Source organism: Candidatus Glomeribacter gigasporarum BEG34 (assembly GCF_000227585.1).
Lineage (GTDB): Bacteria > Pseudomonadota > Gammaproteobacteria > Burkholderiales > Burkholderiaceae > Glomeribacter > Glomeribacter gigasporarum_B.
Window position 1 is genome coordinate 1 of record NZ_CAFB01000037.1, and the last position, 55,979, is coordinate 55,979.

Annotated in this window: 57 protein-coding genes, 1 tRNA gene and 1 pseudogene (1 of these 59 running past the window's edge); 33 read left to right on the forward strand and 26 right to left on the reverse strand. The window is 56.8% G+C overall.

Features of this window, described 5'->3' with window-relative positions; genetic code table 11:
• Positions 1–52: 52 nt before the first annotated feature.
• From trbG to CAGGBEG34_RS02215, 8 genes are all read right to left on the reverse strand, one after another.
• Positions 53–964 carry a P-type conjugative transfer protein TrbG gene (trbG, locus tag CAGGBEG34_RS02180; RefSeq protein WP_050009289.1) on the reverse strand — a complete coding sequence of 304 codons (912 nt, stop codon included), beginning with the start codon at positions 962–964 and terminating at the stop codon, positions 53–55.
• Between the two features lie 3 nt (positions 965–967).
• Positions 968–1,717, reverse strand: coding sequence for a VirB8 family type IV secretion system protein (locus CAGGBEG34_RS02185; RefSeq protein ID WP_006682247.1), 750 nt, complete (start codon positions 1,715–1,717; stop codon positions 968–970).
• A complete protein-coding gene (gene trbL, locus CAGGBEG34_RS02190) occupies positions 1,718–2,887 on the reverse strand; it encodes a P-type conjugative transfer protein TrbL (RefSeq protein WP_006682248.1) in 1,170 nt (389 codons plus the stop codon).
• Between the two features lie 4 nt (positions 2,888–2,891).
• Positions 2,892–3,755 (reverse strand): TrbJ/VirB5 family protein, encoded by an 864-nt coding sequence (locus tag CAGGBEG34_RS10955; protein ID WP_042687744.1) that lies wholly within the window; start codon positions 3,753–3,755, stop codon positions 2,892–2,894.
• Between the two features lie 70 nt (positions 3,756–3,825).
• Positions 3,826–6,405, reverse strand: coding sequence for a VirB4 family type IV secretion/conjugal transfer ATPase (locus tag CAGGBEG34_RS02200; protein ID WP_006682250.1), 2,580 nt, complete (start codon positions 6,403–6,405; stop codon positions 3,826–3,828).
• Positions 6,406–6,407: 2 nt separating this feature from the next.
• Positions 6,408–6,746, reverse strand: coding sequence for a conjugal transfer protein TrbD (gene trbD / locus CAGGBEG34_RS02205; RefSeq protein ID WP_006682251.1), 339 nt, complete (start codon positions 6,744–6,746; stop codon positions 6,408–6,410).
• A 49-nt stretch (positions 6,747–6,795) separates the two neighbouring features.
• The gene (locus tag CAGGBEG34_RS02210; RefSeq protein WP_081463718.1) at positions 6,796–7,179 is read right to left on the reverse strand and encodes a TrbC/VirB2 family type IV secretion system protein; all 384 of its coding nucleotides are present in this window, start codon (positions 7,177–7,179) and stop codon (positions 6,796–6,798) included.
• 116 nt (positions 7,180–7,295) lie between these two features.
• Entirely contained in the window at positions 7,296–8,384 is a 1,089-nt protein-coding gene (locus tag CAGGBEG34_RS02215) for an ATPase, T2SS/T4P/T4SS family (RefSeq protein WP_006682253.1), read from the reverse strand.
• A 145-nt stretch (positions 8,385–8,529) separates the two neighbouring features.
• On the opposite strand from CAGGBEG34_RS02215, the gene CAGGBEG34_RS02220 reads away from it, so the two are divergent.
• Together CAGGBEG34_RS02220 and pilM are read left to right on the forward strand one after the other, a co-directional pair.
• On the forward strand, positions 8,530–8,976 hold the full coding sequence (locus tag CAGGBEG34_RS02220; RefSeq protein WP_006682254.1) for a TcpQ domain-containing protein: 447 nt from the start codon (positions 8,530–8,532) through the stop codon (positions 8,974–8,976).
• Positions 8,977–9,002: 26 nt separating this feature from the next.
• Positions 9,003–9,440 carry a type IV pilus biogenesis protein PilM gene (pilM, locus tag CAGGBEG34_RS02225; RefSeq protein WP_203224824.1) on the forward strand — a complete coding sequence of 146 codons (438 nt, stop codon included), beginning with the start codon at positions 9,003–9,005 and terminating at the stop codon, positions 9,438–9,440.
• Here the strand turns inward: pilM and CAGGBEG34_RS02230 are convergent.
• Positions 9,435–11,801, reverse strand: a complete 2,367-nt coding sequence (locus CAGGBEG34_RS02230; RefSeq protein WP_006682256.1) for a penicillin-binding protein 1A — start codon at positions 11,799–11,801, stop codon at positions 9,435–9,437. The two genes, pilM and CAGGBEG34_RS02230, sit on opposite strands and share 6 nt — an antisense overlap.
• Before the next feature lie 15 nt (positions 11,802–11,816).
• On the reverse strand, positions 11,817–13,583 hold the full coding sequence (locus tag CAGGBEG34_RS02235) for an ABC transporter ATP-binding protein (RefSeq protein ID WP_006682257.1): 1,767 nt from the start codon (positions 13,581–13,583) through the stop codon (positions 11,817–11,819).
• A gap of 172 nt (positions 13,584–13,755) precedes the next feature.
• Between CAGGBEG34_RS02235 and CAGGBEG34_RS02240 the strand changes: the two genes are divergently transcribed.
• The 3 genes from CAGGBEG34_RS02240 to CAGGBEG34_RS02250 are packed head-to-tail and all read left to right on the forward strand — an operon-like array spanning position 13,756 to position 14,859.
• Positions 13,756–14,055 carry an ElaB/YgaM/YqjD family protein gene (locus CAGGBEG34_RS02240; protein ID WP_006682258.1) on the forward strand — a complete coding sequence of 100 codons (300 nt, stop codon included), beginning with the start codon at positions 13,756–13,758 and terminating at the stop codon, positions 14,053–14,055.
• The gene (locus CAGGBEG34_RS02245; protein WP_042687752.1) at positions 14,052–14,420 is read left to right on the forward strand and encodes a phage holin family protein; all 369 of its coding nucleotides are present in this window, start codon (positions 14,052–14,054) and stop codon (positions 14,418–14,420) included. The genes CAGGBEG34_RS02240 and CAGGBEG34_RS02245 overlap by 4 nt, the downstream gene beginning before the upstream one ends.
• A gap of 49 nt (positions 14,421–14,469) precedes the next feature.
• Entirely contained in the window at positions 14,470–14,859 is a 390-nt protein-coding gene (locus CAGGBEG34_RS02250) for a hypothetical protein (RefSeq protein WP_042687755.1), read from the forward strand.
• 11 nt (positions 14,860–14,870) lie between these two features.
• Here CAGGBEG34_RS02250 and CAGGBEG34_RS02255 read toward each other — a convergent pair whose 3' ends face one another.
• Genes CAGGBEG34_RS02255 through CAGGBEG34_RS02275 form a run of 5 tightly spaced genes read right to left on the reverse strand, consistent with a single transcriptional unit; the run spans position 14,871 to position 17,798 of the window.
• Complete coding sequence (locus CAGGBEG34_RS02255; RefSeq protein ID WP_006682260.1) at positions 14,871–15,320, reverse strand: type IV pilin protein; 450 nt, start codon at positions 15,318–15,320, stop codon at positions 14,871–14,873.
• 14 nt (positions 15,321–15,334) lie between these two features.
• Positions 15,335–15,844 carry a pilus assembly PilX family protein gene (locus tag CAGGBEG34_RS02260; protein ID WP_006682261.1) on the reverse strand — a complete coding sequence of 170 codons (510 nt, stop codon included), beginning with the start codon at positions 15,842–15,844 and terminating at the stop codon, positions 15,335–15,337.
• Between the two features lie 38 nt (positions 15,845–15,882).
• A complete protein-coding gene (locus CAGGBEG34_RS02265; protein ID WP_042687827.1) occupies positions 15,883–16,680 on the reverse strand; it encodes a PilW family protein in 798 nt (265 codons plus the stop codon).
• A 35-nt stretch (positions 16,681–16,715) separates the two neighbouring features.
• On the reverse strand, positions 16,716–17,147 hold the full coding sequence (locus tag CAGGBEG34_RS09570) for a PilV family protein (RefSeq protein ID WP_006682263.1): 432 nt from the start codon (positions 17,145–17,147) through the stop codon (positions 16,716–16,718).
• 9 nt (positions 17,148–17,156) lie between these two features.
• A complete protein-coding gene (locus CAGGBEG34_RS02275; protein WP_050009290.1) occupies positions 17,157–17,798 on the reverse strand; it encodes a GspH/FimT family pseudopilin in 642 nt (213 codons plus the stop codon).
• A 277-nt stretch (positions 17,799–18,075) separates the two neighbouring features.
• On the opposite strand from CAGGBEG34_RS02275, the gene CAGGBEG34_RS02280 reads away from it, so the two are divergent.
• The 10 genes from CAGGBEG34_RS02280 (at position 18,076) to mnmE (ending at position 27,294) form a co-directional block, all read left to right on the forward strand.
• Positions 18,076–18,152 (forward strand) — tRNA-Val (locus tag CAGGBEG34_RS02280).
• 61 nt (positions 18,153–18,213) lie between these two features.
• Positions 18,214–20,127 (forward strand): threonine--tRNA ligase, encoded by a 1,914-nt coding sequence (gene thrS / locus CAGGBEG34_RS02285; RefSeq protein WP_006682265.1) that lies wholly within the window; start codon positions 18,214–18,216, stop codon positions 20,125–20,127.
• A gap of 28 nt (positions 20,128–20,155) precedes the next feature.
• Complete coding sequence (infC, locus tag CAGGBEG34_RS02290) at positions 20,156–20,689, forward strand: translation initiation factor IF-3 (RefSeq protein WP_238984941.1); 534 nt, start codon at positions 20,156–20,158, stop codon at positions 20,687–20,689.
• A gap of 74 nt (positions 20,690–20,763) precedes the next feature.
• Entirely contained in the window at positions 20,764–20,961 is a 198-nt protein-coding gene (rpmI, locus tag CAGGBEG34_RS02295; protein ID WP_006682267.1) for a 50S ribosomal protein L35, read from the forward strand.
• 24 nt (positions 20,962–20,985) lie between these two features.
• On the forward strand, positions 20,986–21,339 hold the full coding sequence (gene rplT / locus CAGGBEG34_RS02300; RefSeq protein WP_006682268.1) for a 50S ribosomal protein L20: 354 nt from the start codon (positions 20,986–20,988) through the stop codon (positions 21,337–21,339).
• A 15-nt stretch (positions 21,340–21,354) separates the two neighbouring features.
• Entirely contained in the window at positions 21,355–22,368 is a 1,014-nt protein-coding gene (gene pheS / locus CAGGBEG34_RS02305; RefSeq protein WP_006682269.1) for a phenylalanine--tRNA ligase subunit alpha, read from the forward strand.
• Between the two features lie 123 nt (positions 22,369–22,491).
• On the forward strand, positions 22,492–24,936 hold the full coding sequence (gene pheT / locus CAGGBEG34_RS02310; protein ID WP_006682270.1) for a phenylalanine--tRNA ligase subunit beta: 2,445 nt from the start codon (positions 22,492–22,494) through the stop codon (positions 24,934–24,936).
• A 184-nt stretch (positions 24,937–25,120) separates the two neighbouring features.
• Positions 25,121–25,468: an integration host factor subunit alpha gene (locus tag CAGGBEG34_RS02315; protein ID WP_238984942.1), complete on the forward strand. Its 348-nt coding sequence runs from the start codon at positions 25,121–25,123 to the stop codon at positions 25,466–25,468.
• Complete coding sequence (locus CAGGBEG34_RS02320) at positions 25,465–25,881, forward strand: MerR family transcriptional regulator (protein WP_006682272.1); 417 nt, start codon at positions 25,465–25,467, stop codon at positions 25,879–25,881. Before CAGGBEG34_RS02315 ends, CAGGBEG34_RS02320 begins: the two co-directional genes overlap by 4 nt.
• A 27-nt stretch (positions 25,882–25,908) precedes the next feature.
• Complete coding sequence (mnmE, locus tag CAGGBEG34_RS02325) at positions 25,909–27,294, forward strand: tRNA uridine-5-carboxymethylaminomethyl(34) synthesis GTPase MnmE (RefSeq protein ID WP_006682273.1); 1,386 nt, start codon at positions 25,909–25,911, stop codon at positions 27,292–27,294.
• Between the two features lie 13 nt (positions 27,295–27,307).
• Here mnmE and CAGGBEG34_RS02330 read toward each other — a convergent pair whose 3' ends face one another.
• Complete coding sequence (locus CAGGBEG34_RS02330; protein ID WP_006682274.1) at positions 27,308–27,949, reverse strand: VTT domain-containing protein; 642 nt, start codon at positions 27,947–27,949, stop codon at positions 27,308–27,310.
• 57 nt (positions 27,950–28,006) lie between these two features.
• Here CAGGBEG34_RS02330 and mutL point away from each other — a divergent pair, with 57 nt between their 5' ends.
• Positions 28,007–29,938, forward strand: coding sequence for a DNA mismatch repair endonuclease MutL (gene mutL / locus CAGGBEG34_RS02335; protein ID WP_006682275.1), 1,932 nt, complete (start codon positions 28,007–28,009; stop codon positions 29,936–29,938).
• Positions 29,939–30,174: 236 nt separating this feature from the next.
• Positions 30,175–30,396, forward strand: coding sequence for a YajG family lipoprotein (locus CAGGBEG34_RS10960; protein WP_006682276.1), 222 nt, complete (start codon positions 30,175–30,177; stop codon positions 30,394–30,396).
• Positions 30,397–30,571: 175 nt separating this feature from the next.
• Here the strand turns inward: CAGGBEG34_RS10960 and CAGGBEG34_RS02345 are convergent, their stop codons facing one another.
• The 5 genes from CAGGBEG34_RS02345 to CAGGBEG34_RS02365 form a co-directional block, all read right to left on the reverse strand.
• Entirely contained in the window at positions 30,572–31,873 is a 1,302-nt protein-coding gene (locus CAGGBEG34_RS02345; RefSeq protein ID WP_006682277.1) for an NAD(P)/FAD-dependent oxidoreductase, read from the reverse strand.
• A 112-nt stretch (positions 31,874–31,985) separates the two neighbouring features.
• Positions 31,986–34,100 carry a polyribonucleotide nucleotidyltransferase gene (pnp, locus tag CAGGBEG34_RS02350; RefSeq protein ID WP_006682278.1) on the reverse strand — a complete coding sequence of 705 codons (2,115 nt, stop codon included), beginning with the start codon at positions 34,098–34,100 and terminating at the stop codon, positions 31,986–31,988.
• A gap of 222 nt (positions 34,101–34,322) precedes the next feature.
• Positions 34,323–34,718, reverse strand: a complete 396-nt coding sequence (locus CAGGBEG34_RS02355; protein WP_006682279.1) for a hypothetical protein — start codon at positions 34,716–34,718, stop codon at positions 34,323–34,325.
• A 203-nt stretch (positions 34,719–34,921) separates the two neighbouring features.
• Positions 34,922–35,224 (reverse strand): 30S ribosomal protein S15, encoded by a 303-nt coding sequence (rpsO, locus tag CAGGBEG34_RS02360; RefSeq protein ID WP_006682280.1) that lies wholly within the window; start codon positions 35,222–35,224, stop codon positions 34,922–34,924.
• Between the two features lie 74 nt (positions 35,225–35,298).
• A complete protein-coding gene (locus tag CAGGBEG34_RS02365) occupies positions 35,299–35,742 on the reverse strand; it encodes a type II toxin-antitoxin system RatA family toxin (protein WP_006682281.1) in 444 nt (147 codons plus the stop codon).
• A gap of 250 nt (positions 35,743–35,992) precedes the next feature.
• Here CAGGBEG34_RS02365 and atpB point away from each other — a divergent pair, with 250 nt between their 5' ends.
• Entirely contained in the window at positions 35,993–36,838 is an 846-nt protein-coding gene (gene atpB, locus CAGGBEG34_RS02370; protein WP_006682282.1) for a F0F1 ATP synthase subunit A, read from the forward strand.
• Here the strand turns inward: atpB and CAGGBEG34_RS10005 are convergent.
• Positions 36,812–36,979, reverse strand: a complete 168-nt coding sequence (locus tag CAGGBEG34_RS10005; protein ID WP_238984936.1) for a hypothetical protein — start codon at positions 36,977–36,979, stop codon at positions 36,812–36,814. The genes atpB and CAGGBEG34_RS10005 overlap by 27 nt on opposite strands.
• Positions 36,980–37,039: 60 nt before the next feature.
• Between CAGGBEG34_RS10005 and atpE the strand changes: the two genes are divergently transcribed.
• The 14 genes from atpE to iscX all read left to right on the forward strand — a co-directional run bounded on the left by atpE (position 37,040) and on the right by iscX (position 48,717).
• Positions 37,040–37,309 (forward strand): F0F1 ATP synthase subunit C, encoded by a 270-nt coding sequence (gene atpE / locus CAGGBEG34_RS02375; protein WP_006682283.1) that lies wholly within the window; start codon positions 37,040–37,042, stop codon positions 37,307–37,309.
• Between the two features lie 46 nt (positions 37,310–37,355).
• Complete coding sequence (locus CAGGBEG34_RS02380) at positions 37,356–37,826, forward strand: F0F1 ATP synthase subunit B (RefSeq protein WP_006682284.1); 471 nt, start codon at positions 37,356–37,358, stop codon at positions 37,824–37,826.
• Between the two features lie 2 nt (positions 37,827–37,828).
• Entirely contained in the window at positions 37,829–38,377 is a 549-nt protein-coding gene (locus CAGGBEG34_RS02385) for a F0F1 ATP synthase subunit delta (protein WP_006682285.1), read from the forward strand.
• 31 nt (positions 38,378–38,408) lie between these two features.
• On the forward strand, positions 38,409–39,944 hold the full coding sequence (atpA, locus tag CAGGBEG34_RS02390; RefSeq protein WP_006682286.1) for a F0F1 ATP synthase subunit alpha: 1,536 nt from the start codon (positions 38,409–38,411) through the stop codon (positions 39,942–39,944).
• A gap of 9 nt (positions 39,945–39,953) precedes the next feature.
• Complete coding sequence (locus tag CAGGBEG34_RS02395) at positions 39,954–40,193, forward strand: hypothetical protein (RefSeq protein WP_006682287.1); 240 nt, start codon at positions 39,954–39,956, stop codon at positions 40,191–40,193.
• Positions 40,194–40,199: 6 nt separating this feature from the next.
• The gene (gene atpG, locus CAGGBEG34_RS02400; RefSeq protein WP_006682288.1) at positions 40,200–41,099 is read left to right on the forward strand and encodes a F0F1 ATP synthase subunit gamma; all 900 of its coding nucleotides are present in this window, start codon (positions 40,200–40,202) and stop codon (positions 41,097–41,099) included.
• A 14-nt stretch (positions 41,100–41,113) separates the two neighbouring features.
• On the forward strand, positions 41,114–42,517 hold the full coding sequence (atpD, locus tag CAGGBEG34_RS02405) for a F0F1 ATP synthase subunit beta (RefSeq protein WP_006682289.1): 1,404 nt from the start codon (positions 41,114–41,116) through the stop codon (positions 42,515–42,517).
• 2 nt (positions 42,518–42,519) lie between these two features.
• A complete protein-coding gene (locus tag CAGGBEG34_RS02410) occupies positions 42,520–42,954 on the forward strand; it encodes a F0F1 ATP synthase subunit epsilon (RefSeq protein WP_006682290.1) in 435 nt (144 codons plus the stop codon).
• A 12-nt stretch (positions 42,955–42,966) separates the two neighbouring features.
• Entirely contained in the window at positions 42,967–44,304 is a 1,338-nt protein-coding gene (locus tag CAGGBEG34_RS02415; RefSeq protein WP_006682291.1) for an amino acid permease, read from the forward strand.
• Positions 44,304–45,533 (forward strand): arginine deiminase, encoded by a 1,230-nt coding sequence (locus tag CAGGBEG34_RS02420; protein ID WP_006682292.1) that lies wholly within the window; start codon positions 44,304–44,306, stop codon positions 45,531–45,533. Before CAGGBEG34_RS02415 ends, CAGGBEG34_RS02420 begins: the two co-directional genes overlap by 1 nt.
• A gap of 14 nt (positions 45,534–45,547) precedes the next feature.
• Positions 45,548–46,657, forward strand: coding sequence for a carbamate kinase (locus CAGGBEG34_RS02425; protein WP_006682293.1), 1,110 nt, complete (start codon positions 45,548–45,550; stop codon positions 46,655–46,657).
• Positions 46,650–47,582, forward strand: coding sequence for an ornithine carbamoyltransferase (argF, locus tag CAGGBEG34_RS02430; RefSeq protein WP_006682294.1), 933 nt, complete (start codon positions 46,650–46,652; stop codon positions 47,580–47,582). The genes CAGGBEG34_RS02425 and argF overlap by 8 nt, the downstream gene beginning before the upstream one ends.
• Before the next feature lie 310 nt (positions 47,583–47,892).
• Complete coding sequence (locus tag CAGGBEG34_RS02440; RefSeq protein WP_042687776.1) at positions 47,893–48,492, forward strand: c-type cytochrome; 600 nt, start codon at positions 47,893–47,895, stop codon at positions 48,490–48,492.
• Between the two features lie 18 nt (positions 48,493–48,510).
• Entirely contained in the window at positions 48,511–48,717 is a 207-nt protein-coding gene (gene iscX, locus CAGGBEG34_RS02445) for a Fe-S cluster assembly protein IscX (RefSeq protein WP_006682295.1), read from the forward strand.
• Here iscX and CAGGBEG34_RS02450 read toward each other — a convergent pair.
• The 3 genes from CAGGBEG34_RS02450 to CAGGBEG34_RS02460 are packed head-to-tail and all read right to left on the reverse strand — an operon-like array spanning position 48,675 to position 54,212.
• Positions 48,675–50,771, reverse strand: coding sequence for a M3 family metallopeptidase (locus CAGGBEG34_RS02450; protein WP_006682296.1), 2,097 nt, complete (start codon positions 50,769–50,771; stop codon positions 48,675–48,677). The genes iscX and CAGGBEG34_RS02450 overlap by 43 nt on opposite strands.
• Positions 50,772–50,786: 15 nt before the next feature.
• Positions 50,787–51,647, reverse strand: coding sequence for a bifunctional methylenetetrahydrofolate dehydrogenase/methenyltetrahydrofolate cyclohydrolase FolD (folD, locus tag CAGGBEG34_RS02455; RefSeq protein WP_006682297.1), 861 nt, complete (start codon positions 51,645–51,647; stop codon positions 50,787–50,789).
• 45 nt (positions 51,648–51,692) lie between these two features.
• Positions 51,693–54,212 (reverse strand): DNA internalization-related competence protein ComEC/Rec2, encoded by a 2,520-nt coding sequence (locus CAGGBEG34_RS02460; RefSeq protein WP_006682298.1) that lies wholly within the window; start codon positions 54,210–54,212, stop codon positions 51,693–51,695.
• A 263-nt stretch (positions 54,213–54,475) separates the two neighbouring features.
• Here CAGGBEG34_RS02460 and CAGGBEG34_RS11575 point away from each other — a divergent pair.
• Positions 54,476–54,595 (forward strand): annotated as a pseudogene (locus tag CAGGBEG34_RS11575) (transposase); the annotation flags it as partial.
• A gap of 273 nt (positions 54,596–54,868) precedes the next feature.
• Here CAGGBEG34_RS11575 and CAGGBEG34_RS02470 read toward each other — a convergent pair.
• Positions 54,869–55,979 carry the 3' portion of an SLC13 family permease gene (locus CAGGBEG34_RS02470; protein ID WP_238984937.1) on the reverse strand. The gene runs 245 nt beyond the window's last position, so 1,111 of the gene's 1,356 nt are visible here — the last part of the coding sequence; its start codon lies beyond the right edge, outside the window — the gene reads right to left on this strand; the stop codon is at positions 54,869–54,871.

Consider the following 55,979-nt stretch of genomic DNA (forward strand, 5'->3'; position numbering starts at 1 on the left):
AGGAGAGCCGAGTGACACCCGTGAGCGCGCCTTTCATCTGAACGCCTGTCACTTAATGCCCTCGCGACCACGGCCATTGAAAAGCGCGTTCATTCTTTGTCCAGCGGATGCTCACTTTCTGTTCTTCTCCGCCCGTCCCCACGACAAGAACGGCGCGCTCGAATAATTTGTCCACTTCATACAAGGTCGGCGTCTTGACCCGGTAATTGGCAATCTGGGGCCGATTGTCCGGCCCCAGTAAAAACAGTACCGGCGCCTCGCCGGTTTTCACCGCCTCAGGCAGTTGGATATAGACTTTCTCGCCATTGTTATAGACGCGCACCGGCTTGAAGTGCACCTTGGCATCGCCGCTGATCGCATAGGAAAAATCAAGTTTTTCAATGGAGCCGGCGGATAATGTGGCCGCGACCAGACGTTCCCGCGCGCGTTGACGCTCGGCTTCGATGCTGGCCGACTCGTCCCATTGCTGCGCGACATCTTCCGGATAGTACCAGCCGATGGCATGCAGATAACTTTTCTTGTTTGGACTGGAATAGAGGGCGATTTGATACGTGCGCCGGTCGGTCGTAATAATCAGATTGGTGTCGATATTCACATCTGTCGGCTTGACAATGATGTGCGTGACCGCCTGCGCGCCGGTTCCTGAGACCTGTTTGCTCATCAGCCAGCGCACGGTATCGCCCGCAACCGGTTTTCCAGTCAGCCGCTCGCCGGGTTCGAGCTGAATATCGCAGGCGCGCAGCAGCGTACAGATCAGTTTTGGCATTGTTTGACCATAGGGATACAGAATACGTCCGTCGTCCGACAAGATCGGCTTTGCAATCCCATTCTGCCGCCATGCTTCGGCCTGTGCGGCAACTGCATCCCGCTGCGTCAAAAACCGCTGACGATCTGCCCGCGCGGGCGCGCTTGCTACAAGCCAAATCCAGATCGCCATGCGCAAAAGTTGAGTCCAACGCTGCATCACTCAGTCCAGAACCTTCGACCAGCTAAATTGCGTAATAAAAAACCCCGCGCCGTTGGCGCGAATGGCCTCATCGGTAGAAAGCGGTGCGATGCGATAGCTGAGCAGTCCCTTCCAGCGCTCTGTGCGTATTACATCGCCATTCGGCAAATGCAGGGTTTCAGTCCACTCCACCTGGTAACTGCGTTTTGAGATGGGCAATGCCAGCGTGACATGCGCGTCAATCGTGCGCTGCGCCGCCGTTGCAAAAGGTTTGCGCTGATATACAAAGCGATCCAGCGCGCGTTTCGCGGCGCTTTCGCTCTGCACCCGCGCGTAGACCCAGTGCATAAAACGTTTCTGCGCCTCCGAATCCGCGACAATCAGGCGCGCATATTCAACCCAGCGGATCATTTGTTCGCGTATGACGCGCGCGTCATCCATCGGATGCGCCCGGTTCGCGGTTCCAACCGAAATCACCGCGCCCAGTTTGTCCACTGCAATCACATAGGGCACGAATTTGCTTGACATCATGTAATAGCCATTGAACGCGACCGATACTGCGAGAATCGCCGCCGTGATTTGCCAGGCCAGTTGCCAGTTGCGCGTTGCAATCGACAGATTCATATAGCGGTCGTCCTGCGCTCCGCTATGGGCGCGCAAGAAAGGAGAGCGCGGGATTTTCCGGCGCGGCGTCTGACTTGCCATATCTGGCGGCGCCGCCTTTTTGCGCGCGGAAAAACGGGACGCTATCCACTTCTGCAAACTGAACATTTAAGAATCTCTGGGCGGCGCCGGATGCGGTTTGGATCCTAAAGTCCGATGCGGCAACCCTAAACTGTCCAGATGCGTTCCAGTCCGGGCGCCTATCTGTGCCTCATCCTGTGCGCGATACAGTTCAGGCCGATGTTTTAAATGCCGCTCCACATTGACTGCCTGTGTCAATTCATGCTCTGAAGAGGCCGTAGAGGCATATCTGCGATAGAGCGCTTTAACGCCTGCAATGGCAGCGGACCCGCTGGCCAGCGCAACGGCCGCTCCTGTTCTGAGCGCCGCGCGCGGAACGCCTTCTCCGAAGAGGCTCGACGTGTCAAGCAGCATGGCGCGCACCATCGCAGGGACTTGGGTCGTCAGATAGGCATACACCAGCGCGCTGCCCGCAACGGCCAGACAACTGTGAATCAGATGATTGGGGTCCAGTTTGAGCCCGTCGAACAAGGTCTGGCCCGCACCAATCACCAGATACAGAATCATCAGCTTAAGGCCCACTAAAAGGGCATAGCGCATATAGGTCGCCGCAATATCTTCTGTCCAGCGCGCGCCGCCAAAGCCGAGCAGAATCACGCCCGCGCCGATGCACAGATACGATTCAATCTGCGTGACCAGTAATTGCGCCGCAATCAGCAGAAAGGCAAGAAAGATCAGCACCGCGAGCAGGACCACGGGTAAAACGACCGCAATGGCATCGAGCACGCCTAATTCGCGCATCGCCTGAAAAGCGCCGAGCGCCAGCTCATAACCTTCATTGACCACGCCATCCGGCGTGGTGGTTGCGGGCACCGCGCCCGCGGCGGCGCCAATTCTCCGAAAAGAATCGATGATGTCCGGAATCCAGACGCCCGCCATTTTGAGCAGGCCAAAAAAGAATCCCAGCGTGATGATCTTGCGCACCAGAACGCCGAAGAATTCCAGGAGGTCATTTTGGTCAAGGATAAGCGTGAGTGCCGTCCATCCGAAATCAATCGCCGCCAATCCCCAAAATAAGCGCTGCGCGTAGATACTGATGATGGCGTACCAGCTCTGCTGCAAAACCCCAAACCGGGTATTCACTGCATTCAGGAACGAAAACCGGTCTTGCGCGCACGCGACCAGCGGCGCGCTGATGAAGATCAGCAAAACCGCAGCGCGGCGCGCCAGCCGCGCTGCACCATCCAGCGGGTGCATGTGCTCATTCATACATCGCGGAGCGCGTCTTTGCAGAATGCAATGGCAGCACGCGCGGACTGTGTATTGCGCCGAATATCCGTTCGGCACCGTGATGTTGCGCGTCGGAGGCATCCTGCTGCGCGGCGATAAAGTGCGCGTGCGCCTGCAATTGCGCCATTTGGAGTTGCCGCAACTGCTGCATCTGACCGAGCAATGCCACGCCGATCTCATTCCCCGCCTGGAGCGCCTGCATTTGCCCTTGCGCCGTTTGCGAGCGTGTCTGCAAACGTTGGATTAATTGCGCTTCATTGCCGAAATGCTGTGCCTGAGCGCCCGTTACTGTGAGCGCGCGTTCAAGCGCGTTCAATGTATTGTTCGAGCTGTTCTGATAGGCATGCTTGAAGTCGAACGCTGAGCCGTAGCCTGGATGCAGATCCCGAAATATCCGGCGGGTATTGCGGGCGGTCATTTCAAGTTTGCGTCCCGCCTTGATCAGCGTGTGTAAATCCTTGAACGCGGCTGACATATCATGGTCGCGCCATAATTGTTGCGCGGCTTCGGAAAGGAGCGTATCCGGCGTGATTCGCATCAGGTTGCGCAGCATCAGCTGGTATTGGTTGATTTGCGCCAGCGTCTGCTCGGCCTGTTCGGCATAGGAGGCCACTAATTCAATATTGTTCAGAATCTGAGTCGGCTCAGTCGCAAAAATGCTCGCGCGGCCCGCCCGTAATGCGAGCAGCGCGAACAGAACGAATACGGATTTAGAGCATTTTTCAGTGATTTTCCCTGTGTCGCTTCGCGCTCGCCGTATTGTGCATACTGTCTTCGCGCTCGCTCCTTGGGCAAATCGACTGAAAAATGCTCTAAGAAAGGATGAAGAGCGCATATGACCCAGTCTATTTTGATGCTGCGCGTTGTGCGACTAGGCCATTCGATCAATTTTTTTGGAGCCTTTTTCAGCGGCTTGCACTGTGCCGCTCCAGCGCCTCAATCCATTCCGTCAAACGACCTTTGCCCCATTCTTTATGCTGATTGCAATGCCTGAGCCACTCCACCGTCCAGCGCGGGCCGTGGCTTTGCATCAACCGCCGCGCCTGCGCGATATCGTCTTTGCCCGATGCGCCTGTGAACGCCAGACACAGCGGCCCAAGGCCGAGCTGATATTTGCGGCGTCCGAGCGGCGATAAATAGTAATAGTCCCGCTTTTTCACCATATGCCCGATCAAATCAATCTGGCGCGGATTCAGGCCCAGCGCGCGATAATGTTCAGCGCATTCTTCGTTGCCATTGACTTCAGGATTGGCGAGCAGAATCTTGGTCGGACAGCTTTCATACAGCACATCCCGTAACGCGCTTGTCCCGACGTCGGAAATCGACTGAGTCGCAAATACCACTGCGCAGTTGGCCTTACGCAGCGTTTTGAGCCAGGCGCGGATTTTTTCCTGAAAAAGCGGATGCCTGAGCATTAACCAGGCTTCATCGAGCACCAATAGCGTCGGCGCGCCGTCCAGATTGCGTTCGATGCAATGAAACAGATACAGTAGCACTGGGGTTGCGTATTTTTCGCCCATCTCCATCAGATGTTCCATCTCGAAAATGAGATATGGAGCGTCGAGCGCGCATCGATCATCAGTATCATCCAGGATGGGATTGCCGCCCGCGAGCGTATAAGACTCCAGCGCCTGCCGCAGCGCGATATCCTGCACTTGCTGGACGAATTCGGTCATCGAGCGGCGATCTGCATCGCCTTCGCCCAATACGCGCAATGCGCGCCGCACGATATTCCGGTGCGCGGGCAGCGCCTTGAATCCCTGTAAGCTCAGCAAGGTCTCAAGATACTCTTCCGCCCACAAAGACTCCATCGGTTGGTCGACATGCCGCAGCGGACAAAAGCCCATCCCTGCGCCATCGATATTGCCGATGTCGTAATACGCGCCGCCCAGTGCATGACACAGCGCAAAGGACGAATAACCTTTGTCAAATTTGCAGATTCTGGCGCGCGGGTAACGCAGAAACGAGGCTTCAATCAATGCGAGATGGGTCGATTTTCCAGCGCCGGTCGGGCCCATCATTAAAGTATGTCCCACGTCGTCAGCATGCAGATTGAAGCGAAACGGGGTATGGCCGCTGGTTTTCGCAAGCAGCAACGGCGGGCTGTTGGGCGGATAAAAAGGGCATGGATTAGATGCCAGCCCCGGCCAAACCGCCGTGGTCGGCAGCAGATGCGCCAGATTCAGCGTATGCAGAATCGGCCGGCGCACATTCTCGTAACCGTGTCCGGGCAATGTGCCCAAAAAGGCTTCCACCGCGTTTACATCTTCGATCCGCGCGGCAAAACCCAGCGCGCGGATCGCTGCGATCACATCTTCGACGTTCTGTTTCAGGCGCGTCTCATCTTCGTCCATCAATACGATCACGCTGGTGTAATGACCATAGCGCACCAGGCCGGCGCCGGCTTCGGACATCGCGGTCTGCGCATCGGCTTCCATTGCCAGCGCATCCTGATCCAGCGGGCCGCGCGCTGTGCTCAGCAGCTGGTCGTGGAGACCACGCACTTTCTGGCGCCATTTTTTGCGCAATTTAGCCAGCGCGCTTTTGCCTTCTTCCGCGTCCATAAAGACAAAGCGCGTACTCCAGCGGTACGCAAGCGGCCATTCGTTCAACGCCGCGAGCATCGCTGGCGCGCTCGCCGCTGGAAAGCCTTCAATCGCGATTGGCCGGATGTGCTTGCGCCCGACTCGCGGCGTATTGCCGCCCACAAAGTCCTGGCTGCCAATCAATGTGTCGTAAAACACGCCCGCCGCGGGTTTGACGATGGATTGCACAATGCCTGTGGCGCAGTAGTGCAGATAGCTTGCCAGATGGTCAACGACAACGGCTGAGCCGTCGGCAGGATGGACCGTTGACTGCTCGCCCATGCGCGTAAATCCGTCGAAAAGGGCGCTCAACTGCACCGCGCACTGGCTGAGCTGATCTTTGAAGCGGGCGATGATTTGATCTTGCAGCGCGGCAGCGCGCGTCTCTAATTCTGCGCTTTTGTCAAACATTAAGGCGTTGGCTTGACTGTGCACCTGCAACGGCGGCAGATACGTCAGAATCAGGGCATAGCGGCTCTCAAAATGCGCGCCTTCCTGGCTGTATTGGCGCGTGCGCTCCTGGTCCATCAGACTTGCAATGGTCGATGAAAATCCGCTCTGCTCAGGCGCATCCAGTACAGGGATGCGGTTGGCGTCGATATGCAGCATCCAGCCCGAACCGAACTGACGCAGAATATCGTTGAGCCGCGCTGCTATCGCTTCCAGTTCGCCATGACTGGCCGATTCGGTATCTGTGCCGCGATAGAAAAAACCGGCGATCAGCTCGCCACCTTTGCCAAGCAGAATGCCCGGCTCGATTGGTCTTGCATAGCGCAACAGGTCAGCCAAGCCTTGCGCTTCATCGCGATATTCCTTGCGCATGCCAAAACGGCCCGCCGCAAGCGCATATCCAACCGCGCCGCCGATCCCCAGCATCAGCGTGAACCAGAAGCCCTGCATTTTTACTTGAAGTCTCTATAAACGGGGCCCGGCGCATTCAACCGGCCGCGCGCCGGATAAAATGCCCGATAGCTCCGGTGACGCCGCAATATTTGCCACATCTGCGGATCTGCTTTTGTCATCGCGCGCGTCATCGCCAGCCACCCCATCCATAGGACGACACCAACGGGCACGCCAATCCATACGCGATAGCGCAGTGAAATAAAAAAAGCGCAGTAGAAACAAAAGAACAATCCAGCCAAAACGGGCGTGCGCTCACCGCCCATAAACGTCAGAGGCCGCACGCCTGAGGCATGAATGGGAACCGGGGTGAATGGATTGTGTGGATTCTGCTCGCTCATCGCTGCTTAGAGCATTTTTCAGTGATTTTCCCTGTGTCGCTTCTGCGTTCTAGACTGTGCACGCGACTGCGTTCGTCTTTTCGGCAATCCAGCCGAGGAAGGTCACGCCGCCCACCGACAAACAGGTTCCCATCGTGATATTGACGGTTTTTTTTAAAATGCCGGTGAGTTCTTCGCCAAACATAAAACTCGCGCCCGCAACGCCGAAGGCAATCGTGCCGACCGCGATCGGCGTCGGGCCTTGAAACCAGTGCGCGATATTGCATAACACGGATTCCCAAGGCGCATTCCCTCCACCGCCTGGGGAGGCATCGTCCGCTTTTTGCGCAATCGTCAATCCGGCATAAAGGCTGAATATCAGGACGCTCCACATTCTCGCCCATAAGCGATGAACGGCATGGCGCGCTGCATTGAAGTGTGACGGGATAGGCATGGTTTTTCTCCACAAGAATTAGAGCATTTTTCAGCGGCTTGCACTGTGTCACTTCGCGCTCGCGAAAGTAGCAATCTCACTGAGAAATGCTCTAGGTTGAATGAATAAGAAAACAATTAAATCTGTCGAACCACATACTTCTGGCGCGTTTCGTCGTACCGCTCGACCAGCGCCACCTGCTTTACTTTTCTGCCTGCTGCAATGGACGCTTCCTTCTCGATAAAAATGCATAAATCAATCGAGTGCGCAATGACATGCGGATTTGCAGTGATGCCCGCGTTTTCATCAATCAGTTGCTGCATGCGCACCAGTCCATGCTCGCAATCGTTTGCGTGAATTGTCGCCAGCCCGCCCGGATGGCCGGTATTCCACATCTTCAGCAACGCCAGCGCGGCGCCATCGCGCACTTCTCCAACAATGATCCGGTCTGGACGCAGGCGCATCGTTGCTCTGAGCAGCGCGGCGATATCGCGTCGAGCGTCGCCCGGATAGGCGCGCAGCGCGACGGCATTCTCCGCCGCGCATTGAATCTCGCCCGTGTCTTCGATCAAGATGATGCGATGCTCAGGCGTGAGCTGGCAGATCGCATGCAAAATGGCGTTGACCAGCGTGGTTTTGCCCGAACCCGTTGAGCCAATCACCAGAATATTTTTGCGCTGTTGAACCGCGAGCCGGATCACATCGCGATGCGATTTGCCGCGTACCGAATCGGCGAAACTGGGCGATGCACAATGGTGTTGATTGAGCCGGTCGTCAAAACAGCTCAGAATGCCTTGCTGCTCATAATCTTCCAGCGTGAACACTAGCGCCGCTCTTTTCCGGATTGAAAAAACAGGCTGCACAACCACTGGCGGAATCAGACCTTCAAAACGGCTGCCATCGAGCGGCAACTCTCCTTCCAGAATCGGTTTTTCACGGGTCAGTTCCGTATCCAGCATGGCGGCAAGATCGCCAAGCAGTTTCTCGGCCTGCGCGCGCGGCATTCGATATCCCGTGTCTTTCATTCCAATACCCAGTTGATCGATCCAGATGCGCCCGTCCGGATTGAGCATTAACTCGATCACATCCGGCGTATCGAGCAATTGTAGACAAAGGGGTCCGAAATCGCGCCGCAACCCTTCCAGTTTGCGCTGCTGCGCGCGTTGCTGCAGCGTCGAGGGCGGCAGGGCGGCGCTATCCGGATTCGGGGGGCAGACAGTCTCCATCAGAACCGTGGCCCGGAGTCATGGTATTGCGGCAGAGTAGTTTTTTGCGGGCTGCCGCGTCCAGTCGGCCATTTGGGGGATTGCGCGCTTTTCGCGGATGCGTTTTGATATCAGGCAATGGATTGATGAAAATTGGATATCTGCCATGCCTGCTCGCGTCTATCTGTTCCTGATGACTGCATTGTTCAGCGCGCGCGCGGCCTGGGCAGCGTTTTATATCGATGAGGACGCGCCTGTTGCAATACGCCCCATTGCAACCGCTACGCCCCATCCTTCTACTCTGGATGCCAATGCAAACGCTGCTGCAGTGCCCGCGGCAATACGCGATCGTCCGCCGCGCACATGGACGCTCACAGCGAGCCAATCCCTGCGCGGCAACCTGGAGCGCTGGGTGAGCCAGGCGGGCTATCGAACGCTGGAATGGCGCGCACTCCGCGCCGTTCAAACCGTTCATCCGGCTGCATATACCGGTTCTTTTCTGGATGCGCTGCAATGGATTGCCAACCGTGCGCCGGAGCTGGACTTTCTGCTTTTAAAGGACCAGCGCATTCTGCGAGTCGTTGATGCAGGGCTTGATAAGCCCGCGCAATAAGTTTTTGGACAAGTTTTAAGATGTGGATGCTGATCCCGCTCATCATGCTGCTGATGTGCCTGAGCGGATATACGGTGCATATTCAGCAACAGGCCGCCAATGCACAGGCCGACGCAGAAGCGGCGATTACGGGCGACCGGATGCGCATCTATCTGAACGCGGTGCAGCATTACGCTCGCGTGCACCCGGACTTCAATGGCACGGTTGACGAATCCGCGCTTGCCTTGCCGTCCTGGTTTTTAAAAAGCTGGAATATGGGGCATGTATTGGCTTCCAGCCGGGTTTACGTGTACCGCACCGCTGCGCCGCCTGGATTGATTGGCTATTTGTCGGAATCGATGACGGATGATTTAATCCGCGTTGGGATCAATCGGCGCGGAGTGCTTGTTGGCCCTGATTCCTCCGGGCGCACCGATACGCTTCCATCACGAATTCCGGAAGGCAGTGTAGTCATCGCCTCATGAAGCCAGCTCGTCCGTCTGCCCAGCTTGCGATAAATCGGGTTTTGCGCCGTCGCTCTCCGGCAGCGGTGCCAGACTCACGTCGACGCCTCTGATAAAACCATGTCCGGGCGTGAAATCATCAAAATAAAACTCGCCGCCGATTTCGACAATGCCTGTTTCCGGGCGCGGATAAGGATATTGGGGGATGCCGCGCAGCGCAGGCCCCATGTAATCGATCCAGATGGGCAGCGCCAGCGCGGCCCCGACGGCCCCTTTGCCCAGGTCTTTCGGCTGGTCATACCCCATCCAGGTGACTGCGGCGAGCGTGCGCTGAAAACCCGCGAACCATACATCCTTTGAATCATTTGTCGTGCCGGTTTTGCCGGCAAGGTCGCTGCGTTTGAGTACATTGGTGCGCGCGCCGGTGCCATGTTGCGCAGCGGATTGCAGCAGATTTGTCATCAGCCAGGCGTTGCGCTCGTCAATCGCGCGCGGCGCGTCTTTCCCGGCAACCAGTGGTTGCGCGCGCGAAATCACTGCGCCGCTCTGGTCGCTGACTTCCAGAATCAAATAAGGATTGACCCGGTAGCCGCCGTTAGCGAATACGGCATAGCCGACCGCCATTTGCATTGGCGTGACCTCTCCCGCACCGAGCGCCATCGGTAGATACGCGGGTTGCTTCGAAGCGTAGAAACCAAAACGGGTGAGAAATTTTTGTGTGTATTTAGGACGGATGACGTTCAGGATGCGGACCGACACCATATTCTTCGATCTTTTGAGCGCGGTACGCAGCGTAATCGGACCATCATAAATGCCGCCGATATTTTTTGGCGCCCAGGGCTGTCCGCCGGTCTGCGCGGCGCTGAAAAATAAGGGCGCGTCGTTGATGATTGTGGCCGGCCCAAAACCTTTTTCAAGCGCCGCCGAGTAAATGAAGGGCTTAAAGCTTGAACCCGGCTGCCGCCATGCTTGGGTCACATGGTTAAATTTGTTTTTATTGAAATCAAAGCCGCCGACCAGCGCGCGGATTGCGCCGTCCTGCGGCGTGATTGAAATCAGCGCGCCTTCGAGTTGCGGCAATTGGGTGATCGACCACGCGCCCTGCGCGTCTTTCCGCACCCGGATGACAGCGCCAGGCCGGATGCGGATTGCGTCCGGCGCGCGCGCCAGGAGCGCGTCGGAGACAGAACCCAGGCGCTGGTCGCGAATGCTCAGCGTCTCACCGCTCAATAATTTGGCTTGAACAGATCTTGGGCTTGCGGATACAACGACGGCAGGAAGCAGCTCGTCATCGTCGCGATAGTCCAGCAGCGCGTTTTCAATGGCCCGGTCGCGCGCCTGGGGCGTATCCGGCAACTCAATAAACGCTTCCGGCCCGCGGTAATGGCGCCGCCGCTCATACGTGAGCACGCCGCGGCGCACCGCATGATAGGCGGCGATCTGGTCCGCTGAATGGATCGTTGTGACGACGCTCAGGCCGCGCGTATAAGCTTCGTCCCTGTATTGCGCCACCATGATGTTTCGCACCATTTCGGCGACGTACTGCGCGGGCACGCGGAACTCTTTGCCAAGACCCTTGAGATTCAGATTCTCGTTCAACGCGGTTTCATATTGCGCTTGATCGATATAGCGCAGGCCAAGCATCCGCTTCAGGATATACGCTTGTCTGGCTTTGGCCCGAACTGGGTTCACAATTGGGTTGAATGCGGATGGCGCTTTGGGCAGGCCGGCCAGCATCGCCGCCTGGGCCAGCGTGATCTCTTTCAGTTCCTTGCCGAAATACACGCGCGCCGCAACCGCAAAGCCATAGGCGCGTTGCCCCAGATAAATCTGGTTCATATAAATCTCAAGAATCTGGTCTTTGCTCAGCGCCGACTCAATCCGCCACGCCAGCAGCGCCTCGTATAATTTGCGCGTATAGGTTTTTTCGCTTGTCAGAAAGAAATTACGCGCGAGCTGCATCGTAATCGTGCTCGCGCCCTGCGATGCGCCGCCATGTACGAGGTCTGCGAGACCGGCGCGCACAATGCCAAGATAATCAACGCCGCCGTGCGCGTAAAAACGCGCATCTTCAATTGCCAGCACCGCTTTTTTCATCACATCCGGAATGTGCTGTAAACGCACGGGCTGGCGTCGCTGCACGCCGAATTCTCCAATCAGCACATGATCCGCGGTATAGATGCGCAGCGGCACGGCGGGGCGGTAATTGATCAGCGCATCCAGCGACGGCAGCTTTGGCACCATCACCACCAGCGCGTATGAAATCAGCAGCGCGCCGATGACGCCCGCCGCGGTGAGGGTGATACCAAACCAGAGCATCAAAGCGCGCCCGAACCCGCGCGCGGCGGGTTCGGGCGAGACAGGAGAAATGGAATCAGACATAGCGCTAGAGCATTTTCAACTCGGCAGAAAACCTCCGCTCTGCATCCGCCATAAGGCCGCGTAATGTTCCCCGGCGGCGAGCAATTCGCGATGGGTGCCGTCTTCGATGAGCTTCCCATTTTGCAATACCAGAAGCCGGTCCATCTTAGCCAGGGTTGAAAGGCGGTGTGCAATCACAATGGCGGTGCGCCCCTGCATCAAATCGGCCAGGCTATTCTGAATGGCCTTTTCGGTGATGGAATCCAGCGCAGAAGTTGCTTCATCCAGAATCAGAATCGGCGCATCTTTCAATAAAGCGCGTGCAATCGCAATTCTCTGGCGTTGCCCGCCCGATAATTTTGTGCCGCGCTCGCCCACTTGCGTTTGATATCCATGTGGCAATTGCATGATGAATGAATCGCAATGCGCGCGGCGCGCTGCCTCAAACACCGCTTCATCGCTGGCATCGGGTTTCCCATAGCGGATATTTTCCATTAAGTCGCGGTGAAACAAGATAGGTTCCTGTGGAATAAAACTGATCTGCTCGTGCAATGAAGTTTGGGTCACATGCCGGATATCCTGTCCGTCAATCAAAATCCGCCCGGACTGAAGATCGTAATGCCGCAAAATTAAATGCACAAAAGTGCTCTTGCCTCCTCCGGATAAGCCGACCAGCCCGGTTTTTTGCCCGGCTTGCAAAACGAGCGATATTTCCTTGAATAAAACGGGCTGCGCCTGATAAGCAAAGCTAAGGCGCTCAAATTCAATTCTTCCGCGCGCAACGCGCAATGGCGCTGCCTGAGGATTATCCTTGATTTCCGGCTCGGTCTGGATAAAGGAAAGGGCCTGCTGGCAAACCCCAATCTCCCTGAACAGATTGGGCAATTCCATTGCGGATAAAAAAGCCATAATCTCGATATTTACAGTCGTATTCAGAATCAGCACGACGCTGCCCATTGTTAAATCACCGCGATGCCAAAAGAAGAACGCCAGGCCCATTTGCAGCCCGAAGTGCAGTACGAAACAGGCGGCGTCCAGACATAGCAGCATTTTTTCTGAACAAAGCAGCGCCTGGTTTTGTTGGATACGATCCCGTTGCAGCAACGGCAGGAGCTGCTGATGTTCAAATCTCTGGCGCACAAAAATGCGCACATTGAGCATATTGTGAATCACATCCACGATTCTTCCCTGCAGACGGCTGCGCGTTTGCGCATGAGTCTCCGAGAGCGCGTTACACCGGGGCGCGAAATATAGGCAAATTCCAGTATGGGCGCTTACCCACACAATAAAAATAATGGCGGATACAAAGCTTATCCGGGAGAAAACAACCGCTGTGATGAGGGCAGCCAGTACTGTCGGAATAAAAAAATTATTTGTCAGATGAAAAATTCTTGCCGGGCGCTGCGCAATATCCGCAATTTTATTGGCCAGATTACCCGCCATCTGTTCCTGAAAGAAACGGTGGGAATGCTGCAATAAATAATCAAAAACGCCCAGACGCACCTGCTCTTCAAAACGCGGCACAATCCAGGCAAACAGCAAACCCCGCGCGCGGAACATGCAGCTTGCTATTATCCATAAACCCACCATTGAACTGAATATCGGCACAAATATCGAAGTAAAAGAATCCAGTGCGGGACGATAATTTTTCATCGCATCGATCAGATTCTTGATTAAATATGGCCATAATGTTGAATTGATCGTCCAGGCAAAGGCGCATAATTGAGCGGCAATAATCTGTCCGCGAAATTTCAGGGCGAAATGATATAAAAAACCGGATAAGTTCTTTGGAAGGAAATGCATTGTAGAAAAGTATGTTTATTTATTTTTAGATTAAAATGTGCGCCGGCGCGGTTCTTCGCTCGCGCCGGGTCTGCTTTGTTTCCGTGGAAAGAAAGACTATACTGAACGCTGATAATGTCTGGCACTTTGTGCATAGGGCATATTGCTTGCAAGAATTGTGGTATGAACGTTCATGGCAACTGATAAGGAGAAAGGGATGGCAAATATCAAAAGCGCTCTGTCGGATACAGAAGAAACTCTAAAAGAGGCGGCGAATGCAACGGGCGAGCGCGCGCAAGAACTGTGCGAGAAAGCGTTTGCGCAGCTCAAGCTTGCAAAAGATAGAGCTGCTGAAGTACAAGGGACCATCGTCGAGAGAGGTAAGCAGATGACTTATGCAACGGATGGCTATGTTCACCGGCATCCCTGGCAGTCAGCGGGCATTGCCGTGTGCATAGGCGTTTTACTCGGGCTCTTGATCAACCGCAAATGAAACGCCAACGGAGTCCGCTCAAACGCATGTTCGGCGCAGTGTGCGCTCTGGCGCGGACGCGCCTTGAGCTGATAAGCATCGAACTTTCCGAAGAAAAAGAGCGTCTGTTTACAAATATCTGTATTTGCCTGACGGCAGCGGTGTTCGGCATGCTTTCGCTGATGACGCTCACGGCGCTGATTGTAACCGTATTCTGGGAGCGCTATCGCTGGCAAGTACTCGCAATATTGACGGCCATGTATTCCGTCATCGCGGTGTTGTGCGCATTCAGAGTCCGCGCAAGGATTCGCACCGCGCCGCCATTTTTCTCGGCAACGTGCGCGGAATTTGCAAAGGATTGCAAAGCATTGACAGAATCGCAGTAGAGCAGACCCTTAGCCTTGGCCCTTGTTTTTCATCCTTCCCTCTCTTCCAATGATTCAGCAGACCGGTCGTTTACAGTCTCCCATTCGCCGGGAAGACCTTGAAAGCCGCAAAAAGCGGCTGTTGGACCGCGCCGCCGTTGAACGCGCCCAGTTTGCGCAGGCGCGCACCGAACTCGGCGCGAAATTCGCCTCCCTGAACACATTCAGGCAATGGCTGTTGCGCTGGCCTGTGCGGCCAGCGAGCTGGCTTGGCGGTTCCCTGGAACGGCATCCAATCCTGGGAATCCTCTTTTCCATCTTATGGGCAACTCCAGCGCGCACGGTACTTTTAAACAGGGTGAAGCGGGCAAAATCCCTTATTTACTGGAGCGTTTTCGGCCTTGCGTTTTGGCAAGGGGTGCATATATTGCGCTCGGCCAAAACGCACCGTCCAGGATAAACATTCTTTGTTCACTTTCCTTCCCAGCATTGCGCAACTCTGTCAACGCTAAGCTCGCCATTGATCCGGTTTGAACGTTGCCCGTTTGCATCCAGCACATAACTGCCGCATCCATCATCCCTCATGGGACCCGTTTCAACGGGATCAGCCTCAATCGTGTAGTGTCCATTGTTTGGATTCCGGACCTGCAGGCGCAGACGATAGACTGCTTTTGTATCCGGCGGAGACTGGTTCAGACTGGAAGGTAATTTCATTCGTTCTCCTGTCGCGCTTCGCTCGGCAAGCATTTGCTCAACTGCCTGTGCAGCCCGATAGAGCGCTGTGCAAACCGCGCTGCGATGTCCGCGCCGGATGTAGCTTTGATAGGCCGGGATTGCATAGGCGCTTAATATGGCAACGATGGCGAGCACAATCACGAGTTCAAGCAGGCTCATGCCCTTTATATCGTTCTTACGCCGCATGCTTTCTATCCATATCAATACGGCCGCGCCGCCACTGAGCGCCAATTACGGCCTTCTTTTGGATGTCCTCTTTCCATGATCAACTGTTGCCATGCCTGCGCATTCATCGTGGAGCCAAATCCGCGCGTCGTGATTAAAGCCATCATCTTCTCTTCAGAAGGCACAGGCGACCAGACTTCAACCAGGCATTGAGGCGGTTTGATCGAATGCGGCCATGAGGCCGCAATCTCAAATGCCGCTGGCGCAGCCCCTTCAAATGCCACTGGCGTGCGCCAATAAGTCGGTTCTTCGCGTCCCGGCCATTCATGCACGGGAATATTGCCCTCCTGTTCAAAGCGGCGCGCGCACAGCAGTACGCCGGCATCTGCGGCATGAAAGGCTTGTATTCCATCGCTTGTATTGGCGGCGATGCGCGTCTGAAGGGTGATGCGATTGAGCGTTGCAACCGCCAGTAATTGCAGGATGGCAATTAAAAACAATACGATGAGCAGCGTTGCCCCCGTCTGATGTCTGCGCATCTGCATAAAGTCATTTCATACAGGCGTGTCGCCAGTTTTAAAAATCATTTCCGGAGCAACTGATTTCGCAGCGCAATTTGCCGTGTGAACGTCTGCCGGAGCCGCGCATCGGGCGGCGTTGCGCGCGCGCCATCGCAATCCAGATAGGAGAGCGGCGTTGCAGATCGCGTCCCGCTGACCTGTACGCAAAGTTCAACCGCCATGACGGTGTTCCACTGTTCGGGCTGCAGCGCTCTTGCATCCAGCCATTCCTCGGAACCGGCCAATTGGTAACGGACGCTTAAATGTTCAATCCCCTCGACAAGCGGTTGCGCTACACCGCGCCGCCCGCTGCCTTCGCAAGACAACTCGTTTTGGCCGCTCGCTGGGCTTTTACGGACAAAAAAGCGATTGATGGCGAATGCGCGTGAGGATTCAGGCGTTTGCGTTGCAGGAATCGCCTGGCCCAGGCAATCGGTGGGTTTTCCATTTGAAGCCGGCCAGGTTGAAATTGAATCTGCGACGTACCGCACTTCGAGACTATCCGAGCGGATGGCGCGATCCGGCTGGCATACGGAACCCCCGCTTGAATTGTTCGCGCTGACCGGACGCCCCGCACTGCAACCGAACAGGGCCGCGCCAAATGGGGCGCCCGGAGGCGCTGAAAAGCCCGACAGACGTAAATGAGCGCTGAGCAGATGCAATGCCGCAAAACCGGCTTCCGTCATCCGCGCGCGTTCTTCCATGCGTTCAGAGGCGACATGCTGGCTTTGATATAAGGATAAGCCTGTGCACGTCAAGATCAGTCCCAGCGCAAGCGCGATGACGAGCTCCAGCAAAGTATGGCCCTGATAAGCGGGCATGTCAGAAATGGCTGCGCGGCTGTGCAGAATTCCTGTCATTTTGCGACGGTCACAAATAAACACCGGGTCATTCCGTCAGTTCCCGATGGCGGGCAATCCTGCGCATTACCCGGTTGAGCCTCTGGCCACGGCGCTATTTCATTCCAATGCACCACGATCAATCGGATTTCAGGCCCTTGATCGACGATACGCATGCCGCCGCCTGGCAGTCTGGCCGCGGCGCGCGCGTTGCCCGCGGCCGTCACGCGAGCGGTTGCGGCTCCACTGCGCAATGCTTCGGCAGCCGTGTCCGCAAGATAGGCGGCGTGGATGCGCCAAAGCGCGGCGCGGTGCGCGCGTTCCGCCCAGAGTTGTAGACGAATCGCGCCCAATGCGGCAATGCCGATCAGCCATAAAGCCAGTGCAATTTCGAGCAGGGTATCGCCGGTTTGCCTTGGATATGCGCAGCGTGGAAGATGCCTTTTCATGTCTGAGCGCTAGCATGCCGCCTTGACCAGACGCGCGCGGCCGCTGGAAGCAATCAGGATGCAGCGGCGCAGTTCGCCTGCGCGCGCATCAGCGCTTGCGCCGCGTATGCCAATTTCAAAGCGGCGAAAACCTCCAATAATCTGTCCGGCGGGCGGCCTGAACAACACGCGCGTTGCAGCGGTGCCCATGATGACCAGTCGCTCATCGCCCGACTGAATGCGTAACAACTGGCTGCCATTTGCGCCGCCTGGGCCCGCCAATGGTTCCGTTTGCACGAGATAACCGCAGGCCCAATCTTGTGCCGCGACGCGCGTTTTTGCACAGTTTTGCGCGCGCGTACTGCAGTGGCCGCGTCCGTCATCGCGGCATATTGCAATGCGCATTCCCCGCCAGATCGCTTCGCTGCGCGCATATGCGAATGTCGAAAGTAGAGTGTGCGCTTGTAGATCGACCTGGTGGCGTGCAAACCAATGTCCGAATGCCGGCGCTGTTGCTGCCGCGATCATCGCCAGCAGGGACAATACGACCATCAGTTCAACCAAGGTAAACCCATGCGGATGGCGCGCCTTTGAAAAAGTGATGTGCATAAACAGTGCAAATGGACGCGGGATACAGATGAAGCACTGTAGATATTCATGCAGCGCTTGCACAGTCTGCCAAAAGGCAAAAGCGCTTTAGAGCATTTTTCAGTGATTTTCCCTGTGTCGCTTCGCGCTCGCCGTATTGTTCATACTGTCTTCGCGCTCGCTCCTTGGGCCAATCGACTGAAAAATGCTCTAGAAGACGCCATATGACCTAAATCTTGGTTTTTCAGCGCAGAACCTTTAGAATGGCGCTCTTTTGGCGCTTCTAGAGCATTTTTCAGCGAGATTGCCACTGGCGCGAGCGCATCGTTGCACAGGGCAAGCCGCTGAAAAATGCTCTAATAGGCTCGTAGCTCAGCTGGTTAGAGCACCACCTTGACATGGTGGGGGTCGTTGGTTCGAGTCCAATCGAGCCTACCAACGGATTTTCGAGATTTGCGGCCTCAGGGCCGTATTTTTTTGGCCTGGTCAGGAGAATAGAATGTTTGCGGTGCGTTTACTGGATGGCGCGGTGCGTCAGTTTGATCATCCAGTCAGCGTAGCGGAAGCGGCCGCGCACATCAGTCCCAAACTGGCCAAAGCCGCGCTGGCAGGCAGGCTGGACGGCGCATTGGTCGATACTTCGACGCTGATTGAACGCGATGCCGCCTTAACGCTTATTACAGACCAGGATAAGGAAGGGCTGGAGATCCTCCGTCACTCCAGCGCGCATTTGCTCGCGTGCGCAGTTAAAGAGTTATATCCTGAAGCGCAAGTGACCATTGGGCCGGTCATTGAAGAGGGTTTTTACTATGATTTTGCGTACGCGCGTCCTTTCACGCCCCAAGATTTAAAGGCCATAGAGCAACGGATGCGCGCGCTCACGCAGGCCGATCAGCCCATATCGCGGCGCACTGTATCGCGCGATCACGCGGTTCAATATTTCAAAGGCATGGGCGAGCATTACAAAGCCGAGATCGTCGCCTCCATTCCCGATACGGAGGAAATCAAACTGTATTCTCAAGGCAGTTTCACCGATTTATGCCGTGGCCCGCATGTGCCAAGCACGGGCCGGCTTAAATATTTCAAACTGATGAAGGTTGCAGGCGCGTACTGGCGCGGCGATGCGCGCAATGCGCAATTGCAGCGCATTTACGGCACCGCCTGGGCAAGCCGGCAGGAATTGGATGCCTATTTGCGCCGGCTTGAAGAAGCCGATCAACGCGACCACCGCAAACTTGGCAAACAACTGGATTTATTTCATCTGCAGGATGAAGCGCCGGGGATGGTATTTTGGCATCCGAAGGGCTGGACGCTCTGGCAGCAGATAGAGCGCTATCTGCGCGCCCGGCTTGATGCTTCTGGTTATCAGGAAATCCGCACGCCGCAGATGATGGATCGCCTGCTCTGGGAACGCTCAGGCCACTGGCAAAACTACCGCGAGCAGATGTTCGCGACCGAGTCTGAAAAGCGCGACTACGCGATCAAGCCGATGAGTTGCCCTGGGCACGTGCAGGTTTTCAATCATGCGCTGCGTTCGTATCGCGATTTGCCGCTGCGGCTGGCAGAATTCGGCGCATGCCACCGGAATGAGCCGTCGGGCGCGCTGCATGGCCTGATGCGCGTGCGCGGCTTTGTGCAGGACGATGCGCATATTTTTTGCACCGAGGATCAAGTCATTGCAGAGACAATCGCGTTTAATACGCTGGCGCTGCAAGTCTATAAAGATTTTGGTTTTACGCAGATCGATATTAAGCTCGCGCTGCGTCCAACGCTGCGCGCGGGCGCCGATGCAGTCTGGCAGCGCGCTGAACAGGGACTGCGCGAGGCATTGACCGCCTGCGCGCTCCGTTGGGAGGAGCGTCCCGGCGAAGGCGCCTTCTACGGGCCCAAAGTGGAATATCATATTAAAGATGCGCTTGGCCGTTCATGGCAATGCGGCACCTTGCAACTGGATTTTGTGCTGCCCGAACGGCTGGGCGCCGAGTATGTGGCTGAAGATAACAGCCGGCGCCGGCCGGTGATGCTGCATCGGGCGATATTGGGTTCGATGGAGCGTTTTGCGGGTATTCTGCTTGAGCATTACGCGGGGGCTTTGCCGGCATGGCTGGCCCCCGTCCAGGCGGTTGTGCTGACCGTCTCGGAGGGCCAGGCGGAATATGCCCGCCAGACTGAACAAAGGTTGAAAAAACAGGGATTCAGGGTGGAAGCGGATTTGCGCAACGAAAAAATTGGCTATAAAATCCGCGCCCACGCGCTTCAGAAAATTCCGTACTTACTGGTCGTTGGAGCGAAGGAGCGCGCATCTCAGACGGTTGCGGCGCGCGCGCGCGGCGGCTTGGACTGTGGCGTAATGCGGGTGGATGCATTTATCGAGAAACTGCGTGATGAGCTGAAGGTCTTGAACGGGTTCTGAAAAACACTCTGGATTCTAACTTTCAAGGATAACGAACATCGTTACGGACAAATCTGTACACCGTATCAACGGTAATATCACGGCACTGGAAGTGCGTTTGATTGGCGTCAGCAATGAAGCCATCGGTGTTGTGAAGCTCGCTGAAGCGCTGCGTCTTGCGGAACAGGCAGAGGTCGATCTGGTGGAAATTGCGCCGCGCGCGACTCCGCCTGTCTGCCGGCTGATGGATTATCAGAAATTCAGATATCAGGAAGCCAGGAAAGCGCGCGAAGCGAAACTCAAACAGAAAATTATTCGAGTCAAAGAAGTTAAATTCCGTCCAGGAACGGATGAAGGTGATTTCAATGTTAAATTGAATAACCTGAAACGCTTTTTGGAAGAGGGCAATAAAACGCAGATTACATTGCGTTTCAGGGGCCGGGAGATGGCTCACCAGGACATCGGCATGCGCGTTCTGGAGCGTTTGCGCCATGAACTGGATGAATACGGACAAGTCGAGCAAACGCCTAAAATGGCTGGCCGGCAAATGACGATGGTGTTTGCGCCCAAAAAGAAAAAATGAAACAGGCGAACCGGGGTTCTATAAGGGTGGAATGATTTCCGCACGCCTAAGTGTTCGTATAAGAGGAGCTTTATATGCCCAAGATGAAAACAAAAAAAAGCGCATCAAAGCGCTTTGCGGTGCGGCCAGGGGGAACGATTAAACGCAGCCATGCTTTTAAACGCCATATTTTGACCAAGAAAAGCGCCAAAAATAAACGCCAATTGCGCGGCAGCGTTTCCATTCATGCGGCGGATGTGCACGCTGTGCGCGCAATGCTGCCCTTCGTTTAACATTGGGCGGACAGGAGAGAACCCATGCCACGAGTTAAACGGGGCGTCACCGCCCGCGCGCGTCATAAAAAGATATTTGACGCAGCCAAAGGCTATAGAGGCCGGCGCAAAAATGTATACCGGGTCGCCAAGCAGGCCGTAATGCGCGCCGGGCAATATGCCTATCGGGATCGCCGCAACCGCAAACGGGTATTTCGCGCGTTGTGGATTACGCGCATTAACGCCGCCGCCCGCGCACATGGGATGACTTACAGCGTGTTGATCAACGGATTGAAAAAAGCCGGGATTGAGCTGGATCGCAAGATTCTGGCGGATATGGCGGTGACGGATAAGGATGCGTTTGAGGTGCTTGTCAAGCAAGTGAATCCTGCCTTCTGATTGCTACAGCAGCCCATGAATGTTGAGCAGATCGTTGCTCATGCGCGCGATGTCTTTGCCAAGGCTGAAGACATCGCTTCGCTTGAAAATGCAAAAGCGCGATTTCTAGGCAAAACAGGCGAGTTGTCCACGCTTTTAAAGACGCTGGGCGCGCTGGATATCGCCGCGCGCAAGCGGGAAGGCGCGCGGATGAACGTAGCAAAACAGCAGATTGAAGATTTGCTGCGCGCCCGGCGTGAAACACTGAAGCGCGCCCTGATGCAGCGCCGCCTCACCGCTGAAGCGATTGACGTCACCTTGCCAGGCCGCGGTATCGGGCCGGGCGCCTTGCATCCGGTGATGAACAGCTGGGAACGGGCGGAGAATATATTCCGCGGCATCGGTTTTGATATCGCAGATGGGCCGGAAATTGAAACAGAATGGACGAACTTCACAGCGCTCAATAGTCCTGAGAACCATCCAGCGCGCTCCATGCAGGACACTTTTTATATTGACGCGCATCGTGCAACAGGCGAACGCTTACTGTTGCGCACCCATACCAGTCCGATGCAGATTCGTTACGCGCGCGCGCATCGCCCGCCGCTGCGGGTGCTTACCGCAGGACGCACCTATCGTGTGGACAGTGACGCCACCCATGCGCCGATGTTCCATCAGGTTGAGGGACTATGGATTGATGAGCGCCTCAGTTTTGCAGAATTAAAAGGCGTATATATCCATTTCCTGCGTCAGTTCTTCGAGCGCGACGATGTCCATATCCGTTTTCGCCCTTCCTATTTCCCATTTACCGAGCCTTCGGCTGAAATCGATATGAAATTTGAGCAGGGCCGGTATGCGGGAAGATGGCTGGAAGTCTCGGGCGCTGGTCAGGTGCATCCGAATGTGTTGCACAATATGGGACTGGATCCTGAGCGTTATATGGGATTCGCCTTTGGCAGCGGTCTGGAACGGCTGACGATGCTGCGTTATGGCATTGAGGATTTACGTCTGTTTTTTGAGGGGGATGTGCGTTTTTTGAAGCAGTTTGCATGATGAGGCGTTTCGCACAGCCGCGCTGGTCGGCGCAGCGCCCCTTGCCGTACTCATTGTACTGTCTTCGTCGGCGCGCCTTGCCAGCGCGGCTGTGCGAAACGCCTGGACTCTGCCATAGAAGCCATGCAATTCCCCGAATCCTGGCTCAGAAGTTTTGTTGATCCTCCGTTGTCAAGCGAAGCGCTTGCTCACGCGCTGACGATGGCTGGACTTGAAGTTGAAGCGCTATCAACCGTTGCGCCGCCTTGTTCAGACGTGGTGGTCGGGCGCGTATTGGACGTGTCTCGGCATCCAGATGCGGATCGGCTCAGGGTGTGCACGGTGGACATCGGCAACGGCGCAACGCTGAGCATTGTCTGCGGCGCGCCGAATGTCGCGCCGGGAATTAAAGCGCCGTGCGCGAAGCCCGGCGCGCAATTGCCGCCCGCGGGACCGGAGCGCGACACGCCTGTGCGGATCCGCGCCAGCCGGCTGCGCGGTGTCGACAGCCAAGGCATGTTGTGCTCGGCGCGTGAACTTGGAATATCCGCGGACGGCGGCGGGCTGCTCATTCTTCCTGAAGATGCGCCCACTGGACAGGATATTCGCATCGCGCTGGGCCTGGATGAAAAAATTTTCACCCTCAAACTGACGCCCAATCGGGCCGATTGTTTGTCGGTGTTTGGCATCGCGCGCGAAGTGGCCGCGATCACGGGCGCGCCTTTACACCGGCCGGTGTTCAATCCGGTTCCCACACTTCTTTCAGAAATCCTGCCGGCCCATATCCGCGCGCCTGAATTATGCGGACGCTTCTCAGCGCGCGTGCTTCGCAATGTGAACGCGCGCGCAAAAACGCCGGCGTGGATGGCCGGACATCTGGAGCGTTCAGGCCAGCGCAGCATTTCGGCGCTGGTCGATATTTCAAATTATGTAATGCTCGAATTTGGCCATCCATCGCATGTATTTGATCTTGAACGGCTTACAGCGCCGCTTGAAGTGCGCTGGGGGCGCACGGGCGAGACGCTTACATTGCTCAACGGGCAAACCATTACGCTGGATACCAACACGGGCGTGATTGCGGACCCACATGCAGCGCAAAGTTTGGCGGGCATCATGGGCGGCGCGCACACAGCGGTATCGCTGGATACGCGCCATATTCGCGTTGAGATGGCGTTCTGGCATCCTGACGCGATCCGCGGCCGTGCGCGCCGCTATAACGTTTCCAGCGAAGCCGCGCATCGTTTTGAGCGGGGCGTGGATTATTCGGATACCACCGAACAATTGGAATATCTGACCCGGCTGATTCTGGATATTTGCGGCGGCCAGGCCGGACCAATCAATGATCAGATCGCTCAAGCGCCGGAGCGCGCGCCGGTTGAGTTGCGCATCGAGCGCGCCAACCAGTGCATTGGCATCACGCTGAGCGCGGATGAAATGGCCGGAATCCTGGCGCGCCTTGCGCTGCCATTTGCGCGCAACGGCGCATCATTGATGGTCACGCCGCCTGCCTACCGTTTCGATCTCGAACACGAAATCGACCTGATTGAAGAGATTGCGCGCATCCACGGTTTTGATCGTATTCCGGCGCGCATGCCGGTTGCGCAGACCCGGCTGCGTCCTCCGGCCCAGGACCCGCACGCGCGCCGCTCGCTCCATGCGGTACGGCATGCACTGGCGGCGCGCGATTATACTGAAACAGTCAATTTTAGCTTTGTGGATGCGCGCTGGGAACGCGATCTTGCGGGCAATGCAACGCCCGTGCGTCTATTAAACCCGATCGCTCAGCACTATTCTGCGCTGCGCAGTACGCTTTTCGGAAGTCTGGTTCATGTGTTGCGCCATAACCTGAACCGCAAAGCGGCGCGCGTGCGATTATTTGAAGCGGGGCGCGTATTTCACGCCGACCCGACGATCTCCGCGGATACATTCAACATTGCGGATTTCGCGCAAACGCTGATGACGGGCGCCCTCGCTTACGGACCGGTATGGGAAGAACAATGGGGTACCGCAACGCGTCTGGTTGACTTTTTTGATGTGAAGGGCGATCTTGAAGCCTTGCTTGCGCCGCATCCGGCGCGCTTTGTGAAAGCTGAACATCCGGCGCTGCATCCAGGCCGCAGCGCGCGCATTGATCTGGATCATCAGAGCATTGGCTGGATTGGCGAGCTGCATCCGCGCTGGCTCAAAGAGTATGATTTACCGCATCCGCCCATATTATTCGAGGTGCAGGCGCACGCCTTGAGGGAGCGGTCATTGCCGGCGATTTCCGGAATATCGAAATTTCCGCTGGTCACGCGCGATATTGCCCTGATGGTGAACGCCCAGATTGAAGCGCAGCAGTTGCTCGACGCAATGCACGCGCTGCGCCAGCAGAGTGCGTGCCGGTCTATCCAGCATATCGCATTATTTGATGAATTCCGTCCCAACGACAACCGTCCGGAGGCCTTCAAGGAAGGCGAGCGTAGCCTTGCGTTCCGGATTATTTTGCAGGATAAGAAGGGTACATTGCACGAACATGCTGTAAATCGCGCGATTCAAACGATGGTCGAGCATTTGGCGCGAGTCTATGACGTGCGGGTGCGCACTTAATGGATAGTTTGATATGTCTTCACGAGTATTCTATCCATCGCGCGGAACTGAATCTCAGAACCTGTCCGCAAATCGTAGCGAGCGCGCGCTAGGCAAGGAAGACGGAGCGCAGGAAGCGGAGCATATTGCAATAGGTGAGCATTCCGAGCGCCGACCGACGCAGCATAGCGCCCGCGCAGCAGATTTGGGAACAGGCGCTCAGTCTGCCGCTGCGATATTGCGAGCAGACCGCTCTACGTTGACAAAAGCCGGTCTCGTTGCATTGCTGTTCAATGAACTCGGTTTGAATAAGCGCGAAGCGAAAGAAATGGTCGAAGCCTTTTTTGAACTGATTCTCGATGCGCTTGAAAAGCGCCAACAGGTGAAATTATCCAGTTTTGGCAGTTTTCAACTGCGCGATAAAGGCCAGCGCCCTGGACGTAATTTGAAAACAGGCGAAGCGATATTGATCGCTGCGCGTCGTGTCGTCACTTTTCACGCGAGCCAAAAATTGAAAATACGCGTTGAAATGGGCCGACGCGCTTCAACATGAAACGAGAATATCCCGGTCACGAGCAAAAAACGCATCTTCCGCCCATCCCAGCTAAACGCTATTTCACGATTGGCGAAGTGAGTGAACTATGTGAGGTGAAACCGCATGTGTTGCGATATTGGGAGCAGGAATTTGCGCAACTCAAGCCGATGAAACGGCGCGGTAACCGGCGTTATTACCAGCACTACGAAGTATTACTGGTTCGACGCATCCGGGAATTGCTGTATGAACAGGGTTTTACAATCCACGGCGCGCGCAATCGCCTGAACGCATCCAGAAGCGCCGCCGTGGATATGAGTCAGCCAATGCCGGAGCGGCGGACTGCGCGCGACACTCATACTGATCATCCATTCCTTGACATGACTGAGCTGCGCGTTGAACTGCGGAAGCTACTCGATATTCTGCACAGATAAACAGGCCCTGAGGAATCCGATTGTTCAATGGCGATTAGGGATCATGAACCCATTGCCGCGATTGCGACCGCGCCCGGACGAGGCGGGATTGGGGTCGTCCGGATTTCGTTCGGCGGCAAGGATGCGCATGCGGTGAACGCGCTGATGACGGCGCTGTTTGGACAACGCTTAATTCCGCGCCACGCTTCCTATGTACCCTTTCTGGACGCCAATGGCGAAGCGCTGGATCGGGGCATTGGCCTGTATTTTCCAGCGCCGCGCTCTTATACCGGCGAACACACGCTTGAATTGCACGGACACGGCGGGCCGATCGTGTTGCAACTCGTCTTACAACGGTGCCTTGAAGCCGGACAGGCATTCGGCATGCGTCTGGCCGAACCTGGAGAATTTACGCGCCGCGCTTTTTTGAATGACAAGCTTGATCTGGCGCAAGCGGAAGCGGTTGCGGACTTGATCGAAGCCCATACGTCCGCAGCGGCGCGCAGCGCGCAGCGCTCGCTCGAGGGCGAGTTTTCCCGCGCGGTTTGCGCGCTTATCGAGCGGCTGACAAGTCTGCGCGCTTTGGTTGAAGCAACGCTCGACTTTCCTGAAGAAGAGATCGATGTCCTTTCTCGCGCGGATGCGCACGGCCAATTGACGCATCTGCGGCGCGCGCTTGAGGAAATACGGCGCAATGCGCGGCAGGGCGCGTTGCTGCGCGAAGGGCTGACGATTGTGATTGCCGGCCGGCCAAATGTTGGAAAGTCTTCATTGCTGAACGCGCTGGCCGGAGCGGAACGGGCGATTGTCACGCCCATTGCCGGAACAACGCGCGATCAAATTACGCAAAGCATTCAGATCGAAGGCATTCCTTTACATATCATCGATACCGCCGGTTTGCGCACGGCAAAAGACGAGGTTGAACGGATGGGCATCGAGCGCGCTTGGCAAGAGATCAAACGCGCGGGCGCAATATTGCATGTGCTGGATGCCTCGACGGACGCAACGCCTGATGATCAGGCGATTGCAGCGCGCCTTCCCGCTTCCGCGCCGGTCATTCGGGTGTTCAACAAAACCGATTTAACGCCGATTGCGCCTTGTGTGGAGCAAGTGAACGAAAATATGCGCACGGTGCGTTTATCGGCAAAATTTGCGGACGGGATTGATTTGCTGCGCGCGCAATTGCTGGAAATAGCGGGTGGGCGGACAGCGTCTGAAAGCGTTTATTCCGCGCGGCAGCGGCATTTGGATGCGCTGGCGGTCGCGGGCCAGCATCTGGACGCCGCCGGGCATGCCGCGCGCGATGCGCAGGCACTTGATCTGTTCGCGGAAGAGTTGCGGCTGGCGCAGCAGCAGTTGAGCAGCATGAGCGGCGAATTCACGCCGGATGATTTATTGGGAGAAATATTCAGCCGGTTTTGTATCGGGAAATAAGGCGCTGGAGTTTTTAACTCCGCCGCATCAGTAAGCGCCATCCAGTTCCAATCAATAACGGCACGACGGCGGCGCTGATGCCAACCAGCACAATGAGATTCAAATATCGGCGGATAAACGGTAAATTGCCGAAGAAATAGCCAGCGAAGACCAGGCTTAATATCCACGCCAGCGCGCCGGCGGCATTGAAAAACTGAAAACGGGCAAAGCCCATCTCGCCAACGCCCGCAACGAACGGCGCAAAAGTGCGCACCACCGGTATAAAGCGCGCGAGCACAATCGTTTTACCGCCGTGCCGCTGGTAAAAATCATGCGTTTTAGTCAACGCCGCGCGATCCAGGAAGCGCCAGTTCGATTCAAATACTTTAGGGCCGATCATGCGGCCAATCTGGTAATTCACGGTATTGCCGAGCGCCGCGGCAACCAGCAAGAGCATTATCAGCGCGGGTAATGTGAGGGCGCCCGTTGCGCAGAATGCGCCGCCGACAAACAGCAGTGAGTCGCCTGGCAGAAAAGGGAAAACCACCAGCCCTGTTTCACAAAATACAATCAGAAAAAGCGCCGGATATACCCAAGCGCCATATTCCAGAATAAAAGCGCCCAGAAACCGGTCGATATTGAGCGCCATCGCGGCAAGGTGCAGCAGGTTGTCCACAGGGGTTCTATCCTTCAAAATATAGAAGTCATTTCATAAATGGCTTCTAATTAAGATATGTCTGAGCAATCTGAAATTCTACGTTCTGCGCTGCCCATCGCGCGGTCAATTGCTGTTCTTCCCGGCCTTCTGGTCAGCCAGATTGCCGCGGGAGAGGTGGTCGAACGGCCCGCGTCGGTCGTGAAAGAGCTGGTCGAAAATGCGCTCGACGCCGGCGCGCGCACGCTGCGCGTAATGCTGGACGCTGGAGGCGTCAAGAGGATGGCCGTTACCGATGATGGCTGCGGCATTCCCGCGGACGAATTGCCGCTCGCCCTGGCGCGCCATGCCACCAGCAAAATCCGCTCGCTTGCTGAACTGGAGGCTGTTCACACGCTCGGATTCCGCGGAGAAGCGCTGGCCGCAATCGCTTCTGTTGCGCAACTATCAATCACCAGCCGCACTGCGGCCGCGCCGCATGCAAGCTCAATCGATGCGCATACGGGCGTGTGTAAACCCGCGGCCGGCGCGGCTGGAACTACGGTTGAAGTACGCGAATTGTATTGCAATACGCCGGCGCGCCGGAAATTCCTGAAAAGCGAGTCTGTTGAGCTTGGCTATTGTCTGGAGGCATTGCGCCGCGCCGCGCTTGCGCGGCCAGATGTGACGATTTCAGTCTCGCATCTGGGCCGCGCGATTTTGCACTGGAAGGCCAGCGATGCGGCAACGCGCATCTCAAATATTCTGGGCGAATCTTTTGCGGGCGCGCATTTATCGCTTGAAGAGCGCGCCGGCGCTCTGCGTCTGCGCGGCTTGGTTGGCTTACCGGTGATCAGCCGCGCGCGCGCCGATCAACAATATTTTTTTGTGAACGGGCGCGTGGTGCGCGACAAGGTGCTCGCGCACGCGGTGCGCGCCGCTTATGAGGATGTGCTGCACGGCGGACGTTATCCGGCTTTTGCGCTGTTTCTTGAATTGCCGCCTCAAGCGGTCGATGTCAATGTGCATCCCGCCAAGACGGAAGTGCGCTTTCGGGATGCGCACGCGATTCATCAATGTGTCTTTCACGCACTTGCGCGCGCGCTTGCGCGGGGCGCGGGTGAAATCACGCCCGCCACGGCGGGCGGACACGCGGCGCAGGTGAACGCGGATTCCATGCCGGGCGGACGCGCATCCTTGCGCGCTCCATCCGGCGCGATTGGCGCGCGCACGTCAACGCAAGGCCGGTTTTGGCAAAGCGCCTCATCCAGCGTGCGCGCCGCCGCGGCTGCGCAGCCGCTTGCGCAATACGATCTGCTGTTTGGACAGCGTCCTGCGCCGCCTGCGGTGGAGCAAGCCAATCCGGTTGACGGTCTGGAAGCGGAGAAGCGCGCGAATCTATCCAGCGGCGCACAGACTGCGCCCGCGACAGTGGCAGGCGATGACGTTTACCCGCTAGGTTTTGCCCTCGGTCAGTTGCACGGGATTTATATCCTTGCGCAAAATACGCATGGTTTAGTGCTGGTCGATATGCACGCCGCGCACGAGCGGATTCTGTATGAACAACTCAAGGTGGCGCTGGCGGCGCGCGCGGTTGAGGCGCAAACCCTGCTGATTCCGCATTCGATGCCGGTCAATGCGGTTGAAATGGCGGTTGCCGAAGAAAACCGCGCACTGCTGGCTGAACTGGGGTTCGATGTCGCACCGCAATCGCCAACGGCCCTTGCGGTCCGCGCGGTGCCCGCATTACTTAAGGAAGCGGAACTGGACGCGCTGGTGCGCGCCGTATTGCACGACCTGGATCAATGGGGCGGCTCGCGCGCGCTGACCGAGCATCAGCATGAACTGCTCAGCACATTGGCGTGCCATCACGCAGTGCGTGCCAACCGGCGTCTGAGTCTGGACGAAATGAATGCGTTATTGCGCCGGATGGAAGTCACCGGACGCGCCAATCAATGCAATCATGGCCGCCCAACCTGGTATCAATTGTCTTTGACCGATTTAGACCGGCTCTTTCTGCGCGGGCAATAACAGGAGTGTCGCACAGCCGCGCTGGCGGCGTTGCAACAAGGAATTTGCATTATGATCCTGGACTCATGCGCGGAGCCAGTCGTGACATCCTGCGCATACAGATGGTACGGTATGCGATTCAATGCGCAGTTCGCTCGTTCACTATATACTTCGGCCTTGCTTCATCAGCAGAAGCGCATACGGCTGAACCGCGCATTGTCATTGTTATTTGGCTTAACCATAAAAAGGAAGTGACCATGAAGAAATCCCTTTTCATCGCCTCTTTAATTGCGGCTTTTGCTCTGGCTGCGTGCAATAAACCGGCTGAACAGGCTGCGCCTGAAACGACAGAGAACGCGCCGGAGGAAGCGGCGCCAGACGCAAATCAAGCGGCTCCGGCGCCTGAAGAACAGCCTGCGGAAACGCTGGAAGCGCCAGCTTCAGATGCTGAAAAAAGCGAAGGAAACGAAAATAAATAAAGTGAGAAATATTCTTCGCGAACCGGCTTTTAGCCGGTTTTTTTGTATAGCCAAGCGCGTTTAATTTGAGACAAGGAAGCAGCCGCGAAGACAGTATGAGCAATACGGCGAGCTTTGAAGCCGCCATATCAGATGAAATGCGCTTGGCTATATTTGTGGGCGAGCTGCGCACGCATCAATGCAGTTTCACGCGCGGCAAGGTTGAACGGCGCAGCCAGTGAGCGAGGGTATCGAGCGCCATTCTGGGTATGCCATGAAGCGCTGCAATATGCATCCGGTATAAAAATGCGTACATCCAGCGCGCGGCGATGCCTTCGACCCATAGATTGCCGCCCAGTAAATGGCCGACTGCGCCAAAGCGCCCCAATGAGACCAGCGAGCCGAAGTCGCGGTAGCTAAAGGCGGGCAATGACTTCCCGGCAAGACGGCGCATCAGCCCGCGCGACAAAAAGCTCGCCTGTTGATGCGCCGCCTGTGCGCGCGGCGGAACAGCGCTATGCTGTGCCGGCCACGGACAACTTGCACAGTCGCCGAACGCAAAAATATCGTCATCATTTTCGGTTTGCAGCGTCATGCGCACTTTAAGCTGGCCGCGCGGCGTGGTTGCAAGACCGTCCAGTTGTTGTAATATGGCAGGCGCTTGAATGCCAGCGGCCCAGACGATTAAATCCGCGGACAATGTTTTGCCGCTCGCGGTGCGCAATGTATTTGGCAGAACCTCGGTGACATGTTCGCCAACACTCAGTTCAATGCCCAGTTTCTTCAGCAGAACGGCGGTCTCAGTCGATACCCGCTCAGGTAATGCAGACAGGATACGCGGCCCCGATTCAATCACGGTAATGCCAATATCCCTGTTGGGTTCCAGCGCATGGATGCCATATGCAGCCAGCGTCTGCGCTGTCTGACGGAGTTCAGCGGATAACTCAACCCCCGTTGCGCCGCCGCCTACAATGGCAATTTGAATGCGCGCCGCGGTTCCCGATGCGCGGCTGCTCCTATGCGTATGCGCCCGCATGCACGTTGCGATCAGACGGCGGCGGAAACGCTCCGCCTGAGCGGTGGTGTCAAGCGCGATTGCATACTGTTGCGCACCAGAGACATTAAAGAAGTTCGTCGTACTGCCAATCGCGATGACTAAAGTGTCGTATTTCAGCGTACGGGCGGGCAATAATTCAATGCCTTCCTCGTCGTGCGCCGCTGCAAGCGTGATGGTTTTCGCGCTTCTATCCAGCGCAATACATTCTCCCAACTGGAATTCAAAACCATGCCAGCGCGCCTGCGCGGCATATTCAAGCTGATGGGCGAATGGATCCATACTGCCCGCAGCCACTTCATGCAGCAGCGGTTTCCAGACGTGTACGGGATAGCGGTCGGCAAGTACGATTTTGGCTTTTTTGCGTTTTCCAAGCCGGTTGCCCAGCCGCGTGGCAAGTTCGAGTCCGCCCGCGCCGCCTCCGATAATGAGGATTTGATGCATCACGCCCCCGCTTCCAGTATATTTCACGAGTTTCACGCCTTTGCCCCTTCTCTCGCAAGCGGGAGAGGGGAAGCGCCAGTGAGTGTGTGTCTGAAAAGCGCGAAACTTCTATTTAACTGAGCGCTTCCCCAACCGCTTTTGCAGAAAGGCGGATCCGGTTCTTTTCATCTTTCTGAATGACTTTGACCCGGATCAGCGCGCCTTCTTTTAAATGATCGCTGACTTTTTCAACCCGCTGATGGGTGATCTCTGAAATATGCAACAGGCCATCCCGTCCTGGCAGCAGGTTCACAATTGCGCCGAAGTCCATCAGCTTTGAAACAGTGCCGGTATACACCTGGCCGACTTCAACCTCCAATGTCAACTCTTCAATCCGGCGCCTGGCTGCTTCAATCGCCTCACTGCGGGCGCTTGAAATAGTGATTGAGCCATCTTCGGAAATATCAATTGTCGCGCCGGTTTCTTCGGTGAGCGCGCGAATCACCGAACCGCCTTTGCCAATGACATCGCGAATCTTGTCCGTGGGAATCCGGATGGTGACCATGCGCGGCGCGAATGTTGACAATTCACTGCGCGCGCCAGCGATGGCCCCCTGCATCTGTTCAAGAATATGCAGCCGCCCTTCCCGCGCCTGCGCGAGCGCAATCCGCATAATCTCTTCGGTCACGCCAGCGATTTTGATATCCATCTGCAGAGCGGTAATGCCCTGCGCAGTGCCAGCGACCTTGAAGTCCATATCGCCGAGATGATCTTCATCTCCCAGAATATCGGTCAGCACGGCGAAGCGATTGCCTTCCAGAATCAGGCCCATCGCGATGCCCGCAACGTGCGCCTTGACTGGCACGCCCGCATCCATCAACGCCAGACTGCCGCCGCATACCGAGGCCATCGACGATGAACCGTTGGATTCGGTGATTTCCGAGACCACGCGGATTGTGTAACCAAAGCTTTGCTCGTCTGGCAGAACCGGCGCGAGCGCGCGCCGCGCCAGCCGGCCATGCCCGATTTCGCGCCGTTTTGGCGCGCCGACGCGGCCCGTTTCGCCCGTTGCAAACGGCGGCATGTTGTAATGCAGCATGAAGCGGTCGCGATATTCGCCTTCAATCGCGTCGATCATCTGTTCATCGCTCTTCGTGCCGAGCGTGGTAACCGCCAGCGCCTGCGTTTCGCCGCGTGTAAACAGCGCGCTGCCGTGCGCGCGCGGCAAAACGCCGCTGCGGATGGAGATCGGACGGACCGCGCGCGTGCTGCGCCCATCGATGCGCGGCTCTCCAGATAGGATTTGCGCGCGGACAATCTGCGCTTCCAGCTCGAATAGCATCGCATTGACGGTTGCGTGCTCCGGCGCAACGCCGCCCGCGGCTTCCGCTTCCGCGGCGAGCTGTGCCGTGACCGTCGCGCGCACCGTGCGCAGTTGTTCGCTGCGCGCGGTTTTTTCGCGCCGCTGGTAAGCGGCGCGAAAATCTTCGTAAGCGAGTGCGCGGATACGTTCAAAAAGCGCTTCATCGCGCGGTTCGGGCCGCCAGTTCCATTCCGGTCTGCCCGCTTCGCTGACCAGTGCATGAATCGCCTGAATGGCTGTTTGCATCTGTTGATGGCCGAACATCACCGCGCCAAGCATCACTTCTTCGGAAAGCTGGCGGGCTTCCGATTCGACCATCAGCACCGCATGTTCGGTGCCCGCGACGACCAGATCAAGCGCCGATTCCTTCATCTGGGCGCGGGTTGGATTGAGCGCGTATTGTCCGTTGATATAGGCAACGCGCGCCGCGCCAATCGGCCCGTTGAACGGAATGCCTGAAAGCGCGAGCGCGGCGGACGCGCCGATGAGGGCGGGAATATCCGCTGGCACTTCCGGATTGAGCGATAACACATGAACGACGATCTGCACTTCGTTACGCAACCCCTCTGGAAAGAGGGGGCGCAGCGGCCGGTCAATCAAGCGGGAAATCAGCGTCTCGCCTTCGGACGGCCGTCCTTCGCGGCGGAAAAATCCTCCTGGAATCCGGCCCGCGGCATAGCTTTTCTCAATGTAATCGACTGTCAGCGGAAAGAAATCCTGACTTGGCCTCGCGCTTTTTGCGCCGACCACAGTGGCCAGCGCCAGCGTCTCATCGACATCCACCAGCGCCGCGCCGCCCGCCTGGCGCGCGATTTCGCCGGTTTCCAGACGCACCGGATGATTGCCCCACTGAAATTGTTTGACAACTTTATTGAACATCATCATTCCTTACATTAGGCCGTGTGAGCAATTGATTTAGGAGAGAAAGGCGTTTTGGCATTTTTTGGGGGCCTATTTGGGGGCCTAATTGGGCAAATAGGTCTATGTGTGGATTACCGGCGCCATTGGCGCGATCAAACCGGCTTTTTCGTCGGGATTGAGCGAGCACGAAGTTTAGTCAAAGAGCGGTTTGATGCTGCGCATGAGTGAAAATGGGTCGAAAACGCATCATCCATGTTCAACTGCAATCACTTGCGCGACGGCGTAAATGGTGGCGGCAATGCGGTCAATATCGCGCAGTTGTACGGTATTCAGGCCCTCTTTGCGCAGTGTGTCGTTCAGTTCTGCATCATCGGCCATTTCAGGGTAGGGATACCAAATATTATTCATCCCCATCAGCGCCGCCGCGGTCAATGCGCCATTCTGCTCTTCGGCGGATAACACGCCCGCGTTGCGAATCGCCGCGACAATGACGCGGCAGTGTGCCGCAAAAGCGCAGGCCAGTGCAACGCCTACGGCTTCGGTGTTTTCCAGCGATGAGCGGGCAATTGCGCTATCGATATTCAGGCGGATGTCTTTCGCATAATCAGGCAGCGCGTCTTTGAGGGTGTTCAGGAATTCCATGTAAGAGTCCTCCTGGTTTTGAATTGCCATTAAAAATATAGACCGTGGACGCAGGCGCACGGTAAGACCGTGAACAGATACAAGGTTCTTAGAGCATTTTTCAGTGAGCTTGCACAAGGAGCGAGCGCGAAGACAGTATGAATAATACGGCGAGCGCGAAGCGACACAGGGCAGGCCGCTGAAAAATGCTCTAGAGATGACTTCTACTTCCGAAGCCCCAGTTCCTTGATCAGCGAAGAATAGCGATCCAGATGTTTCTTTTTCAAATAATCCAACAGCTTGCGGCGGCGGCTGACCATCTGGATCAGTCCGCGACGGCTATGATGGTCTTTAAGATGGACTTTGAAATGCGCGGTCAACGCATTGATACGCGCAGTCAACAAGGCAGTCTGGACTTCAGGAGAGCCGGTATCGTCCGCGCCGCGCGCAAATTTCGCGATCAGGGCGGATTTTTCAGAATGCGTATTTTGAACAGTCACAGTGTTTGAATCGGTTGCAGCAGGCATCCTCTTTCCTTGAAAACAGGCGGTCACGGAAGAAAGGCCGCGCCGTGATTTGCACAGGATAAAAATCAATGAGTCTAGCACATAGGCGTTTTGTACTTGATACGCGCGCGTCTGACGAAGGCTTCGACGAAGGTATCGGCAATATGATGAAAAACCGGCCCGATTAGCACTTCAAGCAGACGGCTGGCAAATTCATAATGCAATGCAAATTCAATCTTGCAGGCATTTTCGCGCAGCGGCGTTAAATGCCAATAACCGGTGAATTTCCTGAAAGGGCCATCCAGAAAGACCATCTCAATGCGCGTTGGCCGCTGCAAAGTATTGCGCGTGGTGAAATGCTGCCGGATGCCTTTGAAATGAATATTGACTCTGGCTTCGAGATGGCATTCATCTTGCCGGAAAATCTCGACCCCGCCGCACCACGGCAGAAAGTCCGGATACTCCGCCACATCGTTTACCAGATCGAACATCTGCTCGGTGGTATGAGGGACTAGAGCAGTTCTATATACATCGGCCATCGTTCCGTATAAGCAGAAACAGCGCTTTGTTGAACTGGCAAGTCTATAGCCAAGCGCATTTTTCAGCGGCTTGCCCTGTGTCGCTTCGCGCTCGCGCCAGTGGCAATCTCACTGAAAAATGTTCTAGCGAGATTGCCTCTAGCCTCCATAATCGCGTACAATCCGCCCGCTTTATGCAGGCGGATCTTCATGCGCGGGCTGCTGGCCCCTGTTTTTCAAATCTCTTTGGACGATTCAATACCCAAGTCTCATGACTGCTGGCACTGAAACGCAGAGCCCTTCAGGGTATATCGCGCATCATCTGCAGAATTTCTCCAACCGATCCCAGACCTCAGTGGTTGATTTTTCAGTATTGAATCTGGATACCCTGTTCTGGTCGGTTCTGATGGGCGCAGTTGCGCTTTTACTGTTTTATTGCGCTGCGCGCCGCGCATCCAGCGGCGTCCCGTCCCGTTTTCAGGGCGCAATTGAAATGCTGGTTGAGATGGTCGAAGGACAGTCCAAAGCGATCATTCCTGGCGACCGCCGTTTTATCGCGCCGCTCGCGCTGACCGTATTTGTCTGGATTGCGTTGATGAACGCGCTCGATTTAGTGCCGGTCGATCTTCCGGCAGCGGTCATTCAGGGCTTGGGCCTGTCGGACGTGATTGATCGCCATCGCATTGTGCCGACCGCCGACCTGAACGGCACGCTGGGGATTGCGTTGGGCGTGCTGATTCTGGCGCTGTACTACGGCGTCAAGATCAAGGGGCCGCGCGGCTTTGCGCATGAGCTGATCTCGGCGCCCTTTGGCGCCCATCCGCTGTTATGGCCCTGCAATCTGTTGATCAATATCATCGAATATCTGGCGAGAACCGTGTCACTCGGTATGCGGCTATTCGGCAATATGTATGCGGGCGAGTTGCTGTTTCTGCTGATTGCGCTGCTCGGCAGTCTGTGGAGCATGCATTTGGACGCCAGCGCGCTGGGTTTGGTTGGACATGTGATTGCGGGCAGCCTGTGGGCGATTTTTCATATTCTGGTCATTGTGCTGCAAGCCTTTATTTTTATGATGCTCACGCTTGTATATTTAGGCCAGGCGCACGATAAACACTAGAACATTTTTCACTGATTTTCCCTGTGTCGCTTCGCGCTCGCCGTATGAGCTCGCTGCGGGGTCGCCTCCATCGCTGCGCGATGGAGACCTGCTCCGCCCGCATCGATCTCCATACTGTCTTCGCGCTCGCTCCTCGGGCAAATCGACTGAAAAATGCCCTAGAGCATTTTCCATTTATTCAAACTAAAAAGGAGAGTCACCATGCAAGATGTCGCCGCTCATATTCAAGGCATGACCGCAATTGCGATTGCGGTCATCATCGGACTCGGCGCGATTGGCGCGTGCCTGGGCATTGCGCTGATGGGCGGTAAATATATTGAAGCCTGCGCGCGCCAGCCTGAATTGATGAATCCGTTGCAGACCAAAATGTTTCTGCTCGCGGGCCTGATTGACGCCGCATTTCTGATTGGCGTTGGCGTGGCGATGCTTTTTGCATTCGCCAACCCGCTGCTGTCGATCCTGGCGCGTTGATAGGCTATTCATCCTCTCATATGTGTATCCATCGTAAGAACGCATCGTGAATATCAACGCCACCCTGTTTGCGCAGACAGTCGTCTTTTTCATTCTCGCCTGGGTTGCGATGCGGTTTGTCTGGCCGCCGCTGATACAGGCGATTGACGCGCGGACAAAGAAAATCGCCGATGGCCTGGCGGCTGCGAAGCAGAGCCAGGCGGAACTGGAAATCGCCAAGACGCGCGCGCAGCAAACGCTCGCGCATGCGCGCGAACAGGGCCAGCAAACAATTCATGCCGCTGAGCAGCGCGCGCAGGCCGTGGCCGAAGAAATTAAACGCAACGCACAGCTCGAAGCGGAGCGTCTAATGGCGCAGGCGAAAATGCAGGTTGAGCAGCAGTTCGCGCAGGCGCGCGCAGCGTTGCGCAATGAGGTGTCCGACCTCGTTGTGCGCGGCGCTGAGCGTATTCTGCAACGCGAGATGGATCGCAGCGCGCACGCCGCATTGCTTGATCAACTCAAAGCGACGCTTTAATCATGGCTGAACTGGCAACGCTGGCCCGGCCATACGCGAGCGCATTGTTTAGCATTGCGCAGCCAGACGCGCTAGATGCCTGGGCAGCCGTTCTCGATGCTGCCGCGCAGCTCGCCCGTCATCCGGATGTGCGGCGAATGATCGCGATGCCTCAATTGAAACGTGAATATCTCTGCACTGTGCTTGTTGACATCTTGACGCCCATCGTTGCCGCTGCTCAGCGGGTGCAGATTAAAAACTTTGTGCGACTTCTGCTTGACCATCGACGGTTTCACGTCTTGCCTGAAATCGCGACGCAATTTGACACGCTCAAACTGGCCCGTGAGGGAATCCATGCAGCGAAGATTGTCAGCGCTTTTCCGCTTGAAAGTGAGGCGCTGAAGACACTGACCGCCGCACTTGAGCGCAGATTCGGATGCAAGTTAGCGCCAAAAGCGGAGGCTGATGCCTCATTGATTGGCGGCGTGTGCGTCACGGTCGGAGATCGAGTGCTGGATGTTTCGGCGCGGGCGCGCCTGGTGCAGATGCGCGTTGAATTAATGAGAAGTTAAAAATCAGGCAGTCCATTAGGAAGTCCACTTTATGCAGCTCAATCCCGCTGAAATTAGCGCATTGATCAAAGAGCGGATTCAAGGATTTGAATCCAGCGCCCAGATTCGCACCCAAGGCAGCGTTGTGTCGGTAACCGACGGCATTTGCCGCGTCTACGGCTTATCCGAGGCGATGCAAGGTGAAATGCTGGAGTTTCCCGGCAACGTATTTGGCCTGGCGCTCAATCTTGAGCGCGATTCGGTTGAGGCGGTGATTTTAGGTGAATACACATCAATTTCCGAAGGCGATCCGGTCAAATGCACGGGCAGGATTCTTGAAGTTCCAGTTGGGCCGGAATTGATTGGCCGGGTGGTGAATGCGCTCGGTCAACCCATCGATGGGAAGGGGCCGATCCACGCCAAGCAGTCGGACGCGATTGAAAAAATTGCGCCGGGCGTGATTTGGCGCAAATCCGTGTCTGAGCCGGTGCAAACGGGATTAAAAGCGATTGATTCGATGGTGCCGATCGGGCGCGGCCAGCGCGAGCTGATTATCGGCGACCGCCAAACCGGCAAAACAGCGGTTGCGGTCGATACGATTATCCATCAAAAAGGCAAGGACTTGATCTGTATTTATGTGGCAATCGGTCAGAAAGCCTCTTCGATGATGAATGTCGTGCGTAAGCTCGAAGAACATGGCGCGCTTGACTATACGATTGTCGTCGCCGCATCCGCGTCGGACCCGGCGGCGATGCAGTACATCGCGCCCTATGCCGGGTGCACGATGGGCGAATATTTCCGCGACCGGGGGGCAGATGCGCTGATTGTGTACGACGACTTAACCCGCCAGGCATGGGCGTACCGGCAAATTTCATTGCTGCTGCGCCGCCCGCCGGGCCGTGAAGCCTATCCGGGCGATGTGTTTTATCTGCATTCGCGTCTGCTCGAACGCGCCGCACGCGTCTCCGAAGACTATGTAGAACGATTTACAAAGGGCGCGGTTATGGGCAAAAGCGGTTCGCTGACGGCGCTGCCGGTGATTGAGACGCAGGCGGGCGATGTCACCGCCTTTGTACCGACGAATGTGATTTCGATTACCGATGGCCAGATTTTTCTGGAGACGGATTTATTCAACGCCGGCATTCGGCCCGCGATGAACGCGGGCGTTTCCGTGTCGCGCGTCGGCGGCGCGGCGCAAACCAAGATCATCAAGAAATTATCGGGCGGCATCCGCACCGATCTGGCGCAATACTGCGAACTGGCGGCATTTGCGCAATTTTCCTCCGATCTGGACAACGCAACCCGCAAACAACTTGAACGCGGCCAGCGGCTGACCGAGTTGCTGAAGCAGCCGCAATATCAGCCGCTGCAAGTGTGGGAACTGGCCGTTTCGCTGTTCGCCGCAAACCATGCTTATCTTGACGACGTTCCGGTGGCTGAAGTGCTCGACTTTGAAAAAGAATTGCGCGAGCATCTGAGTATGCGCCATGCGGCATTGATTGCGCGTATTGAAGCGCGTAAAGAACTTTCAAAGGACGACGAAACCGCATTGCACGCAGCGATTGCTGAATTCAAGCAACTCGGTTAAGGGGCCGTCATGACAGACAATATGGAAAGTTTAGTGCTGGAACATTTGCGCCATATTCGCAGCAAAGTGGATCAGCTTGTGGAAGATAACCATGACCTTAAAAATCGTATGTCTAGCCTTGAATCCGCTATGGTCTCTGTGAAGCGTGAAGTCGCGCATGGGGATGAAACGGATGCGCGTCAACAGGTCAGTCTCGACAAAATCATTGAACGCATCCAACGCATTGAAAGACGGCTTGAGTTAGCTTGATCAGTGATGGCCGGCATGAAAGAAATCCGCGACAAGGTGAAAAGCGTTCAGAACACGCGCAAAATCACCAAGGCGATGGAGATGGTCGCGGTGTCGAAAATGCGCCGCGTACAGCAGCGGATGCGCGCGGCGCGTCCGTATGCAGACAAAATGCGCGTGATTGCAGCGCATTTAAGCCATGCAAACCCCGAATATCAACATCTGTTTATGGTTCAGCATCCGGATGCAAAACGCGCGGGTCTAATTCTGGTGACAACCGATAAAGGACTGTGCGGCAGCCTGAATACCCATATCCTGCGCATGGCGCTCGCTCAGTTTAAGGCGCTTGAAGCGCAGGCGCGCGCGGTCGATGCCACTGCGATTGGCGGCAAGGGCGCGGGATTTCTGAATCGTCTGGGAGCAAACATCGTTTCGCAAGTGACGCAACTCGGCGATACGCCGCAGTTGGAGAGGTTCATTGGCGCGATCAAAGTGCAATTGGATGCCTACGCACAAGGCGAACTGAGCGCGGTGATGCTCGCGTATACCCGCTTTGTGAACACGATGAAGCAGGCGCCAGTGATTGAACAGCTTTTGCCGTTGACCGACGCGCATCTGGATGCGCGTGAGGCGGCATCGGGCAGCGGCAAAGCGGGCGAGCCGCATTACCAATGGGATTATCTGTACGAACCGGACCCGAAAACAGTCCTCGACGCATTGCTGCCGCGTTATGTTGAGACGCTGGTATATCAGGCCGTGCTGGAAAATATGGCGTGCGAGCAATCAGCGCGGATGGTCGCGATGAAGGCGGCATCAGACAATGCGAAGACGGTGATTGATGATCTGCAACTGGTCTATAACAAAAGCCGGCAGGCGGCGATTACCAAGGAATTGTCTGAAATTGTGGGCGGCGCAGCAGCCGTTTGAACGAGGGAAAGCGAATGAAACAAATGCAGGCAGAAGGCAACATTGTCCAATGTATCGGCGCGGTGATTGATGTCGAATTTGAAGGCGCGCCGCTTCCAAAAATCTACGACGCCTTGATTCTGGAAGGCTCCGATCTGGTGCTGGAAGTCCAGCAACAACTCGGCGATGGCGTGGTGCGCGCGATCTGTCTGGGTTCTGCCGAAGGATTGCGGCGCGGCCTGACGGTCAAAAATATGGGCGCGCCGATCCAGGTGCCGGTCGGCGCGCCGACGCTGGGGCGCATTATGGATGTGCTGGGTCGTCCCATCGACGAAGCGGGTGCGATTGATGCGGCCCAACAGCGCTCGATTCATCAGCCCGCGCCGAAATTCGACGAACTCTCTCCAGCCACTGAACTGCTGGAGACCGGCATCAAAGTGATTGATTTGATCTGCCCGTTCGCCAAAGGCGGCAAAGTCGGCCTGTTCGGCGGCGCGGGGGTCGGTAAAACCGTCAATATGATGGAGTTGATCAACAACATCGCCAAGGCGCATGGCGGCTATTCAGTCTTTGCGGGCGTCGGCGAGCGCACGCGCGAAGGCAACGACTTCTATCACGAGATGAAGGCGTCCAACGTGCTCGATAAGGTAGCGCTGGTGTACGGGCAGATGAACGAGCCGCCCGGCAACCGTTTGCGCGTTGCATTGACCGGCTTGACGATGGCTGAACACTTCCGCGACGAAGGCCGCGATGTGCTGTTCTTTGTCGACAATATCTACCGCTTTACATTGGCCGGGACTGAAGTCTCAGCCTTGCTTGGCCGGATGCCGTCCGCGGTCGGGTATCAGCCGACGCTCGCTGAAGAGATGGGCCGTTTGCAGGAACGGATTGCGTCAACTAAAGGCGGGTCGATTACTTCGGTACAGGCCATCTATGTGCCGGCCGATGATTTGACCGATCCATCGCCCGCAACGACCTTCGCACACCTGGACGCAACCGTGGTGTTATCGCGCGATATTGCCTCATTAGGCATTTACCCGGCCGTTGATCCGCTTGATTCGACTTCGCGCCAGGTCGATCCGAACGTGATTGGCGACGCGCACTACACGATAACCCGCCGCGTGCAGGCAATCTTGCAGCGCTACAAGGAGCTGCGCGACATCATCGCCATTCTCGGTATGGACGAACTCTCCCCAGAAGATAAATTAGCCGTTGCGCGCGCGCGCAAAATCCAGCGCTTCTTATCGCAACCCTTTCATGTGGCTGAAGTCTTTACCGGCTCGCCCGGCAAATATGTACCGCTGGTCGATACGATTCGCGGCTTCAAGATGATTGTCGACGGCGAATGTGACCATTTGCCCGAACAGGCGTTTTATATGGTCGGCGGCATTGACGAAGCGTTTGACAAGGCCGGCGTGCTTCAAGCCGCGGCCGCATAATCATGGCGCAGCAACAAAAAACCCTGAAAGTCAGCGTCGTCAGCGCTGAAGAAGAAATTTTTTCAGGCGATGCTTATTTCGTTGAATTGCCCGGCGCGATGGGCGCACTGGGCATTTTGCCCGGCCATGCGCCGCTGATGACCCGCATCCGCGCTGGCGCGGTTCAAATTAAAACGGTAGGCGGCGCGGAAGAATTGATCTTTGTTGCAGGCGGGATTCTCGAAGTTCAACCAGATGAAGTCACCGTGCTTGCCGATACCGCAGTCCGCGGCGAAGACCTGGAAGAAGCCAAAGCGCAACAAGCGCGCCAAACGGCTGAAGCAGCGCTGCGCAATACGCGGTCAAAGTTTGAATATGCAACGGTCGCCGCTGAGCTTGAAACGACCCTTGCACAGTTGGCGGCAATACGTAAGTTACGCCGCGCGCAAATCCGCTAGCTTTCAGTCCGCATGAGCAGCGCATCTTCTGGACTTCGCCGCCAGCCGCTCGGTCTGGCGCTGTTAACCGGCGCCGTGATGACCTCAATACTGGGCGGCGGCATCTTCGATCTGCCGCAGAATATGGCGGCCGGCGCGGGCCTGGGCGCAATTGTTCTCGCTTGGATCCTCACCTTTGCGGGAATGTGCGCACTGGCCAATGCCTTCCGTCTTCTGGCCTGTCTACGTCCTGATTTAAAGGCGGGTATTTATGCCTATGCGCGAGAAGGCTTCGGCCCGCTCGCGGGCTTTGAAATCGCCTGGGGCTATTGGCTTTCAGCGGTGTTTGGCAATGTCGCGTTTGCAGTGTTGATTCAACGCACGGCGCGCTATTTTTTTCCAGCATTAGAGGATCACGCCGCGCTGTCTATTCTTTCCGGCTCATTATTGATCTGGATCATGCACGGGATCGTGCTTTTTGGAGTAAAAAGAGCGCTGGTTCTGAATTTAACTTCTAGCATGCTCAACTTGGTGATGATCGGCGTCATCCTTGCATTGATGGCGCGCGCAGTGAAGATGGAACGGCTCCTGTTTGACTTCTGGGGTGCGCGCGCGCAGTTGGGCAGCGTTCTCACGCAGCTCAAAAGCACGATGCTCGTCACGCTGTGGACGTTCATTGGCGTTGAAGGCGCGGTGGTGCTCTCCGGCCGCGCGTTGAAGCCTGCGCATATTGGCGTTGCGACCTTCGCAGGTCTGGCGATCTGCGCGGGCTTATATGTGTCGATGTCTGTGTTGCCATTCGGGCTGATGACCCAGCCCGAACTGGCCGGACTGGCTGCGCCCTCGGCCGCTTCCGTGCTTCGGAATGTGCTCGGCACAGGCGGGCAAATGCTCGTGATGGCCTCGCTGCTGGTGACATTGTTGAATAGCTGGCTCGCCTGGACGATTCTGGTGTCCGAGCTGCCTTATGAAGCGGCGCAAGGGGGAGTATTTCCAAAATTTCTGGCGCGCACAAACCGCTTTGGCGCGCCGGCGCCGGCGCTGTGGATTTCAAGCGGCCTGATGCAGGTCATGCTCTTCATTGCGTGGGGCGTAGAGGATATCTGGCGCTGGCTGATTTCGATGACGGGCGTGATGATCCTGCCGTCTTATCTCGCCAGCGCTGCGTATTTGTGGCGGTGCGCCTTCAAAAATCATCTGGCGTCGGAGATCAGCCGCCGTCAGATATACGTCAGCGGCGCGCTCGGTGTGGCCTATTCAGGCTGGCTGCTGTATGCCGCTGGACCAAAATTTGTGCTGATGTCAGTGCTGCTGTTCGCGCTGGGTCTGCCTGTGTACCGCAGCGTCTGCACGTCTGACGCTGCTGGCTGATGACGGCGTTCGGCGTACATTCCGAAGCGGGCAAACTGCGCACGGTGCTGGTCTGCCGGCCCGGTCTTGCGCAACGGCGATTGACGCCCGGGAACCGCAGCTCATTCTTGTTTGATGATGTGCTCTGGGTGGATCGGGCCATCGCCGATCATGCTGTATTTGTACAGGCAATGCAGTCGCGTGGCATTGAAGTGCTTGAACTCCAGCATCTGCTTGGCGAAGTCTGCCTGAATTCCGACGCGCGCGATTGGATGCTCGACCGTGTCGTCAACGAAGAAGAAATCGGCATTGGCATGCTGCGCGAGAGCCGGCTCTGGCTGGAAGAACTGCCTGCGCACCGGCTGGCGGAGGCGTTGACCGGCGGCGTGGCCAAATCCGAACTGCCGTTCGACGCGCGCGGTTTATTTGGCGGCGCGCTGGAAGACTCGGACTTCGTCATTGCGCCGCTCCCCAATCTGATTTTTCAGCGCGACCCAAGCGCGTGGATATATAATGGCGTGATCCTGCATCCGATGTTCTGGCCGGCGCGGCGGCGGGAGGCGCTATTGGCGGCGGCGATTTATCGCTTTCACCCGCGCTTTGCCGGCGCAGTCAAGGTATGGTGGGGCGATGTCGATACGCCGCCGGGCCGTCAAACCTTGGAAGGCGGAGATATCATGCCGATTGGGAAGGGGGTCGTACTGATCGGAATGAGCGAGCGCTCCAGTGCGCAGGCAATTACCCGGCTGGCGCGCGCGTTGTTTGAACAGCGCGGCGCGCAGCGCGTGATTGTCTGTCAGTTGCCGAAAATGCGCGCAGCGATGCATCTGGATACCGTCTGTACCTTTCTTGATATCGATTTTGTCAGCATTTATCCGCCGATCGTGAACCACATCCGCTGCACCAGCCTGTATCCCGCAGATAAAGCCGGGCAAATCCGCACTCAGCGTCATGACGAATCTTTTCTGAACGTCATTGCCAATGCGCTGGCCATGCCTTCGCTACGCATTCTGAGCACAGGCGGCAATCGATATGAAACTGAATCCGAACAATGGAACGATGGCAATAATGTGCTCACGCTCGATAGGCGCATCGTCATTGCATATGACCGCAATAGCCAAACAAACCGGAAAATGCGCCGAGCCGGCGTTGAAGTCATCGAAATTCCCGGCGGAGAATTGGGCCGCGGGCGCGGCGGCGCGCATTGCTTGAGTTGTCCGATTGTGCGCGACCCCATTTTGAGCGAATAAAAGGCGATTGACGCATGCGAATCGTCATTGCACTCGGCGGCAACGCGCTTTTGAAGCGCGGAGAACGGGTCAGCGCGGATGCACAGCGCGCTAATATACGGTGTGCTGCGCAGCAAATTGCGGATATTGCCGCGCAGCACGAGGTGATCATCGTGCACGGCAATGGTCCGCAAGTCGGCTTGCTCGCGCGTCAATCAGATACGACGCCGGACGCGGCGCCGTTTCCGCTCGATGTGCTGGACGCCGAGACGGAAGGCATGATTGGCTATATCATCGAGCAGGAATTGAGTAATGCGCTGCCGGCCGGTCGTGCTTGTGCAACGCTTCTAACGATGGTTGAAATTGACCCGGAAGATGCCGCGTTCGGCGCGCCGGATAAACCCATCGGGCCCGTGTATCCGGAAACGGATGCGCAGCGTCTGGCGCGCGACAAAGGCTGGACATTTGCGCCGGGTAACGGCGGCTGGCGGCGCGTTGTGCCAAGCCCGCATCCTAAACGGATCGTTGAAATGCGCCCGATCCGCTGGCTGCTGGAAAAAGGCGCGGTGGTGATTTGCGCAGGCGGCGGCGGGATTCCCGTAACAGTCGATCAAGATGGCGCGCGGCGCGGCGTTGAAGCGGTGATTGACAAGGATCGCTGCGCCGCGCTGCTCGCGGATGAAATCCATGCGGATGCTCTGGTGATTGCGACCGATGTGCCGGCCGTCTTTGCAGACTGGGGTTTGCCTACACAACGCCCCATTCTGCGCGCGCATCCGAAGGACTTAGAGCATTTTTCAGTCGATTTGCCACTGGCGCGAGCGCGAAGACAGTATGGGGATCGATGCGGGCGGAGCAGGTCTCCATCGCGCAGCGATGGATGCGACCCCGCAGCGATCCCGAATACACAGAACGGCGAAGCGACACAGGGAAAATCACTGAAAAATGCTCTAAGCGCGCTGCGCTTTGAAGCGGGTTCAATGCAACCAAAGGTTGAAGCTGCTTGCCAATTCTCGCGCGATCCACGCCGCCGCGCCGTCATCGGTGCATTGTCCGCGCTTGAGCAACTGGTCAATGGGAGCGCTGGAACGCTGATTTCAATGCAAACACACGGGATTGAATATGGACGCACACAGCCTGAATGAACCATCGGTTCGCCATTATTTAAGATTCAATGATCTGTCGCGCGATGAGTGTGACGACCTGTTTGAGCGCGCCCGCGCGCTGAAGCAGAAATTCAGGCGCCATGAAACGACCCATACGCTGCGCGACCGCACCCTTGCGTTGCTTTTCGAAAAAAATTCAACGCGCACGCGGCTTTCATTCCAGGCGGGCATTGCCCAGCTCGGCGGACATGCTGTATGTATGAATATGCGCGATACGCAACTGGGCCGCGGAGAAACGATTGAAGATACGGCGCGCGTCATTTCCAGCATGGTCGATCTGGTCATGATCCGCACCTTTGAGCAGGCCAAACTGCAACGTTTCGCCGCCTGTTCGCGCGTACCTGTGATCAATGGGTTGACCAATGAAATGCATCCATGCCAGGTCCTCACCGATGTGTTCACGTATATCGAACAACGCGGGCCGATTCAACATAAAGTCGTGACGTGGGTAGGCGATGCCAACGATATGGCGCATACATGGGCGGATGCGGCGCAATTGCTGGGGTTCACGCTGCGCATTTCCAGTCCGCCCGAATACCGGATCGACCGCGCGCGTTTGAATGAGGGCCAGGCCACCTGCATTGAAGAGATCGAAGCGCCTTGCGCCGCGTGCGCAGATGCCGATCTCGTGACAACCGATACGTGGACCAGCATGGGGTTTGAATCTGAACACGAGGCGCGTCAACAGGCGTTTGCACGCTGGCAAGTCACGTCTGAGTGTATGGCGCGCGCACGGCCCGACGCCTTGTTTATGCATTGTTTGCCCGCGCACCGCGGCAAAGAAGTCAGCGCGGAGGTGATTGACGGGCCGCAAAGCGTCGTCTGGACTGAGGCGGAAAACCGGCTGCATGTGCAAAAAGCGTTGATGGAGTTTTTGCTGCTCGGGCGAATCAAATCCGAGTAAGCTCCTGAGAACCTGTTCGTGAACCAATCTCACCCGCATTCCAGAACGAGGACTTCGCCTTTTACGGCAACACGGTCAATGGACAGCAAGAAATAACGCCGCGCTGAATGACGGCGGGGTCGGCGCGCCGTCTAACCTCCCCAGCTTCGCTGAGGCATTCAGTTGTAAAGGGGCGACGCGATGGCGCGCGACCAAGAAGCGCAAGTTAAGATTTGGTAAAGTCCCTGAAATAACGCACATACACTGTAACGAACGGCTGTGCACAGCCTCGCAGTGAGTGTACAGGTTTTCAAAAGCGGCTCGGGATTCCATGAATAAACAGCGCTCTGAAGCAGCCTCGATCAAAAAAATAAAGTTGTTCATCATCGCCGTGATCGCTGGTTTTCTGGCACCGGTATTGGTGCTGATACTGCTGATTCAATATGTCCAGACGTTCAGCCGCACAGGCGCGGGTTCCGCGGCGATGTCGGACGCAGCGATTGTCCAGCGCCTCCAGCCCGTTGCCCACGTTGAAATTCGCGCTGCGCAGGCAGAGGCCGCAAATAACGCCACCGACGCTGCTTCGCATACAGCGCCTGAGACACCCTTGGGAGAGGCTGAAGCGCGCGCCGCGCTGGCTTCGATTGCGAAAACGGCAACGCAACCACACAGCCGTCCAAGCGCGGATACAGAGCAAGCGGGCAAAGCGCTGTACGAGCAGATTTGTCAAGCGTGCCATGCGAGCGGCTTGATGGGCGCGCCTAAACAGGGCGATAAAGCGGCCTGGGCGCCCCGCCTGAAAGAATCGATGGAAACGATTTACCGCTATGCTTTAAAGGGCAAAGGGAATATGCCGCCTAAAGGCGGCTCAAACGCATCCGATACGGATGTGAAGGCGGCGGTTGATTACATGCTGAAAAGCGTGAAGTAGAAAGGGGAAGGGCATTCTATGAAATGGACCGACATCCAAGACATTGCCATTGCACTGGCTGAAATACATCCGGACACTGACCCCAAAACAGTGCGCTTTACAGATTTGTATCGCTGGGTGATGGCGCTGGAAGGATTTGATGACGACCCGAAACGCTCCGGCGAGAGGATTCTGGAAGCGATTCAGTCCGCGTGGATTGAAGAGGCTGCCGACATTCCATGCTGACGCAATAGCGCATCAATCGTGGGCGCGCGGCCTCGGAATGCTTTGAATGACGCTATCGCTGGCCGGCTGCCGCCGGTTTCAAGTATTTCAGCGCGGAAGCGCTGACCCGTCTGCGCATCGAGCACGCTGCTCCTTTTTTTCTGCGCCGCTTCTTCAAAGGCGGCATACGCATCCGCGCACAGGACTTCGGCCCATTTATAGCTGTAATAGCCCGCCGCGTAGCCACCTCCGAAAATATGGCTGAATGTATTTGGCCAGCGTGAAAATTCCACTGGCGGTATCACGTGATAGCGCGCGTGAAGGGTGCGCGCCAGTTCATTCACGGTGATTGCTCCGCCCGTGTCGAAATCCGAATGCAGGTGCAGATCGAAGATCGAGAATACGATCTGCCGCAGCATATTGAGGCCGCTATGAAAGTTTTTCGCGGCGCGCATTTTTTTGAGCAAGGCGCGCGGCAGCGGTTCTTCTGTATCGACATGCCTGCTCATCGAACACAACACTTCTTCTTCCCAGCAAAAATTTTCCATAAATTGCGAGGGCAGTTCGACCGCATCCCATTCGACGCCGTTGATGCCTGAGACGGCAATTTCATCGATGCGCGTCAGCATATGGTGCAGTCCGTGCCCGAATTCATGGAAGAGGGTGAGTACTTCGTTGTGCGATAAGCATGCGGGCTTACCGTTGACTGGGGCAGGGAAATTGCAGACCAGATAAGCGACCGGCGTCTGAAGCTCGCCATCCGAGGTGCACCAGCGGCCGCGTGCATCGTCCATCCACGCGCCGCTGCGCTTGCCTTCGCGCGCGTATAAATCCAAATAAAACTGAGCGATCAGTTGGCCGTTCTGGTTTTCCATCCGGAAAAAGCGCACGTCGGGATGCCAGACGGGCGCATCATCGGCGCGAATGGTGATAGAGAAAAGCGTCTGAGCAATGTTGAACATCCCGGTGAGCACCATATCGACCGGAAAGTATTGCCTGACTTCGTGCTCAGAAAATGCGTAACGGCTCTGGCGCAGTTTTTCAGCCGCAAAAGCGATATCCCACGGCGCGAGTTCCGGAGAATTGAGTTCTTGCGCGGCGAAAGTGCGCAATTGCTGCCATTCCCGCTCTGCGTAGGGGCGCGCGCGCTGCGCTAAATCCTGGAGAAAGGCGAACACCTGTTGCGGGGATTCCGCCATTTTTGACGCCAGCGAGACTTCGGCGAAATTGCGGTACCCCAGCATCTGCGCTTCCTGCGCGCGCAGCATGAGCTGCTCGGCCATATTCGCAGTGTTATCCCATTCGGCCTTGCCGTGCGCGTATTCCGCCCCCAGTTCGGACGCGCGGCTGACATAGGCGCGGTACATCGCTTCGCGCAGCGGGCGATGCTCAGCGTATTGCAGTACGGGTAAATAGGAAGGAAGATGCAGCGTGAACCGCCAGCCGGCGGCGCCCGCTTTTTCGGCAGCGTTACGTGCGGCTGCGCGGGCGTTGTCCGGCAATCCGGCCAGCTCATCCTCCTGGGTGATGCGGATCGAATACGCATCGGTGGCATCAAGCGCATGATCGGCGAATTCTTTGGATAACGCCGCCTGACGTTCCTGCAACGCGGCAAAGCGCGGCTTTTCCGAGTCGTCGAGTTCAGCGCCCGCGAGCCGGAAATCGCGCAGCGCGTTCAGAATCACTTGCCGGCGCGCTTGAGAAAATGTGTCAAAGGCGCGGCTTTCAGCAATCGCCTTGTACTTTTGATAGAGCGCCCGGTTTTGTCCGACACTGGACCAAAAGCGCGTGATGCGCGGCAAATTTTCTGCGTGCGCGGCGCGCAATGCGGGCGTATCCGCAGCTGCGTTTAAATGGCCGACCACGCCCCATGCGCGCGCGAGCGGCTGGGTCGCGCGTTCGGCAGGCTGCACGACCTCTTCCCAGGTCGCGGGCGTATCGGGCGCGCACGCGCGCTCGATGGCGGCGGCGGCATCCGCGAGCAGCGCATCGAGCGCGGGCGTAATATGTTCGGCGCGGATTTCATCAAAGCGCGGCAGATCAGAAAAGTCGAGCAGAGGATTGGAAGAAGTCATTGCGCAAGCAGAGATTTAAGGACGTGTTTTAAAAGCGTATTCAGCCGCCTGGAGTGTATTCATCAGCAGCATGCCAATCGTCATTGGGCCAACGCCGCCGGGCACAGGCGTAATAAAGCCGGCAACCTTTCTCACCGCATCGAAATCAACATCGCCGCAGAGTTTGCCGTCAGCCGTCCGGTGAATCCCGACATCGATCACGACAGCGTCGGGTTTCACCATCTCCGCAGTGAGCAGTTTAGGATGTCCGGCTGCGACGACAATCAGCTCGGCGCTGCGCGTGTAGAGTGCCAGATCGCGCGTTTGCCGATGGCAGACAGCGACCGTTGCACCGGCCTCCAGCAATAACAGCGCCATCGGTTTGCCAACGCTCTCCGAACAGCCAATTACAACCGCCTGGCTGCCTTCGAGCGGAATATGCATGGCCGCGAGCATGCGCATCACGCCGGCGGGCGTGCAGGGCAAAAAACGTGGCGCGCCGCTCATCAACGCGCCCGCGTTCATGGTGTGCAAACCGTCTACATCCTTATCAGGGGAAATCGCATTGATCACCGTGCGGCGGTTGAAATGCGACGGCAGCGGCAGTTGCACCAGAATGCCGTGGATCGTCGGGTCTTGATTAAGCGCGTCAATGCGCGCGAGCAGTCTGGCTTCGGTGAAGGTCGCCGGGTAGCGGTCGCAGATTGAATGCACGCCGCTCTCCTGACAAGCATTGATTTTGTTGCGCACATAGATGCTGCTGGCTGGATCGTCGCCGACTAGAATGACCGCCAGCCCAGGCCGACATCCTTGTGCAGCCAACTGCGCCGCCCGCCTGGCAACCTCAGCGCGCACGGTTTTTGAAAGAAGGGTGCCGTTAGTCAGCGTAGCGCTCATTTAAGACATCGGTGCGCAGTGCGCAAAACTCCAAATTATACAATCTTAATGCCCCATCCAGTACCGCCGGTGCATCACACGATAACGTTCAACCACAAGCGTATGCCCAAAACTTTCAACCTGCACCGCGCCGTCACGGTCGCTGCGATACGACAAAATGCCATGCGCCGCGTAGCGCGCCGCAACGCTCGGATGTGGATGATGGAACGGATTCCGGTAGCCGACCTGAAACACGACGGCGCGGGGATGGACGGCGTCGAGAAAGCGCTCGGTCGATGAAGTCCGGCTGCCGTGATGCGGCGCGATCAATAGCGTTGCCGAAAGCGCTGCGCCATAGCGTTCAACCAGCGCGCGCTCGGTGCGCGCATCGATGTCCGCGGTCAGGAGCGCGGCGTGACGGCGGTTGGAAATCCGCAGCACGCAGCTTTGCGCGTTTGTGTTCACGGGCGTTGAATCCGATGCGCGCGCGGCCATGTCCGGCCATAACAGTTCAAAACTCACTTGATCCCATTGCCAGCGCTCGCCCGCGCGGCATCGTTGCACATCGCGGATGCCCGCAGTGCGGGCCATGCGCCAGAGCGGATGCGCGGAAGGCAAGGACGCGCGCAGCCGCGCGACCGGTACGGCTTCGACCGTGGCGCGCGCGCCGCCCGCATGATCGGCGTCGGCATGACTGAGGACGAGCGCGTCGAGCCGGCGAATGCCGTGCGCGCGCAAAAAGGGGAGCACGATGCGCTGGCCGGCATCGGATTGCGCGCTATAGCGCGGTCCGGCGTCAAACAGCAGCCGGTGATGCGCGGTTTCGATCAATAGCGCGCTGCCTTGACCGACATCCAGGGCCGTGAGCCGGAACTGACCGGCGGAGCGCACCGCGCGCGGCGGAAGGAAAAGCGGCGCAAACAGGATAAATGCCGTCCAGCGCGCCGGCCCGCCGCGCGGCATCAGCATAATGGCAAGACCGGCGGCAGCGCATCCAAGCGCGAGCGAATTCGGCGCGGGCAGCGGCAGTAGCGCCCAAGAGGGCGCGGTCAAAATATCCAGAATCCGGATCAGCCCGGAAAGCAGCGCGTGCGCGGCGCGGAAAGCGTATGCATCGATTGGCGCGGGCAGTATGGCACCAATGAGCGCCAGCGGCGTGATTAGAAAGCTGAACCACGGAATCGCGCATAGATTCGCGAGCGGACTGATCAGCGAGATTTGCGAGAACCAGATCGCGATGAAGGGAATCATTCCGATGGATACCGCGCTCTGGATGCGAATGCTGTGAACAATTTTCAGTCTTGCCGCACGGAGGGCGCGCGTCAAGCGTTTGCGCGCGCTGTGCGCCGTTCCGGCTGCGAAAGGGGGGAAAGGGGGGGAAGGGGATGCGCGATGCGCAGCGCCGCTTTGCGCGCGCACCGCGGCCAGAATAATGGCAACCGCGCTGAATGAGAGCCAGAAGCCGGCGGAAGTCACGGCCCAGGGGTCGATGCAGACCACCGCGGCAAGCGCCCAGGCGAGTACAACTGAGGAGGCAGCGCCGCGTCCAAGGACGAGTGCGAGTGCAACCACCGTCAGCATCACACAGGCGCGCTGCGCCGGAATGCCAAAGCCGGCGAGCGCGGCATATAGCATGCCCGCGCTTGCGCCTGCAAGCGCCTGAATGCGCGGCGTTGCGAGCCATAAAGGGCCTGCGCGTCCGAATAGACGCATGCGCCGCCAGACGCCGCCCGCCAGCCATGCGGCCAGCCCGGCGACCAGTGAAATATGAAGTCCTGAAATCGCCACCAAATGGTTGGTGCCGGTGCGCGTAAAGCGCTGCCAATCGTCTGCGGAGATCGCGCTCTGGAGGCCGGTGGCCAATGCAATCACAATGCCGGCATGCGGAGCGCCAGACAATACGGCTTTAATGTGTCGCTGCTCTGCGTCCCGCCAGCGTGCCAGAAAGATCGCCAGGCCGTGCGCGTTGTGCGTTTCATGCCTCGGCGCAGGATAAGCGCGCACTGTGCCAACCGCGCGCAGATTGCGTTCGAGCATCATGGCTTCAAAGTCCGCGCCGTGCGGGTTCGCGCTGCCGTGCGGACGTTTGAGCCGTATCGTAAGCTGCCAGCGTTCTCCGGCGCGTAATCGCGGCAGCGGCGTGTCGTCACGCGCGTACCAGTTGAGCTGAACGAAGCGCGGCATGGATTGAACCGCGATGCCTTGATCTGCGAAGCGTTCGATTTCAAATACAAAACGCGCATGGCGGGCGTCGATAATTGGAACGCCGCGAATAATGCCAGTCACACACAGATCGCGGCCTTCCAGCGTGTGTGGCAAAAAACGCGCCAAGCGAAGATGGGCGCGCCAGGCGGCTCCGCTATAACCCGCTAAACATGCGGCAACTAGAATCAGTAGATAGACCGCGCAGCGGCGCAGCAGAATAGATCGGGAGCGGGCGCAACGCGGGATGCGTTGCGCGGTGAATGCAGCGGCTGCGGCCGCGCACGCCATGTATCCGGCGATGCCGGGGGTTGAAGGCAAGGCGGCGCGCTGCTGCAGGCTCCATACGCCGAACGCGAATCCGCACAATACGGTTCTGATCATGGCGAAACGCCTGAAAGACCCGATTATGCGGCCAACGGCTGAAGTCGGGGCAATCTGTCCTTTAAGGGTTAGCCATCAGGAGAAGAAGAAACAATGGCGCCAGCAAAGAAACGATTGACCTGCCCCCGCTAACCGTACCCAAAAGCAGTTAGACAAGTCCGTCAGAAAATAAAAATGGAGCAGATGACGGCTAATGAAACAGAATAGATTGCAGAAAAGCCAATCATCGGATATCTGAAGCAAGTTTTTCGGTTAAAGAGTGATGCCGGCGAGTCGGGTTTTCAGACACGGTGTTTTGTCAACGGCGAGCCAGATACGGCGGTATGGAGGCCACAGAGGCCAAACGGCTCAAAGCGCTTGAAACAGAGAATGTCAAACTGAAGAACGATGATCGGAATCCGCCAGTACCCGATTCAAAAAACGCCGCATTAAGCGCGGCCATAATCGATATCGCTCAACCCCGCCGACGGTTTGGCGATAGGCATCTCAGTGATTGCTGCGTCCTGCCTTCTCCAAGGTGAATCACAAGCGTATCTATCAGTCTATCGCGTCGCCCAGCGGGCTGTGAAGAAACGTAGAAATGGCTGAACCATGGTCGGATTTCTTAACTCATCAATGACGCGGCTCATAGGGAAAAAGGTCAGGGGTAATGTTCATTAGAGGAACCCAATCATATGCCACCACAGAGCGTTGATCGGAACAACTAGGACGATTCCCAATATTGCAGTGCCGAGGCAATACTTGATTGAGGCGCTTCTATCGATCTGAGCAAGTTCATTGCCGAATATGATCGGCGGTGACTGGTATGGAAGGAAAGTTGTCGAGTATCCCATCACTTGTGAGAGCATACCCATCTTCAACAGGGCGCCTTGTTCCACCATGCGCGCCGCCAGAGGGATAAACAGCGCTGGCGCTGCGTTCGAAGTTACAAGAAGACACAGACAAACCGAACTGGCAATCAGCATGGCGTAAGTGAGCGCTGGGTTTCCCATCAGCGTCGCACTCCCAAGCAAGCTCAGTAGCTGCATGTCAAGATGTTGAACAAGCGCAGTCAAACCGATGATCGCTGCGATGAACCAAAGTAGATCCATTTTTAAAATATGCGTAAAACGAGTCAGTTGCTCTGCTGGAGAAGTTAGGAAATATACGAGCGTGAAACCGAGACCAATCCACCCCGGCGCGATATGATGGATCGAATCGGCAAACCAGAAGATAAGTGTGATCGACAGAAGGACAATCACATATGCTTCGCGCCCCGAGATGCGCGTATAGGCACCAAGACGGACGGTTTCGTGCACTGAGTCGCTGAACAACTTATACGATACGGTAATTAATATTGCGCCACGCACGATTACGCCAGCAGGCAGGAAGTAAAGCAGGTACTCAGAAAAGGTCAGATGAATCCCCTGTGACTGTTCAAGGATCCCAGTCATAATGACGTTGGGCAGATTCGCCGGAAGTACCGCTGCAGCAAGCTCATATGAACCCACTATAACGAGCATTAGGATACCGCGTCGTCCATTGCTATGCTCGGCAAGATGCACGGCATCGCAATAGCCGAGCGCGATAGGAACGAGGATGGCGATGCGGCTGAATGTAGACGGCATGACAAGCGATAACAGAAACGTCAGGATCGCAAATGCCGTAAGCGCTTTGAGATATGAACCCCCAATCCATTGCGCGAGCGCTATCCCAATCCGGTCGCTTAAACCGCTTTCCTTGAGCGCGAAGCCAATAGCGGAACCGCTAAATACAAGCCAGAATGCA

Bases quoted from the DNA above. Each gene is read 5' to 3' on its own strand.
- trbG (WP_050009289.1), bottom strand. From the start codon at position 964: ATGCAGCGTTGGACTCAACTTTTGCGCATGGCGATCTGGATTTGGCTT.
- CAGGBEG34_RS02185 (WP_006682247.1), bottom strand. From the start codon at position 1,717: ATGTTCAGTTTGCAGAAGTGGATAGCGTCCCGTTTTTCCGCGCGCAAA.
- trbL (WP_006682248.1), bottom strand. From the start codon at position 2,887: ATGCACCCGCTGGATGGTGCAGCGCGGCTGGCGCGCCGCGCTGCGGTT.
- CAGGBEG34_RS10955 (WP_042687744.1), bottom strand. From the start codon at position 3,755: ATGCGCTCTTCATCCTTTCTTAGAGCATTTTTCAGTCGATTTGCCCAA.
- CAGGBEG34_RS02200 (WP_006682250.1), bottom strand. From the start codon at position 6,405: ATGCAGGGCTTCTGGTTCACGCTGATGCTGGGGATCGGCGGCGCGGTT.
- trbD (WP_006682251.1), bottom strand. From the start codon at position 6,746: ATGAGCGAGCAGAATCCACACAATCCATTCACCCCGGTTCCCATTCAT.
- CAGGBEG34_RS02210 (WP_081463718.1), bottom strand. From the start codon at position 7,179: ATGCCTATCCCGTCACACTTCAATGCAGCGCGCCATGCCGTTCATCGC.
- CAGGBEG34_RS02215 (WP_006682253.1), bottom strand. From the start codon at position 8,384: ATGGAGACTGTCTGCCCCCCGAATCCGGATAGCGCCGCCCTGCCGCCC.
- CAGGBEG34_RS02220 (WP_006682254.1), top strand. From the start codon at position 8,530: ATGCCTGCTCGCGTCTATCTGTTCCTGATGACTGCATTGTTCAGCGCG.
- pilM (WP_203224824.1), top strand. From the start codon at position 9,003: ATGCTGATCCCGCTCATCATGCTGCTGATGTGCCTGAGCGGATATACG.
- CAGGBEG34_RS02230 (WP_006682256.1), bottom strand. From the start codon at position 11,801: ATGTCTGATTCCATTTCTCCTGTCTCGCCCGAACCCGCCGCGCGCGGG.
- CAGGBEG34_RS02235 (WP_006682257.1), bottom strand. From the start codon at position 13,583: ATGCATTTCCTTCCAAAGAACTTATCCGGTTTTTTATATCATTTCGCC.
- CAGGBEG34_RS02240 (WP_006682258.1), top strand. From the start codon at position 13,756: ATGGCAACTGATAAGGAGAAAGGGATGGCAAATATCAAAAGCGCTCTG.
- CAGGBEG34_RS02245 (WP_042687752.1), top strand. From the start codon at position 14,052: ATGAAACGCCAACGGAGTCCGCTCAAACGCATGTTCGGCGCAGTGTGC.
- CAGGBEG34_RS02250 (WP_042687755.1), top strand. From the start codon at position 14,470: ATGATTCAGCAGACCGGTCGTTTACAGTCTCCCATTCGCCGGGAAGAC.
- CAGGBEG34_RS02255 (WP_006682260.1), bottom strand. From the start codon at position 15,320: ATGCGGCGTAAGAACGATATAAAGGGCATGAGCCTGCTTGAACTCGTG.
- CAGGBEG34_RS02260 (WP_006682261.1), bottom strand. From the start codon at position 15,844: ATGCAGATGCGCAGACATCAGACGGGGGCAACGCTGCTCATCGTATTG.
- CAGGBEG34_RS02265 (WP_042687827.1), bottom strand. From the start codon at position 16,680: ATGCCCGCTTATCAGGGCCATACTTTGCTGGAGCTCGTCATCGCGCTT.
- CAGGBEG34_RS09570 (WP_006682263.1), bottom strand. From the start codon at position 17,147: ATGAAAAGGCATCTTCCACGCTGCGCATATCCAAGGCAAACCGGCGAT.
- thrS (WP_006682265.1), top strand. From the start codon at position 18,214: ATGTTTGCGGTGCGTTTACTGGATGGCGCGGTGCGTCAGTTTGATCAT.
- rpmI (WP_006682267.1), top strand. From the start codon at position 20,764: ATGCCCAAGATGAAAACAAAAAAAAGCGCATCAAAGCGCTTTGCGGTG.
- rplT (WP_006682268.1), top strand. From the start codon at position 20,986: ATGCCACGAGTTAAACGGGGCGTCACCGCCCGCGCGCGTCATAAAAAG.
- pheS (WP_006682269.1), top strand. From the start codon at position 21,355: ATGAATGTTGAGCAGATCGTTGCTCATGCGCGCGATGTCTTTGCCAAG.
- pheT (WP_006682270.1), top strand. From the start codon at position 22,492: ATGCAATTCCCCGAATCCTGGCTCAGAAGTTTTGTTGATCCTCCGTTG.
- CAGGBEG34_RS02320 (WP_006682272.1), top strand. From the start codon at position 25,465: ATGAAACGAGAATATCCCGGTCACGAGCAAAAAACGCATCTTCCGCCC.
- mnmE (WP_006682273.1), top strand. From the start codon at position 25,909: ATGGCGATTAGGGATCATGAACCCATTGCCGCGATTGCGACCGCGCCC.
- mutL (WP_006682275.1), top strand. From the start codon at position 28,007: ATGTCTGAGCAATCTGAAATTCTACGTTCTGCGCTGCCCATCGCGCGG.
- CAGGBEG34_RS10960 (WP_006682276.1), top strand. From the start codon at position 30,175: ATGAAGAAATCCCTTTTCATCGCCTCTTTAATTGCGGCTTTTGCTCTG.
- CAGGBEG34_RS02345 (WP_006682277.1), bottom strand. From the start codon at position 31,873: ATGCATCAAATCCTCATTATCGGAGGCGGCGCGGGCGGACTCGAACTT.
- pnp (WP_006682278.1), bottom strand. From the start codon at position 34,100: ATGATGATGTTCAATAAAGTTGTCAAACAATTTCAGTGGGGCAATCAT.
- CAGGBEG34_RS02355 (WP_006682279.1), bottom strand. From the start codon at position 34,718: ATGGAATTCCTGAACACCCTCAAAGACGCGCTGCCTGATTATGCGAAA.
- rpsO (WP_006682280.1), bottom strand. From the start codon at position 35,224: ATGCCTGCTGCAACCGATTCAAACACTGTGACTGTTCAAAATACGCAT.
- CAGGBEG34_RS02365 (WP_006682281.1), bottom strand. From the start codon at position 35,742: ATGGCCGATGTATATAGAACTGCTCTAGTCCCTCATACCACCGAGCAG.
- atpB (WP_006682282.1), top strand. From the start codon at position 35,993: ATGACTGCTGGCACTGAAACGCAGAGCCCTTCAGGGTATATCGCGCAT.
- atpE (WP_006682283.1), top strand. From the start codon at position 37,040: ATGCAAGATGTCGCCGCTCATATTCAAGGCATGACCGCAATTGCGATT.
- CAGGBEG34_RS02385 (WP_006682285.1), top strand. From the start codon at position 37,829: ATGGCTGAACTGGCAACGCTGGCCCGGCCATACGCGAGCGCATTGTTT.
- atpA (WP_006682286.1), top strand. From the start codon at position 38,409: ATGCAGCTCAATCCCGCTGAAATTAGCGCATTGATCAAAGAGCGGATT.
- CAGGBEG34_RS02395 (WP_006682287.1), top strand. From the start codon at position 39,954: ATGACAGACAATATGGAAAGTTTAGTGCTGGAACATTTGCGCCATATT.
- atpG (WP_006682288.1), top strand. From the start codon at position 40,200: ATGGCCGGCATGAAAGAAATCCGCGACAAGGTGAAAAGCGTTCAGAAC.
- atpD (WP_006682289.1), top strand. From the start codon at position 41,114: ATGAAACAAATGCAGGCAGAAGGCAACATTGTCCAATGTATCGGCGCG.
- CAGGBEG34_RS02410 (WP_006682290.1), top strand. From the start codon at position 42,520: ATGGCGCAGCAACAAAAAACCCTGAAAGTCAGCGTCGTCAGCGCTGAA.
- CAGGBEG34_RS02415 (WP_006682291.1), top strand. From the start codon at position 42,967: ATGAGCAGCGCATCTTCTGGACTTCGCCGCCAGCCGCTCGGTCTGGCG.
- CAGGBEG34_RS02420 (WP_006682292.1), top strand. From the start codon at position 44,304: ATGACGGCGTTCGGCGTACATTCCGAAGCGGGCAAACTGCGCACGGTG.
- CAGGBEG34_RS02425 (WP_006682293.1), top strand. From the start codon at position 45,548: ATGCGAATCGTCATTGCACTCGGCGGCAACGCGCTTTTGAAGCGCGGA.
- CAGGBEG34_RS02440 (WP_042687776.1), top strand. From the start codon at position 47,893: ATGAATAAACAGCGCTCTGAAGCAGCCTCGATCAAAAAAATAAAGTTG.
- iscX (WP_006682295.1), top strand. From the start codon at position 48,511: ATGAAATGGACCGACATCCAAGACATTGCCATTGCACTGGCTGAAATA.
- CAGGBEG34_RS02450 (WP_006682296.1), bottom strand. From the start codon at position 50,771: ATGACTTCTTCCAATCCTCTGCTCGACTTTTCTGATCTGCCGCGCTTT.
- folD (WP_006682297.1), bottom strand. From the start codon at position 51,647: ATGAGCGCTACGCTGACTAACGGCACCCTTCTTTCAAAAACCGTGCGC.
- CAGGBEG34_RS02460 (WP_006682298.1), bottom strand. From the start codon at position 54,212: ATGATCAGAACCGTATTGTGCGGATTCGCGTTCGGCGTATGGAGCCTG.